Consider the following 57,671-nt stretch of genomic DNA (forward strand, 5'->3'; position numbering starts at 1 on the left):
ATAATCAAAAAGTTACATTTATAGGCGTATATTGGAAATAAAATTTTTCTCTTTGTTTTCTATAAACAGAAGTGATTATTATTCTCGAAGCAGAAAATGTGATTTTATAATAATATTTTATAAATAAATATAAAAAGCTTTTTTTTAAAGCTCTCATAGAAAATTCAAAAATAAAAAGAAGAAAGTGATTATAATTAATTATCTGAAAATAAGGAAGATAAAAGCGATCAAAACTTTTTCTTCCTACAATTATATTTTTATTATATTTTTTTGGAACCGAATAAATACTTATAAAAAAATAACTGAATGCTTTTTTTTATAAATAATATCCGTATATTTGCACAAAATAAATGTTCGTTTTTTTTAATTTTTGTTTAAGGCATTTTTCTTCCAATCTGATAAAATTTCATCCAAACTTTATTGATCAATATTTTCCTAATTTCCTTAATAAGTATAAACCCGGTTTTAATTGTATTTTTTCTTTTTGGAGAATCAAATAAATTACAAATTTATCGCAGTTGAAATATATAAGAATATATATCAATCATTAATTATAAATTTCCGGATGCAAATTTATCTGTTATTGTTTAAGGAATAAGGGGTTTCAATTTACCTGAATCGTAAAGCACAGAAACTTTCTCTTTCTCAATAAGTATACCCCTTCCTCTCTCTTTCTTTTTGTTTTTCGCATTATCGACATTTACAGCTACTACACGCTTGTTATAAAAAGTAGTGACATCGTCAAAAATAGTATGACCCACTATCACTCTTTTTACTTTGTATTTCCGGAATAATTGCTTTAAAGATTTTTCCGGCAATGGACGGTAACGATCTTCACTTTTCACCATTCCTCTATACCAAAAAGGGCCATAACTTCCGAAAATGAAAGCCGATAAATCCGAATTGTTTTTACGTTGTTCCCGGTTCAAAAAAAGATTACCGCCTGCTGTTTCATTGATGGCAGATAAAGGCTCTTTCCTTTTTAAAAAATCAGTACTTAAACCGGCATGTACAAAAAAATTATCTCCAATGATCTGAACCAGATTCCGGCTTTCCAGCCACCTCCCCAATTCAGAATTTTGCCTCCAGAGTTCCTCATAAGAAAGTCCTAATTGTTTTGCCAGCTCTTTATATTTGTCTTTGGTATATCTGCAATCGCCCCTCAACACCATTTCCTCGTGGTTACCCAGCATAAAACTCACCCGTCCGCCAGTCTTCTCCGCCTCCTGTTCCAATTTATAAATCAGCCAAAAGATAGGTAATACATCTTCTCCCCGGTCAAACACATCCCCAATAATGACTAACTGATTTTTTCCAAACTTCCATGTGTAACGCTCATCTATCACTCCCCCTCCTTTTAAAATAGATACAAAACAATCCAGGTTCCCGTGAGGATCAGAAATGACCATTACTTTTTCCGGTTGGGATATTTTATACGGCTGGCGTTTAAAAGGATGTAATTGTACGTCGAACCGGTGTTTTCCATCCTGGGATACAACCGGAAACGAAAAATCAGCCGGGACAACTTTGTAGACCGTGTCTTTCAATGCTCCGGCCTCATCCACCCGAATCATACGCAACCCCTCATTTTGCTCGTGCAGGAGATAAGGCCCGTCAGTCAATAACTTTTTCTTTTCGGTAGTTCCGGCTAAAGTAATTTGAAAAACAATTACCAGCAATGTTAAAAGAAATCCATACTTTTTTTTCATTTCAGATCCGATTATAAATTCAATAGTTGCATAACGTTAGTTGGCTAAAATAAAGATTTTTGAAGGGAATATACCTTTTTACCTCATTTTTAAGAATAGTTTAAGTTTTTCTTCTGATGAATCAGATCGGACAAAAACGAAGAGAAAAACAGAAAATACCCTTTTCTTTCTGTGGATATTTTATACTAATCCCGGACATTCTCTACTGAATATCCGGGATGATCTACTCTCCTTTCCGGGAGAGGACTATGCGACTCTACCCTCCTGAAAAGCAGATTCTATTAAAGATGCTGTCAGAGACAAACCGACCCGGCCCAGGGAAATGGTATAACCGGTTTTAGTCTTCCCGCAATATCCCGGTACAACAGCCACTCCTTCCAACTGTCCGAACTCCCGGCGAACAGCCTGACAGCTCTCTTCCCACTCTATTTCAGGAGCCCCGAAATTACTATTGGTCACAATAAAATTCCGGGAATCTTTCCAAAGCGCTTTTCCGAATAATTTGCTAAACAGTAAAGAAGCTAAAATATCCCCTTTAGCTAAAATATAATCCTTCATCGCTAAAGAAGCCTCTTTTACGGGAGCAACATGATGCAAAATTTCATATAATTCCACCAAATGCGACTCCATCTCTTCCTGATATTCTTTCAACCGATTTCCGGCAAGTAAAGACATTGCTACATCAGTATGCAGCTTTCTAAGTCCGGCAAACTCTTCTTCAAAACCGGAACCTTTCTTTAAACTTTGAGAATACAAAGCCCGCAAACGGGGCATAACCCCTTTTAAAGCAGAAACAACTACGATACAGGGCCTATTTTCCTGAATTCTATTTTTAACAGCAACCAATCCTTCCGGATCTTGCATAACTGCACCTTTATATTTATATACAGTAATCATAATAATTAAATTGAAATTAAACATTTTATAAAACCGGTAAAACCACACCTATACTGATTCCTACAGACAGCTTTTTACCTTAAACTTCTGAATTTACGATGAAGAGATAATAAAAATTTCCGGATGCCAACTTCCGGTACCTGGATCGGAATAATATAATATTGGCTATATGACAGATTATACCCCCAAAGGGGTTGTCGTTGTAGTAAGAGTCACGAATGCATCAGGAGAGGCCATAACCATCCCATATTGTCCCTGAATAAACAATATTCCTGCGACTCTATGTTCCTCTCTGTATTTCATGACATTCAAAATTAAAATAAACCCTTCAAAAAAGCAATAGCCATAAAAGAATTCTTCCCAAATCAATGGATATTTAACATTTCCGCATCCAAGTTCTGCCTATCCATCGGGTTTCCCGGACATTTTATTACGAAACAGGGATTGAAAATTTTTAGCTACCCCTAAAATATCAGACCTACCGGAATAATAAGGGAAGTTCTCATACCATACCTGAATCTTTTATAACTATTTATTTACAATATTCTAAAAAGTTTTTTTCTCTTTTTAAAAGCAGATAAGAATTATAGTGAATGCCTCTCTTAACAAACCGCATTTTAAAGCCTCCGAAACAAAGTTTATAATTTTATTCCGAAGAATTCCCCACAGCTGAGTTGTTCTTTCCCCTTTATTTTATTTTGATCTCCGATCCTAATACAAGCAGAGCAAAGTTTCCAATAAAAAATCACCCTGTACCTTCTCAGCTGATATGTATCAAAGCAATTCTGTCAGGGTACTACAGAAAAAAAATAACCATTTTCCCCTTTCATGTCCCCCTTCATAAGGTTGTACAAATACACCATCCCCTTTATATTTTTGCATTTTTTTGCTCAGATCTTCCAAATTGATTCCGAAAGGAAAAACCAATTCTTCATCTCCGTACGCGACATAAAGTCTGGATTGAGTATTATATTTAAAATCGTTTGCCTGAGTACTTACCGGAGACAGACAGATATAGCTGGTAAACATAGGTTCTTTCTGACTGTACAGAATCAGCCCGAAATCACCACCATTGGAGCAACCGTAAAACACGAAAGGAGTATGTATTTTAATACGGTATTTAGCCAAAACCTTTTCCACTAGTTCTTTTGTAAAAAACCGATAGTGATTATTGAAATAGGTCTGTGCTACTTTATTTTTCTTTTCTGGTCTCAAATATTCCAGGTTTCTGACCGTTACGCCACATGCAGGAGTTTCATCGGAATAGGCTCCAATCAATACAAAAGGTTCTGTCAGTTTATTCCTGATAAGGGAATCCAGTACCGGAGCGTAATTTCCTTCCACTATAAGCTGTCCGTCCGTTGCAATAATCGCCGGATATTCTCTTTGAGAATCAAATTGTGGCGGCAAATAAAGGCAAAATTTCCGCACTTGCTTTAAATTCTGACTTTCAATGGAATCAATAATTATAGGAGACACTGACTCCTGAGCCGACACAAACAGATTCACACAACAGAATAACAGAATTACAATCAGTTTCATATTCGCTGAATTATCGTTTTTATTTAATTCGGACTTCCTGAGTATTTAAATTTACATCAGCCTATTCCCAACCGGACAAACTTTTTTCCACAGTTCCGAATACAAAGAAATAAAACAAAGCCCGATTGGATATTTTGTCCTTTCCCTATTCCACTTTCTATTTCCGCATTCATTCTCTTTACTTTGCTTATTCATAGAGAGAGAATCTTTTTGTAAAAGTAAATAATTAATCGGAGAAGCAAGATAAAGTTAACTTTTTATTCATCAGCGAACGCAAATAAGTGTGGACAAGCCGGAAGAAAAACCTCCCCTTTTACATTCGGGTATTTTGACATTCCATACTATTTTCTCAGACCCGGACAGAGGAAAAACGAACGAAAGAAAATGCATCCTTCGTCAATAAGGTATCCTTTAGGATATTTTCTTCCGGTACAGAAATAAAAATCTGACCAAAGAAAAAAATCTTTTGCGATTTCATCTGACTATCCTATAAATTAGGCCGTTTTTTCATTTTTTATATAGAATCTGATATTTGTTATAATTTTTTGCAAACGTATGCATAATTTTATCTCAATTTATTTATTTTTTATATCAAACAAACCCGTATCTTTGCCGGGTATGTATGTGCAAAAGTGATGTGTAACAATATATTAATCAATAAAAGCTAGAGTATGATTTATTCACAGGAAGTACAACACATGTGTGTTGTGAAGAAAGGACCGAATCACGGTCCGGCTCCTATTCCCGAAGAAGGGAAATGGGTGCGCTCCAAAGAAATCAAAGACATTTCGGGTTTAACGCATGGAATTGGTTGGTGTGCTCCTCAGCAAGGTGCATGTAAATTGACACTGAACATTAAAGACGGCATCATCGAAGAAGCTTTGGTAGAAACGATCGGTTGTTCAGGCATGACTCATTCTGCCGCAATGGCTTCAGAGATCCTCCCGGGAAAAACATTATTGGAAGCTTTGAATACGGATTTGGTTTGTGATGCAATCAACACCGCTATGCGTGAATTATTTCTGCAAATTGTTTACGGACGCACACAGAGCGCCTTTTCTGAAGGAGGATTGCCTATTGGTGCCAGTCTGGAAGATTTAGGTAAAGGATTACGGAGTCAGGTCGGTACGATGTTCGGTACCAAAGCCAAAGGAACCCGTTATCTGGAAATGGCTGAAGGTTATGTAACCCGTATGGGGCTGGATGAAGAAGGAGAAGTTATTGGATATGAATTCATTCATCTAGGTAAGTTCACCGATTTCTTGAAAAAAGGGATTGCTCCTCAGGAAGCGTTGGATAAAGCAAAAGGAACTTATGGCCGTTTCGCAGAAGCTGCTAAATATATCGACCCTCGTCACGAATAAAAAGAAATAGTAAATTGTGAATTTTAGATTATAAATCGTCCTTGAAAAAGAAATCCGGTTTAAAATTTAAAATCTAAAATCTAAAAAATATGGCATTATTTGAAAGTTACGACCGTCGGATTAATCAGATTAACGCGGTTTTAAATAGCTACGGCATCAAAGATATTGAAGAAGCAAAAGCAATCTGCGATGCAAAAGGAATCAATCCTTATGATATTTGTGAAAAAACACAGCCGATTTGTTTCGAAAATGCAAAATGGGCTTACGTAGTAGGTGCTGCAATTGCTATAAAAAAAGGATGTGTAAAAGCTGCCGATGCTGCTGAAGCAATCGGAGAAGGTTTACAGGCATTTTGTATCCCGGGTTCAGTAGCAGCTGACCGAAAAGTAGGTCTGGGGCACGGCAATCTGGCAGCCATGTTATTGCGGGAAGAAACCGGATGTTTCGCTTTCCTGGCCGGACACGAATCTTTTGCTGCTGCAGAAGGAGCCATCGGCATTGCCAAATCGGCCAATAAAGTACGTAAACAACCTTTACAGGTTATTCTGAATGGCTTAGGAAAAGACGCCGCCATGATCATCTCCCGTATTAACGGCTTTACTTATGTACAAACTCAATTCGATTACTATACAGGCGAATTAAAAATAGTGCAAGAAAAAGCTTATTCCAATGGCGAGCGGGCAAAAGTCCGTTGTTACGGTGCAGATGATGTACGGGAAGGTGTTGCCATTATGCGCCACGAAGGAGTAGATGTGTCCATCACCGGTAATTCCACAAATCCGACCCGTTTCCAGCACCCGGTAGCCGGTACTTACAAAAAAGAATGTATGGAAACCGGAAAGAAATATTTTTCTGTGGCTTCAGGAGGGGGTACAGGACGTACATTACATCCGGATAATATGGCAGCCGGTCCCGCTTCATACGGTTTTACGGATACCTTGGGCCGTATGCACGGGGATGCCCAATTCGCAGGCTCTTCTTCCGTACCAGCTCATGTAGAAATGATGGGCTTCCTGGGAATGGGAAACAATCCCATGGTCGGCGCCACGGTCGCTGTAGCCGTTGCTGTCGAAGAAGCAAGTAAATAATAAAAATAGACTTCCTATAGAAGGTTGCCCGGAAAATCCGGGCAACCTTTTTTCATTTTCAAAGCCCTTATCTTTATTTGTACAGAAACCGTATCTACCGATGACAAATAGGTTCCTTCCCTAAAAAAACGTCTGAAAAATCAGAACAGGAAATAGAAGGAAAACTGATCATCCGAATGTGGGAATCCGGCATGTCTGTATAACAAACAATCCTAAAATCCAGATAAGTAACCCTGATAAATATTATTTACTTATTGCCCCCCCTGTTTACACGGTACGTCGTTTGGAACTGCCGTATCTTTACTGATAGCAAAATAAAGGAACAGAGAAAAAGCAACAAAAAGAAAAATTTTTATCCGTTTAGTGGTAATATAAATTTTTTAAATAAAACATAAAATTATTTTTATTTTAATATTTCTTAATTATTTTTGTTTAAATAAAGGATTGAAATATATGAAAACTTTTATTGGTTTAAGCTTGCATATACTTTTTTTTATATCCTATGCAGTTCAGGCACAGGATACTACTTTTATACAAATGTCCGATACTTTACGCCAAACCGGCAATTCTGAAAAAAATGATCCGGAATATTATAACTGGAGAGGTGCAAATCCGGACGAAGCATCCTCTTCTGCATTCAAATCCAAACAAAATTATTTAAAAAAACCCGTTTTCCGGCTCGCCATTAACGGAGGACTGGGATATCGGATCGGTAAAACCCCTGAAGGAAATTCAGAATTAAAAGGTTTTATCAATGATTCACGCCTGGGTGGACGATTTGGAATCGACTTACATTTTTTCCTGCAACGGAAACTTGCTTTGGGTATAGAATATTACTTTTTTAATCCTAAAAATTCAGGAACGGTCAACAATGTTTATATAAAAGACAATACTAAAATCCAGTATGTCGGTCCTTCATTCGCTGCCCGTATACCGACCTCTTTCCGGAGAAATGCTTTTATATTTAGCTGTTCTATTGGTTATGGAAGTTTTAAAGAAGTAACAGAGGAAAAGAATAATAAAGCAACTCTTACAGGAGCGTGTCTGGCCAGTACAATTTCGTTTGGTTACGATTTTGCTCTTTCCGATAGATTGGCTTTAGGCTTTAAAATGAGTATTCTCGTCGGTAATATACATAACTTCACGTATAAAGACTCCTCCGGAGGAACGACGAAATATACGCTGGATGTTGAGGAAGGGGAAAATATATCCAGTGTAAATTTATCTGTAGGTCTTCGTATAGTACGTTAAAGATCTGACTTTGAGCTGAAAAGATCATTTAAAAACCGGGATTGAAAATCAGTCTTACAGGCTGTCTCTGAATCATCAAAAATTCCTTTTATTCGGAACAGAGAGGGTTCAATGGAAACAGACCGGTATTTTCCAGCGAACAGGATTAACATGCCTGACCTGAATCTTTTTAATGAAGCCAAAAGCCCGTTCGTCAGTAAAACGCCTGATTAGCCTGAACCAAATCCGATAGGTCATTCCTCATCAAAAAACGAAAACATTCGGATAATTCAGTTTTCAGAGCAACACGGCTTCATTTGTCAAATCCTTATTTGTCATTTTAAAGCAAGGATTTTACCGGCATTTTTCTTTTTGCCAACTTAAAAATCCTGATCTAAATTGTATATCCAAAATCCTTTTTCGGCCAGTTTTCCAATAGCCCTCCGGCCGCATACTCCGATCCGGCAATGTATGGCAACGGGACGATCCGGTTTAAGCATCTCTATATTTTTTTCAAAATCCGTATCTCTTACCTCTATATTCAGAGCCCCCTCTATATGTCCCTCCGCAAACTCTGCAGGAATCCGGACAACCACTAATTGCACTGTCGTATCCATCAGCATTTTTCGGAAATCACTGATAGACAAATTTTGAAAAAATATTGAATCCGGAACGGAAACAAAACCTGCAGGAAAAGCATAACTTTTATCCATACAGAGCACAATCAGAACGAAGAGTATGATCCTTTTTTTTCATAGATAGAACATTAGGAAGCAAAAATACATATCTTTTTTAAAAACCTGTATTTTTTCTTCCTATTCTCCCAACATAAAAGTCCGGCCAAATTTTATCCCATAGACAACCGATCTTACATCTGTTTTCCGATTTTCATTCCCGCCGTTTAGGACTAACCAGAGAAACAAACCAAAGTAAAATAATAGCTCCTACAACAGAAATAATCAGGCTACCTATTATACCGCCCGTGGATTCTATACCGACCAGGCTGAACAACCATCCCCCCAATACGCCTCCGATAATTCCAACGATCATGTTTACAATTAAACCATAACCACTGCCTTTCATAATCTTTCCGGCAATCCAACCGGCAAGAATTCCAATGATAATATACCAAATGAACATCATATCACTTCTGTATTAAATTATTAAACATATTCTCTCTGCTTATTTAAACTCATATTTCACCAAAATAGTTTGGGGAATTATCCTTTTTTACCACTCTATTTCTTTTTTGACAGATGCTTTTAACATGCAGAATATTTTATTCTGTTTTCTTTAAAAAAATTATAATGTGTACTTTTGTCTATCAGTTACCATTTACCCTAAAATCAAAAAATATAACTTATCAGGTTTAATTATAATTATCATGAAAATCAAAAAGGCATCCGTTTTATGGCTATTTATTTGTATCAGCTGCTGTTTTTCCTGTCAACAAGCAAACACATTTAAAGTACTTCAGTTTAATATCTGGCAAGAAGGAGCAGTAGTAGACAAAGGTTTTGATGCCGTTGCCGATGAAATTGCACGAACTCAGGCAGATTTCGTAACTTTAAGTGAAGTACGGAATTACCATCATACCCGTTTTTGTGACCGGATTGTAGAAGCCTTAAAGCAAAGAGGAGAAACATACTACTCTTTTTACTCTGAAGATTCCGGATTGCTAAGCCGTTACCCGATTACAGACAGTATCACTGTTTATCCGTTAAAAGACGACCGGGGAAGTATTTACAAAGGCCTCACCCATATAGGAAATACGGAAGTCGCCCTTTATACTGCTCATCTGGATTACCGGAACTGTGCTTATTACGATGTACGCGGCTATAACGGAAATACTTGGGAAAAGGAAGAACCGGTAACGGATACCGATTCGGTACTTTATCTGAACCGTCTTTCCGTACGGGATGACGCTATCGCTTGTTTTCTCCGGGAAGCAGCCAAAGACCAGGCTGCCGGGCGTATCGTGATATTGGGCGGAGATTTCAATGAGCCTTCACACCTCGACTGGACGGAGGCAACTAAAAACATTCGCGACCATCAGGGACTCGTGATTCCCTGGGATGTTTCCCTTATGCTGGAAAAAGCCGGTTACAAGGACGCTTACCGCGAAATCTATCCGAATCCCCTCACTCACCCTGGATTTACATGCCCCGCCGACTGTAAAGATATAGCTTTGAAAAAATTAGTCTGGTCTCCGGAAGCAGACGACCGGGATCGGATTGATTTTATCATGTACGCCCCCTTCAAAGGTTTATCCCTGACAGACGTCATCCTGATCGGTCCGGAAGGAGATATTCTCCGGGGAGAACGCATTACAGAAACGACATCTGATCCGATCCGGAAACCTTTAGGCATATGGCCGACCGACCATAAAGCTGTTCTGGCAACTTTCCGGTTGCAATAAACGGTTCGGATGTTCAGACATCAGTTAAAAGCTTCCGTTCCGAAAAAAACATGAACGCTTCGCCGAGGAATAAAACTTCAGCTCTAAGGAAAAGAGAAACAGGTTTTTTCCTCCCCCGGCGAAGCACGGTCAGTTTTATCGGATCGTTTCTACTCTTTTATTCCCTTTTATAAAGGAGAAACGCCCTGTTTTTACCGTTCACACCAATCTCCGTTTTCCCGTATCAACTGTTCCAGAGCAGCTATAGCCTCCTGTTCAGGAACTGCTGTCCGGACAATCTGTTTTCCTTTATAGAGATTGACTTTGCCATTTCCGGCCCCGACATATCCATAATCCGCATCTCCCATTTCCCCCGGACCATTTACAACACATCCCATGACAGCAATTTTTAATTTCTCCAAATGAGAAAAAGCCTGTTTTACTTTTGCAACAGCATCTTCTAAATTGAAAAGCGTACGCCCGCAACCGGGACAACTCACAAACTCCGTTTTATAACGCCTCAGTCCTGCCGATTGCAAGATAGTACGGCTTAAATTTAAAGCAAAAGGTATATCTTGTTCCTGAACGGCTGAAATCCACAACCCATACGGTAAACGATCGATAAACAGTCCTCCCGCATGCGCTGCAATCTGAAGGGCTTTCCGCTCCTGACTGCCGGTCTTCAGCTCTGTTTTCAATATATAGTTTACTTCCGTCTCTTGTAAAAGCGACCCCATTTCACACCAAAGATGATAATCCGGATCGGAAAGGGATAAAACGACAAAAACCTCTTTTTTCTGCCGGAGCTTTGCTATAAATTCCGCATCGATTTCCTCTTTTTTCCTCACTTCAACAAAAACAGGTTCTTCCTCTGCTGAATAATTTCCTTGCATAAACTCCTCTTTCCCCAAGAGAGGACAAGCTCTCCTATGATACACTTGCGCCATGTCCAAATTCTGAAAAGGTACTATGATTCGCAACGTAGACGGCAATTTTGTCAATTCAGGTCCCAGAGCTTCTGTATATATCATCTCCGGTGCTTTAATACCAGCCGTTAAACGCATCCCTAAAACAGGATCAGCCTTTTTATTCTCATAAAAATCCAATTGCCGGATCACCTTTTCGTCTAAAATACGGGCAGCTGAAATATCCGCTACAATGACAGGCCTTGTACACCGTTCTTTACCCTGTTTCCGGAAAGGATCGTAAACAGGACGGCAGACATCAACCAAAATACGGGCAACCGGAATTTCCTGTTCTGGGGCTTCTGTCAAAGATACCCGGATTGTATCTCCTATTCCTTCATTCAGCAAACACCCGATCCCGACAGCAGAACGTATGCGCCCGTCCTCACCTTCCCCTGCTTCAGTTACGCCCAGATGAAGAGGATATTGCATGCCGGCTTTTTCCATTTCCCGCACCAATAAACGCACAGCTTCCACCATTACCCGGCAATCACTGGATTTCAAGGAGATAACGACATCGTCAAAACCGACTTCCTGACATATCCTCAAATATTCCATAGTCGCTTCCACCATCCCCGCAGGTGTATTTCCATACCGGCTCATAATCCGGTCTGACAAAGAGCCGTGATTGGTTCCGATACGCACAGCCGTATGATTCCGGCGGCATTCAGTCAAAAATTCCGTAAACTTCTCTTTTAACGCCTTCAATTCCGCTGCATATTCATCCGCCGTATAAACTAGATTCCGGAAAGTAGCCCGCTTATCGGCAAAATTTCCGGGATTAATCCTCACCTTCTCTACATAACGGGCAGCTACAAGAGCTGCAGCAGGACTAAAATGAATATCTGCAGAGAGAGGAGTCGTATAGGACCGTTCCCGCAAAGCCGTCCGGATGTTTTTCAGGTTCTCAGCCTCTTTCACCCCCGGAGCTGTAATCCGTACCAACTGTCCTCCCGCTTCTATAATCCGAATCGCTTGTTCCACACAAGCCTCTGTATTCAAAGTGGAAGTATTCAGCATAGACTGTATCAATACAGGCTGCTCAGACGAAAGCACGGCATTCCCAATGGTCACTGATTTTGTTTTACGGCGCATCTCTTTTCTTTAAAATGATAAATTGTTCGATAATATAAATTATTCTTTCTCTCTTCCCTCAAAACATTCCTTCCCCGATAGGAGGAAATTCAATTCTCCATATACTTCCGTATGTTTTGTGTATTCTTTACATTAAAAATATCTTTCCCTTCCAAAGTATAGGCATGTTCCAGCTCCGTCTTATACAATTCGGTAACCCGCCGGCGTACGACTTTAGAAGTAGAGTTAATCGTTCCGTTTTTCTCATTTAACATTTCAGGCAAAATAGCAACCACTGCCGGGAGCCACCTTTCCGGAAAAAGTCCCGCAAACTTGCCCCCGTACCGGAATCCCATCAGCTCCTCATGCAGTTTGGCCAACATCAGTTTATATCCTTCTACCGAGCCCCCCTCCACATGTCTCTGCTGTATATATTCTTTTAAAGCCATCTTATTCGGAGCTATTAAGCCTACCGTATAAAGAGACTGATCATTATAAAGAATACAATAATCAATGAATTTTGACTTTTCCACAATGGCTTCTTCAATCCCTTCCGGACTATATTTCTCACCATCGTTCGCAATCAGCAAAGATTTAAAACGCCCTAATACCGTCAAAAAGCCTTCCGGATCTATATAACCCAAATCTCCCGTATAAAGCCAACCGTCCCGGATTACTTCCCCTGTAGACCTTTCATTCTTCCAATAACCCCGCATTACATTCCCCCCTTTTATCACAATCTCTCCTGCTTCCCCAACAGCTAACTCCTTTCCCTCTTCATTACAAATTTTCAAATCCATCGGCTGCACAGGCATTCCTGAAGATCCCAAACGGTATCTCCCCGGCGTATTGGAACTAATGACGGGAGCAGCCTCAGACAAACCATATCCTTGATACATCGGAATACCAAGAGCACAGTAATACTTTTGCAACTCGATGTCCAGCAAGGCTCCCCCACCGATAAAAAAACGAAGTTCCCCGCCAAACGACTGACGTATTTTAGAAAATAATACCCGATCAAACATGTAAAAAAGAGGAAATGCTAGACACTTCACTCCCTTTTTTGCAAAATTTTCCTTTCCCTGGAACCAACACGCAAACTTCAGTCCCCAGGTATATATCCTCTCCGTAAGCCGTCCCTGCCGACGAATCCTGGCTTCAATATTTTTTCTGAAGTTCTTTGCAATAGCCGGCACACTGAGCAAAACATGAGGCCTTATCTCTTTCATACTCACAGGTATATTGCGAAGAAATTCCAAAGGAGAATTTCCGAAATCAACTGCCGCCACAGAAGCTCCGTTATACATAAAAGAATATATCCCAACGGTATGAGCAAAACTATGATCCCAAGGCAAAAAAAGCAAACCCCTGTAATATTCCGGTATCCGAATGAGAGAATCGGCTTGCAAAACATTACATACATAATTTGCATGGGAAAGCATAATACCCTTCGGTTCCGCAGTGGTACCTGAAGTATAGGAAATATTGGCAAGATCTTCACCCCGGATTGTCTTTTCTACCCCCTCCAGACATTCCGGATATATATTTAATTGTCGTCTCCCTTTTTCCAGCAGCCGGGCAAAAGAAATATACAAATCCGCTATTTCTCCCGTATAACCAAATACGAAAACAGTCTTCACAAATTTTAACTGCCCAATGATATTCCGGATGCTGCTCTGATAATAAGAAGAAACAAAAACGTACTGCGCTTCAGAATGATTTAAACGAAATATCAATTCCTGCTCCGTCAAGCGAATACTTAAAGGCACGCTTATTCCTCCGGCATATAAAATTCCCAGCTCGCTACATACCCAGTCGCTACAGCCTTCACTCAACAATGCAACCCGATCCCCCTTTTTTAACCCGATAGCTACCAACCCCGCAGCAATATCCTTCACCCGGGATTTTGTCTGAGAATAAGTTATCGCCTCATACTTTCCTTTCCTTTTTTCCCATAAATAAGGATTATCCGGAAATTTCACACAACTCCGCTCAAATAAATCAATAATTGTATCCATCCTCCCATAATAATTCCCACAAAGTTACAAAGATTTCCGGAAGCAAAAAATAAGTTGAACTCCTGAATTTTTACAGCTATTTTAGAAGCTTTAACCCTTCTTTTTAGCTTCTCTGTAACCTTGTCCCTTTTTACCCGTATAAATTGATCCACCTATTAAACTTTGAGGCGATGAGATTAGTAATAACGGGAATTTTGACGATTGTCATCATTATACTGATGGCTTTGCTCAGATGGGAAAATAAACCCAAACAGCAATTTTCTGCTATATATAATCATTATGAATTCCAGACGGGAAAAAATTTTCTGCCGGAAGAAGTAAAAGTATTTTTCTTTCCTTTGTCTTGTGTCAAAAACGAACTGTACATTTCTTCCCATCCGAGAGAAGAATAGAAAGAAACACCCCTAATCTTTCCTCACTTCTCACAGATGAATACTCCTTCCGGAAACCCACAGATTAACAATATTACACTCTTTCTTCCGAACGAAAAGTTTATTTATTAATAAGTTGTCCGCTGAATCCGTATCCGGTATAAAACAATGTCGTCTTTTTAAGCCCCTACTTCTCCCTACAGCCAAAAAGGAGAATAAACACACCTAAGTATCAATTAAAATCCAAAAATAATGAATTTTTATGCATACGTTTGCATTTGTATAATTCTACACAAAACGCTTATAGAGTGTAAATAATTGAAGAAATATTTGGTTTTTTCAAAGTTTCATTGTTATATTTGTGTGCATAAAAATTTAAAATATGACAAATTTATATTTACACCTAATTAATATTCTGACTCTCGTGGTCCTCTGCCACGACGTGAGAAAGGTGTATTTAATTGAATGATGATATAGACATATAGAGTTTTAAAGGCCTTTCTCACAAATGGGAAAGGCCTTTTTGTTTTCAGCAACACACTGCACAATCTACATAAAAATGAGAAACAAACTAAGAAGCGCAATTACAATGACGGGCCGGAGAATGGCGGGAGCCAGAAGTCTATGGCGCGCAAACGGGATGAAACAAGAACAATTTGGCATGCCGGTGATCGGCATTGCCAACTCGTTCACTCAATTTGTTCCGGGACACGGACATCTGCATGAAATCGGACAATATGTAAAAGGTCTCATCGAACAAAGAGGATGTTTTGCTGCCGAATTCAACACAATCGCAATAGACGATGGAATAGCTATGGGACATGAAGGAATGCTTTATTCTTTGCCTTCCCGGGAATTGATAGCAGACAGCATTGAGTATATGGCTAACGCGCATCAAATAGATGCTTTGGTTTGTATCAGCAATTGCGATAAAATCACCCCTGGCATGTTAATGGCTGCCATGCGGTTAAATATTCCGACGATATTTGTATCCGGCGGTCCTATGGAAGCCGGTTCTTATAAAGGAAAAGCTGTAGACCTGATTGATGCTATGGTAATGGGGGCTGACGAACGTTATTCCGAAAAGGAAATAGAAGAGATTGAAAAATGTGCTTGTCCGGGCTGCGGTTCCTGTTCCGGTATGTTTACGGCAAATTCCATGAATTGTCTGACGGAAGCATTGGGATTGGCCATACCCGGAAACGGTACTATACCTGCTACTCACAAAAACCGGAAGCGTTTGTTTGAAAAGGCAGCTTCCCTGATTGTACAAAAGGCAGGAGCATATTATTTTGAAGGGGACAATTCCGTACTGCCCCGCTCCATTGCTACCAAAGCCGCTTTTGAAAATGCAATGTCCCTGGATATCGCCATGGGGGGCTCTACCAATACCGTACTCCATTTACTGGCCATTGCCCACGAAGCCGGGGTCAGTTTTACGATGCAGGATATCGACCGCTTATCGAAAAAAATTCCGGTACTTTGTAAGGTTGCCCCCAATTCCCATTATCATATACAGGATGTAAACCGTGCCGGAGGAGTCATGAGTATTATGGGAGAATTAGCTGCTGCCGGTTTGATTGATACCTCTGTAAAAAGAATCGGATATGACAACCTGGAATGTTGCCTTGCCAAATACAACCTCAGAAGTAGCCGGCTCAGTCAAAAAGCCCGCAAGTTTTATCTGAGTGCTCCGGGAGGAGAATTTTGCAGAGAACTGGGAGCACAAGGCAATTATCATGCTAGCTTTGACGACGACCGCATTCACGGATGTATACGGGATGTAGAACATGCTTACTTTAAAGACGGAGGTCTGGCTGTGCTCACCGGGAATATCGCCCGGAACGGATGCATTGTCAAAACAGCAGGAGTAGACGAATCCCTTCTGAAATTTCGGGGGAAAGCAAAAGTTTTCGAATCGCAGGGACAGGCCATGAACGGGATTTTAAACGATGAAGTCAAAGCCGGGGATGTGGTGGTTATCCGCTATGAAGGACCGAAAGGAGGACCGGGAATGCAAGAGATGCTTTATCCCACTTCTTATCTGAAATCCAAACACCTGGACAAAGCCTGTGCTCTTATTACTGACGGACGTTTTTCCGGAGGGACATCAGGCCTATCCATCGGACACATTTCCCCCGAAGCTGCCGCCGGAGGAGAAATAGCAATTATTGAAGATGGAGATATCATTGAGATAAATATTCCGGAACGCAGTATCCGTGTCCTTCTTTCTCCGGAAGAATTGGCAAACCGGCTTAAAGCCTGTAAAGTTTTCAAGCCGGCCGCACGCGACCGGCAGGTATCCGCCTCTTTACAGGCATATGCTATGCTGGTAAGCTCTGCTGATAAAGGAGCCGTCAGATATATCCGCTAAAAGACAACACAACACACACAATGAATACAAACACATCCTCTCTGCAAAGAGAAAAACAACATCCGGAATCTTCCGGGATTTCAGGAGCCAAAGCTGTTATCGAAACCTTGTTGCAAGAAGGAACCGATACGCTTTTCGGCTATCCGGGCGGAACAATCATGCCGGTTTACGATGCCTTGTATGATTACCGGGACCGTATCCGTCATATTTTAGTACGTCATGAACAAGGAGCAGTACATGCTGCACAGGGATATGCACGGGTCAGCGGTAAAACCGGGGTTTGCCTGGTCACTTCCGGCCCGGGAGCCACCAATACCGTTACAGGATTAGCGGACGCATTGATGGACTCCACTCCTATTGTCGTCATCAGCGGACAGGTCAGTTCCCAGCTTCTGGGTACCGATGCTTTCCAGGAAACCAATTTCATAGGGATTACACAGGCAGTAACAAAATGGAACTGCCAGGTAAAACAGGCTGCTGACATTCCTCTGGCCATAGCCAAGGCCTTCTATATCGCCCGTTCCGGTCGTCCGGGTCCCGTCGTCGTGGATATTACGAAAGACGCCCAACAGGAAATTACAGATTTCCATTATTCAAAAATTGCCGGGATACGGAGTTATACGCCTTGCCCGTCCCCGGATGAAACACAGATTGCAAAAGCCGCCCGGCTTATAAATCTTGCCCGTAAACCGCTCGTTCTGATCGGTCAGGGCGTATTACTGGGACATGCCGAAAAAGAACTCTCCGACTTTTTACAAAAAAGCGGTATTCCGGCAGCCTCCACCCTATTAGGACTTTCTGCCATTCCGACCGAACATCCCCAATATGTCGGGATGTTAGGGATGCACGGCAATTATGCACCGAATATTAAAAATAAAGAATGCGATTTGCTGATCGCAATCGGAATGCGGTTTGACGACCGGGTCACCGGAAATCCGGAAAAATTCGGAATAAACGCAAAGATTATCCACCTGGAAATCGACCCGGCCGAAATTAATAAAATTATCTATGCAGACGTACCTGTCACCGGAGATGTAAAAGAAACCCTTCCTCTGTTGACAAAGCAGCTTGTCAAAAAGGAACATTCCCAATGGCTTGAAGAATTTCACGCTTGCTATCAAATCGAATGTCAGGAAATTATAGAAAAAGAATTATTTCCGGCAACTCCGGCCTTACGTATGGGAGAGGTAGTCCATCAGGTATCCGAAGCTTATAAAGGCAATGCTATCCTGGTAACAGACGTGGGGCAACAGCAAATGATCGCTTCCCGCTATTTCCGTTTCCGGCAAAGCCGGAGTTTAGTGACTTCCGGAGGATTGGGCACTATGGGATTCGGCCTTCCTGCGGCTATCGGAGCAAAGATCGGGATGCCCGGACGTGAGGTATGTCTTTTCGTAGGAGACGGTGGATTTCAAATGAATCTACAGGAATTAGGCACTATCTTTCAATCCCGTATTCCGGTAAAAATAATCCTCCTCAATAATAACTACCTCGGTATGGTCAGACAATGGCAGGAATTATTTTTCGACAAACGATACTCTTTTACTGAAATGGTTAATCCGGATTTCGGTCTTATAGCACGTGGAAACGGCATGGATTACGAATGTGTTGAAGACCGGACTCATTTACCCGATGCCATCGCGAGAATGAAAGAAAGCAAAAAGGCATACCTCTTAGAGGTAAAAGTAGAAAAAGAAGAAAATGTTTTTCCCATGATTCCAGCAGGTGCTTCCGTTTCGGAAATACGACTGGAATAGAAAGACAGGATCTACTCATTAAAAATTGAAGCTGTGGAAAAAGAATATATTATCACTATTTTTTCGGAAAATAAAGTAGGATTACTCAATCAGATCACTACCGTATTTACGTACCGGGATGTAAACATTGAAAGTCTGACGGCCTCAGAATCTTCTATACCCGGTATATATAAATACACAATCCTGGTCTGTACAGAACCGGAAAAAATAGAACAACTGGCTAAACAAATCGAAAAGAAAATCGATGTATTGAAAGTATTTGTCTTTACGCCCGATGAACTAGTTTTACAGGAAATAGCTTTATATAAAGTAGCCCGGAATAAGAATATAGAGAATCTGGTCAGGAATCAGCATGTACGCCTATTAGAAATCGATGACGACTATATCATCCTGGAAAAAACCGGGCATAAAGCCGAAACCCAAGCTTTATTTGAACTATTAAAACCTTACGGAGTATATCAATTTGTACGTTCCGGTCTGGTAGCAGTGATAAAATCCAAAAGAGAATTAATGACCGAATTTTTAAAAGGGAAAACCGGTTTCCTTTCCCAGGAGAAATATTAAAAGAATTATAATTATTGGCAAACACACATAAACGACTAAAATTTACTATTATGGCAAAAATTAATTTCGGAGGAGTTGAAGAAAACGTAGTAACCCGCGAAGAATTTCCTCTTTCCAAGGCATTGGAAACTTTGAAAAATGAAACAATAGCAGTAATCGGTTACGGAGTACAGGGTCCGGGGCAATCCCTCAATCTGAAAGACAACGGTTTTCACGTCATTGTCGGACAAAGAAAAAACAGCAGATCATGGGACAAAGCTGTTGCTGACGGCTGGATACCGGGAGAAACGCTGTTTGAAATTGAAGAAGCAGCTGAAAAGGGAACAATTATTCAGTATTTACTTTCCGATGCGGGACAAATTTCCGCCTGGCCTGCAATAAAGAAACACCTTACGCCCGGGAAAGCACTTTATTTTTCTCACGGTTTCGGCATCACTTACAAGGAACGGACGGGCATTATTCCTCCCGCGGATGCTGATGTAATCCTTATCGCACCGAAAGGTTCCGGAACGAGCCTCAGAAGAATGTTCCTGCAAGGACGGGGATTGAATTCCAGCTATGCTATCTTTCAGGATGCTACCGGAAAAGCGCTGGAAAGAGTAATTGCCTTAGGGATAGGCGTAGGCTCAGGATATTTATTTGAAACTACTTTTCAAAAAGAAGTGTATTCCGACCTGACCGGAGAAAGAGGGACTTTAATGGGGGCTATTCAGGGGCTTTTTGCAGCTCAGTATGAGATTCTCAGAGCTCACGGTCACACCCCTTCCGAGGCTTTTAACGAAACAGTCGAAGAACTCACCCAAAGCCTGATGCCTCTGATTGCAGAAAACGGAATGGATTGGATGTATGCCAACTGCTCCACAACTGCTCAAAAAGGGGCCCTCGATTGGTGGAAAAAGTTCAGAGACGCAGCAAAACCGGTATTTGAGGAATTGTACAATGAAGTTGCCTGTGGCAACGAAGCCCAGCGGTCCATCGATGCCAACAGCCGGCCGGACTATCGCGAAAAATTGGATTCAGAACTAAAAATCATGCGGGATTCGGAGATGTGGCAGACCGGAAGTGCAGTACGTAAATTAAGACCTGAAAATAACTGACAGATCAGAAACACAAAAGTGTAAAATCAAAAATTCTTTAGTTTTCCGGTATGTCGCCTCCGATCAGGAATCAACATACCTGAGGCAGAATTCTGTTCATTTCCACTATGGCAGGAATTTTAAGCCTTTGGAATTTTTTTACTTTTAAATAAAAGGACATGAGAGATAAAATATATATTTTCGATACCACATTACGGGATGCTGAACAAGTACCCGGTTGCCAACTGAATACAATTGAAAAAATCGAGGTAGCCCGCCAATTGGAAAAATTAGGTGTCGATATCATTGAAGCCGGTTTTCCGGTCTCTAGCCCCGGGGATTTCAATTCAGTAATAGAAATCTCCAAAGCGGTCACCAACCCAACAATTTGCGCTTTAACCCGGGCGGTAAAAAAAGACATTGAAGTAGCAGCTGAAGCATTGAAATTTGCCAAAAGAGGCCGCATTCATACGGGTATCGGGACTTCGGATTACCATATTTATGAAAAATTAAATTCCCATCCTGAAGAAATTATCCGCCGGGCCGCTGAAGCCGTAAAATATGCCCGTCAATTCGTAGAGGAGGTAGAATTTTATGCAGAAGATGCAGGACGTACCGCTGAAGAATACCTGGGGCGGGTCGTCGAAGCTGTTATACAGGCAGGTGCAACAGTTGTAAACATACCCGATACGACAGGTTATTGTTTACCCAATGAATACGGGGCAAAAATCGCTTATTTAAAAAACCACGTTCCTAATATTGACAAAGCCATCATTTCTACCCATTGTCACAATGACCTGGGTATGGCTACCGCCAACACCCTTGCCGCTATTCAAAACGGAGCCCGACAGGTGGAAGTAACTATCAACGGTTTAGGAGAACGGGCTGGGAATACAGCTTTGGAAGAAGTAGTAATGGCTATTTCCTGCCATAAAAACCTGGATTTTGATCTGGGAATCAACACCCGCCAAATAATAGCCAGCAGTCAGCTGGTATCCAGCCTTATGCGGGTACCGGTCCAACCCAATAAAGCCATTGTAGGAAGAAACGCCTTTGCGCATTCTTCCGGAATTCACCAGGACGGAGTACTGAAAAGCAGAGAAACGTATGAAATCATCGATCCGGAAGAAGTCGGAGTCGACCAATCCAGTATTATCCTTACAGCCCGTAGCGGACGCGCCGCTTTAAAACATCACCTGAAAGAAATAGGGTATACTCCGGAAGGAGAAGAATTAGATGCCATTTACCAGAAATTTCTGGAATTGGCAGATAAGAAAAAAGATATCACAACCCGGGACCTCGAAGTATTGGCAGGCACAGAAAAATCCAGAAAAAACCGTTCCCTGAGATTGGAAGCCTTACAAGTAGTATGCGGTTCAACCACCATTCCGACCGCCACAGTACAGGTAAGTTTCGGAGGAGATATATTCACGGAAACGGCCAGTGGTAACGGTCCCGTCGACGCAGCTTTCAACGCCGTAAAAAGTATAACGAAACGCCGCGTTCATGTTGAAGAATACCTCGTACAAGCCATCACAAGGGGAAGCGACGATTTAGGAAAAGTCCATGTGCAAATTTCCCATAAAGGGAAAATGTATCACGGTTTTGCAGCGAATACAGATATCATTTCCGCTTCGGTAGAATCTTTTTTAGATGCAATATCGAAAATTTCCTAGTTTTCAAAAATGACCGGAAAATCAAATTGACAGCCAAAGAAAACCGTTTAGAGAAATTTTTATCCATTACACCTTAAAAATTGAAATAAAAGGCAGGTTTTAAGTTATACACGTTTTATCGAAATTTATGAAGACATTATTTGACAAAATTTGGGAGGCTCATGTATTAGATACAATTGCGGGTGGAGCAAGTGTACTTTATATCGACCGGCAATATATACATGAAGTCACCAGCCCGCAAGCATTTGAAGGAATCCGCAAACGGGGAATAAAAGTATTCCGGCCGGCACAAACCACAGCCAGTCCGGATCACAATATACCCACTAAAAACCAGCATTTACCGGCACGAGATCCCCTTTCCCGGGAACAATTAACGACCCTGGAAAAAAATTGTGCTGAACAGGGAATTTCGATTTTTAAGGTGGGAAGCCCCCGTAATGGAATTATTCATGTAGTCGGTCCGGAAACCGGTCTGACTCAACCGGGTATGACGATTGTATGCGGAGACAGCCATACTTCCACCCACGGAGCTTTGGGATGTATTGCTTTCGGAATCGGAACCAGCGAAGTGGAGATGGTATTGGCCTCACAATGTGTTTTACAGACACGTCCTAAGACCATGCGCATTACTATCGAAGGAAAATTAAACAAAAACGTCTGTTCAAAAGATATTATTCTTTATATCATATCTCATTTGGGAACCGGAGGCGGGACCGGCCATTTTATCGAATTTGCCGGTTCTGCTATCCGTTCACTTTCGATGGAAGCCCGAATGACCATCTGTAACATGAGCATCGAAATGGGAGCCAGAGGAGGCATGATTGCCCCGGACGGGAAAACCTTTGCTTACCTGAAAGGACGGGAATACGCTCCTCAAGGTGCGGCATGGGAAAAAGCTGTTGAAAAATGGAAACAACTCTATAGTGATGCAGATGCGGTTTTCGATAAAGAGGTGAGCTTCCGGGCTGAAGACATCGAACCGATGATTACTTATGGCACAAACCCGGGGATGGGAATAAAAATTAAAGGGACGATTCCCCATGCTACAGAAATAGATATCACTTCCCGCGCCTCTTTTCTGAAGGCCCTGGAATATATGAATTTCCAGGCGGGAGAAAGAATCGAAGGCAAAAAGATAGACTATGTTTTTGTAGGCAGTTGTACCAATGGACGTATTGAAGACCTAAGAGCTTTCGCAAGCTATGTAAAAGGAAAAAAGAAAGCACCACACATTACAGCCTGGATCGTTCCCGGAAGCAAACAAGTAGAAAAACAAGCCATTGAAGAAGGCATACGGGACATATTGGAAGCGGCCGGATTCGAATTACGTCAACCCGGATGCTCCGCTTGCCTGGCGATGAACGAGGATAAAATTCCCGAAGGGAAATATTGTGTAGCTACTTCCAACCGGAACTTTGAAGGGCGGCAAGGTCCCGGAGCCCGTACTTTACTGGCCGGTCCTTTAGTGGCTGCTGCCGCTGCTATACAGGGAGTCATCACTTATCCCGATTTCACTCTTCTTCCTTCCTGAAATTTTAAAACAATCTGATTTTGAATAGTTAAACTTTTAAACCTCATCCCTTATGATAGACAAATTCAATATGCTGACAAGTACCGCAGTACCTTTAAATATCGAAAATATAGATACGGACCAGATCATTCCTGCCCGTTTTCTTAAAGCAACCCATAAAGAAGGATTCGGGGCCAATCTTTTTTACGACTGGCGTTATGACCAGCAAGGGAAACCCAAATCCGGCTTCGTCCTGAACAATGAAAAATACAAAGGAATGATATTAATTGCAGGCAAAAATTTCGGATGCGGATCCAGCCGGGAACATGCGGCCTGGGCGATATACGGAGCCGGATTCAAAGTAGTCGTATCCAGCTATTTTGCAGATATTTTCCGTAACAATGCTCTCAACAACGGTCTGCTACCGGTTCAGGTCTCAGAATCGTTTCTAACCGGATTACTTAAACAAGTGGAAACCTTTCCAGAAACCCTCATTACAGTCGATCTGGAAAAACAATCCATTCATTACCAAGGTAAAACTGAAATATTTGATATTAATTCCTATAAAAAAGAATGCCTTTTAAAAGGTTACGATGATATCGATTATTTATTGAGTATCCGGGGAAAAATACAGGTATTTGAAAAATGTAAGGATCTATAAACCCGGGTTAAAAGCGGATAAATTAAATTAAAATAATATTCAATACTATGACAAAGCTAAAAATAGCAGTACTCCCCGGAGACGGTATCGGTCCGGAAATTATAAAACAAGGCTTAAAAGTGATGGAGGCTATAGGAAACCGGTTTGGACATAAATTTGACTACTCTTACGGCCCAGTAGGAGCAACAGCAATAAGGGAGAAAGGGGATCCTTATCCGGAAGAGACCCATCGTCTGTGTCTGGAAGCGGACGCTGTCCTCTTCGGAGCCATTGGAGACCCCCGTTTCGACAATGATCCAAAAGCTAAAATACGTCCGGAACAAGGCTTACTGAAAATGAGAAAGGAATTAGGACTATATGCCAACATCCGGCCTATAACCCCTTTTCCTTCCCTTATCCAGCGCTCCCCTTTACGTGAGGAACTGGTAGACGGTGCCGACTTCGTTTGCATACGGGAACTGACCGGAGGGATTTACTTTGGTCGCCCTCAAGGACGTTCGGAAGACGGACAAACGGCTTTCGACAGTTGTACATATAGCCGGGAAGAAATCCGCAGAATAAGTAAATTAGGTTTTGAATATGCCCGAAAACGTCGTCAGAAACTCACAGTCGTCGACAAAGCCAACGTCCTGGCAACTTCCCGTTTATGGCGGGAAACTGTACAGGAAATGTCATCCGGCTGGCCGGAAGTAAAAGTCGAATATATGTTCGTAGATAATGCTGCCATGAAAATTATACAACAACCCCGTCATTTCGATGTCATCATCACCGAAAATATGTTCGGGGACATACTTACGGACGAAGCAAGTGTCATCACAGGTTCCCTGGGTCTGCTACCCTCGGCTTCCATCGGCATACATACGTCTTTGTTTGAACCCATTCACGGCTCTTATCCCCAGGCTGCCGGTAAAAACATAGCTAATCCGGTAGCCACAATTTTATCCGTTGCTATGATGTTCGAATACGCTTTTAACCTACAGGCAGAAGGGCAAGCCATCCGGGAAGCGGTCGCTCAATCGCTCCAGGAAGGTATTGTTACAGAAGACCTTGCAGGAAACAACAATTCATATAGTACAGAAGAAACAGGAGATTACATTGCCCAAGTCATACAATCCTAAACAATTAATATTTATGAATGAAAATAACTATTTCCCTGAGCTCAGAAATATCATGACGGCAGCCCATACCTTAAACGAAATATTACTGCCCACTCCACTGATGAACAACCGGCATCTTTCAGAACATCTGGGAGCCAACATTTTCCTGAAACGGGAAGATCTGCAAATGGTACGTTCTTATAAAATCCGGGGAGCCTATAATAAAATCAAATCCCTTACGCCGGAAGAAAGAGCACGCGGTATCGTGTGTGCAAGTGCAGGAAATCATGCACAAGGAGTCGCTTATTCCTGCAATAAATTACGTATTTCAGGGAAAATAGTTATGCCTGTCACGACGCCCAAACAAAAAATAAACCAGGTTAAGATGTTCGGAGGAAAATACATCGATGTCCTGTTGACAGGCGATACATTCGATCAGGCAAATGCAGCGGCTCAGGAAGAATGTTCCAAAAATAAACTGGCTTATATCCATCCTTTTAATGATCCCCGTATCATCGAAGGGCAAGCAACCATCGGCCTGGAAATCCTCCAGGAAGCCAAGGAACTCATCGATTACCTTTTCATTCCGGTAGGAGGAGGAGGACTAATCTCCGGAATAGGAAGCTTATTCAAACAATTAAGTCCCAAAACAAAAATTATAGGTGTAGAACCGGCAGGGGCTGCCAGTATGAAAAAATCCCTGGAAAAAGGAGAAATTACCGGACTGGCAGAAATTGACAAATTTGTTGATGGGGCCGCTGTTCAACGGGTAGGAGAACTGACCTTCGACATTTGCCGACAGGTTGTGGACGATATTATCACCATACCGGAAGGGAAAATCTGTACCACCATCCTCCAGCTGTACAATTTTGATGCGATCGTAGTAGAACCGGCAGGAGCCCTGAGTATGAGCGCACTCGACAATTACAGCAAACAAATTAAAGGCAAAAACGTCGTCTGTATTGTCAGCGGAAGTAATAACGATATCACCCGGATGGAAGAAATCAAAGAAAGATCCTTACTATACGAAGGCCTGAAACATTACTTTATTGTCCGTTTCCCCCAAAGAGCCGGAGCACTTCAAAACTTCGTCAATCACGTACTGGGTCCGCAAGACGATATCACCTATTTTGAATACCGGAAAAAAACACAGAGAGAAAAAGGACCAGCTGTCATCGGCATTGAGATTCAACATCCCGAAGACTTCCACAAATTGATCCAGAGGATGCAGGAACAAAATATAAAATACCAATACCTGAATGAAAACCCGAATTTATTCGAATTTTTAATTTAAAGAGAATGATTAAATATACATAAGTGAAAAGGGTAAACGGTATTCTGTACCCGATGAACGTCCGTCTGACAACTTGCTGATTAACGAATCTCCGATTCTGATTAAAGGAGTATTAAGCAGAAACTTTAGTTTCTCTTATCAGCAAAATGTCACTTTACGGAACTCACCCGGCAGAGTTGCAGGCAGGCATAGGGTTGGGCACACCTGCTGTATATAACTTCTGCGTTTCCAACATTCCTTTTCCAAGCTGTCCTTTCTTTAACAGAAATTTTTTACTTTTACCGGAGAAAAACAAGGGGGTTATGAAAATCAACAAGACCAACGCGGCACGCCTGCTGGATAAAGCTAGAATTCCCTACGAATTAATCCCTTATAAAGTGGATGAAAACAATCTGTCAGCTACGCATGTCGCAGCACAATTGAATGAAAATATTCAATGTGTATTTAAAACGCTCGTGTTAGAAGGAGATAAAACCGGATATTTTGTCTGTATTATTCCCGGAGATCAGGAAGTAGACCTCAAACTGGCAGCAAAAGCCTCTGCCAATAAAAAAGCCGATCTTATTCCCCAGAAAGAATTGCTTCCCCTTACCGGCTATATCCGCGGAGGATGTTCTCCTATCGGTATGAAGAAAAACTTCCCTACTTTCATTCATCCTACCTGTTTAAAGTTTCCCTCTATTTATATCAGTGCCGGCATACGTGGTCTGCAAATCAAAATCTCACCGCAATCCCTTATTTACTTTTCCCGGGCAAAGGTAACAGAACTCACTCATTCACAGAACGAACCAACATCAGAATAAAAAGAATTATAAGGCCATATACATCTAAAAGCTCAAAATGACAGGTGATCTGCAAATTTTTTAAAATCCGGACGACTAAAACTTTCATACAATTTTAAAATGCAATCAGAATCGGAATAGCCTGTAAATATTAAGTCGAAGGTAAAATGAATATCAGCGACATCGCTTATCAAACAGGATTTAATAATTTATCCCATTTTATCCGTCAGTTTAAAAAACTGATCGGTTTAACTTCTTCCGAATATCAGAAAAATTAAACAAACATCAATTTCAGTAAAAAATATATTGTTTTTTCCCGCTATAGGTCAGTTACTATGCGAAATTTTCTAATTTGTCAACAATTTATTTTCGGTCTTTTGCTTTTTACTTTTTTTCTCTACCTTTACATTCTTCTTATAAGGAGATTAACTTAATTTTACGATTATCATTCAAGATCATGGAAAATAAATTGATTATATACAACACCATGTCGCGACGGAAAGAGGAGTTTCAACCGTTAAACCCGCCTTTTGTTGGCCTGTATGTCTGCGGGCCTACTGTATACGGAGATGCCCATTTGGGACATGCGCGTCCGGCGATTACATTCGACGTCCTTTTCCGGTATTTACAATATCTAGGTTATAAAGTCAGGTATATCCGGAACATTACGGACGTGGGCCACCTGACCAATGACAGTGATGACGGAGAAGATAAAATCGAAAAGAAAGCTAAACTGGAACAGCTGGAGCCAATGGAAATTGTTCAGTTTTATACCAATCGCTATCATAAAAACATGGAGCAACTGAATACGTTATCGCCCAGTATCGAGCCTCACGCTTCGGGACATATTCTCGAACAGCAAGCCCTGGTGAAAAAGATCCTGGAAAACGGATATGCATACGAAAGCGATGGAAGTATTTATTTCGATGTAGAAGCTTACAACAAAAAATATCAATACGGCAAACTTTCCGGACGAAAAATAGAGGAACTTTTTGCCAATACCCGTCAATTGGACGGACAAAGTGAAAAACGAAATCCCTATGATTTTGCTTTATGGAAAAAAGCTTCCCCGGAACACATCATGCGTTGGCCTTCTCCCTGGAGCTACGGTTTTCCGGGCTGGCATCTGGAATGCTCCTGCATGAGTCAAAAATATTTAGGCGATACATTTGACATTCACGGAGGCGGTCTGGATTTACAGTTTCCACATCACGAATGTGAGATCGCACAAAGTACGGCTGCATACGGTCACGAAGCTGTACGCTACTGGATGCATAATAATATGATTACTATCAATGGACAGAAAATGGGAAAATCATTGGGTAATTTTATTACCCTCGATCAACTCTTTTCCGGCCAAAACGACGTATTAGAGCAAGCTTATTCCCCTATGACTGTTCGTTTCTTTATCCTGCAAGCCCATTACAGGAGTCCTCTCGACTTTTCAAATGAAGCTTTAAAAGCAGCGGAAAAAGGGTACGAACGCCTGATGTCTGCAATCGAAGTACTTGATCACCTGAAACCTTCCGGCTACAATACCGTCAATGTAGATGAATTATACGCCAAATGCTTCGAAGCGATGAATGACGATCTGAATACTCCGATCCTGATTTCCCAGCTTTTCGAAGGCGTACGTATGATTAATTCGATCGTTTCGGGAAAAGAGCAGATTGACGCCTCCCATTTGGACAAATTGAAAAAACTATATCACGATTTCGTATTTGAAATCCTCGGCCTGAAAAAAGAAGGGGAAACTGTAGGAAAAGACCACGAAGTGCTGGGCAAAGTTCTCGATATGGTGATGTCTATCCGTACCGAAGCCAAACAGAAAAAAGACTGGGCAACTTCCGATAAAATCCGGGACGAATTAAAAGCGGCCGGTGTACAGGTAAAAGACACCAAAGAGGGTTACGAATGGAATGTAGAATAAAAAGAAGCAAGGATCACCGGCAATCCTTTTTCCGGTACAGGATACTTTGCTTTTGATAAAGGTTAGCCTGACAATCTGTCGATAAAGTGTTCTCTGCCTGGATAAGCTGACTTTATCGGTGGGGTCAGGTTTCCTTAATCGGGAAAACGTTATTCCGTTTCCCCGGAGAAATAGTAAATCGCCGTCCTTAGGAAAACAGAGGGAAGGATTCCCTTTTTAATATATTTATTTATATATGCCTTACTTTTATTTAATTATTATTCTGCTTCTCTTAGCGTGCAAAGGAGAGAAAAAAATAGAAAAAAATACCGGGGAAAAAATTGTCACTCCTGCACCTAAAGCAGAAGGGAAATATGTCAATAGTATCCGGATTATTTCGCCGGAAAAGAATACTTTACTGAGTTATAATGATCTTATTGACCTGCGTTTTTCGGTTAAGGAGAAATTTCCGGTTGATTCCGTACAAATTTTTTGGGAGGGGAAAAAAATTGCTTCCCTAAAAGACGCCATTTCTTATTCTTTCCGGCTTCCTCCGGGAAAAACGGGAAAACGAACCCTGAAAGTAATCGCTTTTCATCCGGATAATAAAAAAGGAGTAGCGAGTGTAAATATTGAGCTTAAGCCGGACGTTGCCCCTCAGAAATACGGTTATGAAATCGTTAAAATCTACTCTCACGACCCGGGAGCCTATACCCAAGGATTAGTATATCAGGACAATTTCATGTACGAAAGCACGGGACAATACGGAGAATCAGGTATACGGAAATACGATATGAAAGATGGAAAAATACTTTCTGTATTAAATATCGACAGCAAACTTTTCGGAGAAGGGATCACTATTTATAAAGACAAAATCTTTCAGTTGACCTGGACTTCCGGACAAGGTTTTATTTACGATTTAAAAACCTTCAGTCTGGAATCCACTTTCCGCTATAACACTCAAGGGTGGGGGATTACGACCCTGGACGACCGGCTGATTATGAGCGACGGAAGTCATAAACTATATCATATAGCACCTTCTACTTTCGGTATTATTCAAGAAACAGAAGTATACGACCACAATGGTCCCGTTAAAAATCTGAATGAGTTAGAATACATTGACGGTCTGGTGTGGGCTAATGTTTGGATGAGTGACCGCATTGTAATGATAGATCCCGAAAGCGGAGAAGTGAAAGGAGAAATGGATCTGGCTGATTTACTGCCGGTAGCCGACCAACGGCAATTAGATGACAGCGATGATGTTTTAAACGGAATTGCCTGGAATCCTGAAAAAAAGACTGTATACCTGACCGGCAAACGCTGGCCGAAACTCTTTGAATTAAAAATAAAATAATTAGATCGTCTCTGCTCAAGAACGACTGGAAGTTTTAAAACAGATTATTATGGCGGATGTAAAAATTGAAGAATCCTGGAAAGCGCTATTAAAAGACGAGTTTGAAAAACCGTATTTCGAACAACTCATAGCTTTTGTCAAGGATGAGTACACACATTTCCGGATTTATCCTCCGGGGAAACTGATATTCAATGCTTTTAATCACTGTCCCGTAGAAAAAACAAAAGTAGTGATTTTAGGGCAAGATCCCTACCACGGGCCCGGCCAGGCTCATGGACTCTGTTTTTCCGTCCCGGAAGGGATTGAACAACCCCCTTCTCTTCAAAATATTTTTAAAGAAATTCATGACGATTTGGGAACCCCTATTCCAAAATCCGGTAATCTGGAACGCTGGGCAGACCAGGGAGTATTATTGCTCAATGCGACGCTTACGGTCAGGGCTCACTGCGCAGGATCCCATCAGAACAAAGGCTGGGAAACTTTTACCGACGCCGTTATCCAACGCCTGACAGAGAAAAAAAGTAATTTGGTATTTCTATTATGGGGGGCTTATGCACAAAGAAAAGGAGCTTATATTGATACTCAAAAAAATCTGGTGTTGAAAAGTGTGCACCCCTCGCCTCTTTCTGCAAACCGGGGTGGCTGGTTTGGTAATCATCAATTCAGTAAAACAAATCAGTATCTGAAAGAACACGGGATGACAGAGATTATTTGGTAAAAAGAATTTAATAATTAACAACTTAACCTTAGAACAGCTCTTTTTCAATCATCTTTTTTATTTTTATTTTTTTACTGTTATCTTTGATGCGTATTCTGTAAATTTAAAAAAATATATTATGGTAAATTACAAAGATCTAGGGCTGGTAAACAGCCGCGAGATGTTCAAAAAAGCGATGGAAGGCAAATATGCAATTGCAGCATTTAATTTTAACAATATGGAGCAAATGCAAGCCATTATATCTGCTGCTGTTGAATGTAAATCACCGGTTATTCTTCAGGTATCCAGTGGTGCACGTAAATATGCCAACCAGACTATTCTTCGTTACATGGCCCAAGGAGCTGTGGAATATGCAAAGGAACTGGGATTAAATATTCCGATTGTACTCCATCTTGACCACGGGGACAGCTTTGAACTTTGTAAAAGTTGTATCGACATGGGTTTCTCTTCTGTCATGATTGACGGTTCACACCTTCCTTATGATGAAAATGTGGCCTTAACCCGCAAGGTAGTGGATTATGCACATCAGTTTGACGTAACTGTAGAAGGAGAACTAGGCGTATTAGCCGGCGTTGAAGATGAAGTTTCAGCTGAACATCATACTTATACCCGTCCGGAAGAAGTAGAAGATTTCGTTCGTAAAACCGGAGTGGATTCTTTGGCTATTTCTATCGGTACTTCCCACGGAGCAAATAAATTCAAACCGGAACAATGTACCCGTAATGCTGAAGGTACTTTAGTTCCCCCTCCTTTACGGTTTGACATTCTGAAAGAAATTGAAAAACGTATCCCGGGATTCCCGATCGTATTACACGGTTCTTCTTCCGTACCTCAGGATAAAGTAGCAATCATCAATAAATACGGAGGAGCGTTGAAAGATGCCATTGGTATCCCCGAAGATCAACTGCGGGAAGCTGCTAAATCTGCTGTATGTAAGATCAATATCGATTCCGACGGCCGTTTGGCCATGACCGCTGCTATCCGGGAAGTATTCGTCCTGAAACCGGCAGAATTCGATCCGAGAAAATACCTTGGTCCAGCCCGGGATTCACTGAAAGAATTATACAAACACAAATTAATCAATGTATTGGGAAGTGCCAATACCGTTGAATAAAACCAAAAGACCGCCTCTTGAACGAAGCGGTCTTTTTTACTCCCTCCAAACGGACGGAATGAAAAAATTTCCTCACGGTTAAATCTATCTTTCCGGAACAAACAGAAATTTTGAACGAACCCGATTTATGCGGGACAAACAGATTATTCCTGCCTTACATTTTTCCATTCCTCTTCCAATAAAGGCCAATCCGGATTATAAGTATGAGCTTTCTCCATTAATTTTTTAAGTTCCTTTACCTTTGCCGGTTTCAAAGTCAGTAAATCCTCTTGCTCAGCCGGATCAGCAGCCAAATTATACAATTCGTATTTAGAAGCATCGCCTTTAGAAGCATTTAAACGTATTAATTTCCAGTCCCCCTTCCGTACAGCCTGCCTTCCTCCCAATTCCTGGAATTCAAAATAAAAATATTCGTGTTTTTCCTGTTTTCCTTTTCCCGTCAATAAAGGCATCAAACTGATACCATCCGTCGTTCCTGATTTACGATTTGTCAAAGCAGCAAAAGTCGGCATCATATCCCAGAAAGAACACATAAAATCCGTCTCTCCTTGCTGAATAACTCCGGGCCATACGGCAATAAACGGAACCCGGATGCCCCCCTCATATACATCCCGTTTGTATCCCCGGAAACCTCCGTTACTATTAAAAAAGTCCGGATCGGCTCCTCCTTCCTTATGAGGACCATTATCACTTGTAAAAACAATAATCGTATTATCGTAAAGTCCTAATTCTTTTAACTTGGCAACTACCTGCCCGACATAAACATCCAACCGGTAAATCATAGCGGCAAAAGTAGCATGTGGCTCCGGCTGTGAACAATATCCTCCTTTCCGGAACATCCTACACCCTGCATCACATCCTTTAAAAGGTTTTTCCGGATAAAGTCCCCGGAATTTCCGAATAATACTATCCTCCGGAACAATCAATTCCGCATGAGGAATGACATAAGGTAAAAATAAAAAGAAAGGTTTATCTTTATTTTTCTCTATAAATTCTAGTCCTTTCTTATGAATGGTATCCTGAGTATATACACCATATGCTCCGTTATAATTACCGGTCAGTTCAATGCGACGTTCGTTTTCCCACAAATGATCGGCATAATAATTATGAGCCAACAACTGACAATTATACCCGAAAAAATCGTCTATTCCCTGTCTATTCGGATCTCCTACTGAACCCGGAGACCCTAATCCCCATTTTCCGAATGCCCCTGTCACATAACCTGCATCTTTAAAAACGCTGAAAATGGAAACCATCCCTTCCGGCAAAGCAGCCTGTCCCTCCGGCTTTACCTCCTTATTGCCCCGTATAGGAGCATGTCCCGAATGTAATCCCGATAGCAGACAAGCGCGCGAAGGTGCACTGACCGTTGTTCCGGAATAACACTGTGTAAACCTCAACCCCTCCCGGGCTAAACGATCGATGTTCGGAGTGCTGAACTTCTGCTGCCCGTAACAACTTACATCTCCATAGCCTAGATCGTCAGCAATAATAAAAACGATATTAGGCGTCCGGCTAGACGATGTCTCTTGAGCAGAAACGACAGCACTAACTCCGCAAACTCCATAAGTCAGAGCAGGCAGAAAAAAACTTTTCTTCATAACGTCAGATGTTTTATCAGAAATGTATAAAATACAAAATTCAGTTACAAATGTAATAAACTTTAGGAAACTTATTTCATTATCTTTTCCCTAATCTGCCTGACAGAAAAGACTCTCTGTCTCTTTTTCAAACCTTTGTATAAATTAATTCTGCATTTTACAAACCGAATTATTCTTTTTCTCCTGTTTTTATACTAAATTTGCGCCCTAATTTTATAATCACAAAATGCAGAATTTAAGGAATATTGCCATAATCGCTCACGTCGACCATGGCAAAACGACTTTGGTGGATAAGATGATCCTCCAGGGTAAATTATTCAGAGAAAACGAAAAACAAGGAGGAGATCTTATCCTCGACAACAACGACCTTGAAAGGGAAAGAGGAATAACTATACTTTCTAAAAACGTATCAGTCCGATATAAGGATTACAAGATAAATATCATTGATACCCCGGGCCACTCTGACTTTGGGGGAGAGGTAGAACGCGTTCTGAATATGGCCGACGGGGTATTACTGTTAGTAGACGCTTTTGAAGGCACTATGCCCCAGACCCGTTTTGTATTACAAAAAGCATTGGGATTAGGAAAAAGGGCCATTGTAGTTATCAACAAAGTCGATAAGCCCAATTGCCGGCCGGACGAAGTACAGGAAGAAGTCTTCGACTTGATGTTTTCCCTGGGTGCGTCGGAAGAGCAATTGGATTTTGTGACTGTTTACGGAAGTGCAAAACAAGGATGGATGTCCACAGACTGGAAAAAACCGACTACAGATATCACGGCTTTATTAGATGCTATCATTGCTAATATTCCTGCTCCGCAGGCAGCGGCAGGTAGCCCCCAGATGCTTATTACTTCCTTGGAATATTCTTCCTATGTAGGCCGTATTGCTATCGGGAAAATAACTCGCGGAACATTAAAAGGAGGCCAGGCTGTTACTCTTTGCAAAAGAGACGGAGTCACTTTTGAAAAGACACGTATTAAAGATCTTATGCTCTTTGAAGGATTGGAGAAAAAAAAGGTAGACGAAGTAAAGGCAGGTGAAATATGTGCTTTGGTAGGGATTGAAGGGTTTGAAATCGGGGATACAATAGCAGATTATGACAATCCGGAAGCTCTTCCTCCTATTGCCATAGACGAACCGACAATGAGTATGCTTTTTACAATTAATAATTCTCCTTTTTTTGGAAAAGACGGGAAATATGTCACCTCCCGCCATATCAAAGAAAGATTGGATAAAGAACTGGAAAAAAACCTGGCACTGAAAGTACAACCGGGTCCCAGTGCTGATTCTTTTGTTGTATTCGGCAGAGGCGTACTTCATTTAAGTGTACTGATTGAGACGATGCGACGGGAAGGATATGAACTCCAGGTGGGTCAGCCTAAAGTCATCATCAAAGAAATTGACGGGAAAAAATGCGAACCCGTAGAGCAGCTCACCATCGACATTCCGGAAGAATTTTCCGGAAAAGCCATCGAAATGGTCACTAAACGCAAAGGGACTCTCAACAATATGGAAACCAGGGGTGACCGGGTTCATCTCGATTTCGACATTCCTTCCAGAGGGATCATCGGTTTACGCAGCAATTTACTTACGGCATCAGCAGGAGAAGCGGTAATCGCTCACCGGTTCAAAGGATTTGAACCTTATAAAGGAGAAATAGAAATGCGGATTAACGGTTCCCTGATTGCTATGGAAACAGGTGACACTTTTGCATATGCCATCAATAAACTTCAGGATAGGGGTAAATTTTTCATAGAACCCGGAGAAACAGTATATGCCGGTCAGGTTATCGGAGAAAGTACCCGTCCGGACGATATCGTCATCAACGTATGCAAATCCAAGAAACTAACGAACATGCGTGCCAGCGGTTCAGATGACAAGGTTAGTATTGCCCCGCCCGTAAAATTCAGCCTGGAAGAAGCGCTCGAATATATACAGGAAGACGAATACGTAGAAGTAACCCCTCATTCTATGCGCCTTCGGAAAATATTTCTGGATGAAACAGAAAGGAAGCGACACGAAAAGTCGAAATCAAACGATTGACAAGAATATAAAAGAGGCTGTCAGGATTTTTTTCCTTCAGCCTCATTTCTTTTTCCGACATCTTTGCTTTTTGGGTTTTCCTTTTTATCTTTGTTTCATGTATTTGGTGTTCATTCCCGTAATTCCCGGGTATGAATGAAAAGGGAACCGGGTGTAAATCCCGGACAGTACCCGCTGCTGTAAGCTTCCTCAAGGAAAAGCAAACTTAGCCACTGTTGAACCGACGGGAAGGCGCTTCACTCCGGAAGCAAGTCAGAAGACCTGCCAGATACCGATTTGCAGCTTTCGGGACAAAAGCACCAGGTCATATCAAGCCTGCACTTGTTATTTCCTAAATTTTCCCCCGAAAAAAAATGCCCGGAGAAAGGATAAACTGTAACTGAACTCTATCACTTTCCCGGGCTTTTTATTTAAAAAGAGATCACTAATAAACTTTTTTCTCTACCCTCTCCGTGTTTCGGCTTAAAGAATCCCGCCTTTGTCTGTCCGTATCTGTTTTTTTCTTTTTGTATTTACGGATCAAGGCATGAATCTGCTCTACCTCTTCATCCGTCAGCTGACCCGCTTTAAAAAATTCAATCACACAATCTTTATTAATCCACAATACGACAAATTTATTATTCACATTTCCCAACCTCCAGGCGTGTTTTAAAGTATGATCCGGATCATTATATACATAAGCCTGAGTTCCCGCAATCTCTTTCCGAATCATAAAACGAAGCAAAGAGTTTGCCAATAAAGGAGCATCTTTTAAATTGACAATCCCATAAGATTCTATATTTTCATCTGTAAAAGGATGTTTTTTAAAATAATTTCTGAATTCCCGGTTCTGGCTGGGATGGTCGGGATCTACATAAAAAATAAGCAGATGCTTTTCTCCCAAAAAAGGCAGCTGTAAAGGCTTATTATAAGCGTCATAAATCGTTATGGGACAAACCTTCTGCCCTAACTGAGCCTTAACTGGCACAGAAAGGAGAATCAAAAATGCAATTATGATAAATAAATGCCCCATTAAAAAATGATTTGAAAAAATTAAACATTGGCATCATTATTGCCGTAAAATCCTGCATGCAATTTGCAATCAAATGCAAAATTTACAGCAAAATGCGTGCTAAAAATATTAAATCAGATAAAAAGTATTTTTATGCGATTACGAATCCTTTATATCAACCTCTTTTTATTCCTCTTTTTGACGGATAATTACGGACAAAATGAGGATATTATTGTTGATACACTGAGGATTCAAATACAAGACACCCCCTCAAAAAATAACATTTTTCACCGTATTTACAAGTATTTTCAGGAAGCCAATAAGCCAAAAGAAGAAAAAAAATTCGACTTCAGTATTATCGGAGGTCCTCATTATGCCAGTGATACAAAATTAGGTTTAGGACTAGTTGCTTCCGGATTATACCGGATAGACAGTACTGACAAATCCATCTCTCCTTCAACGGTCTCCTTTTACGCAGATGTGACCACCACCGGATATTATCTGCTGGGGGTAAAGGGCAATACCCTTTTTCCCAAAGAAAAATACCGTTTGGATTACGACCTCTATTTTTTTTCTTTTCCGAGTAAGTATTGGGGACTAGGCTATAAAAACGGTAGTAACGAAGCTCATTATACTACTTATGACCGCAAAGAAATTCAATTGAAAATTAATTTTTTGAGAAAAATCACTTATAACACTTTCCTCGGCTTTACAGGCATATATCGTCATGTAAACGGAAAACATTTTAAAGATATCGGTTTCCTGGAAGGTGAAAAAAGTAATATTTCTACTTTCGGAGGCGGCATTTTAATCTCTTACGATTCGAGAGATTTCATTCCGAATCCCTATACCGGTCTTTATGCAAAAGTAGAACAGACCTTCTATCCCTCTTTTTTAGGGAATAAATATTCTTTCCGACGGACAGATATCATTCTCAGACATTATTCCCCCCTCTGGAAAGGAGCTGTCCTGGCTACGGATCTGGAAGGAATTTTAAATTACGGAGATACCCCCTGGAGTATGGTCGCACAACTCGGAGGAGCTTATCAAATGAGAGGATATTACGAAGGCCAGTACCGCGACAATAATTTAGTTCAGACACAATTCGAATTGCGTCAAAGAATATATAACCGCCACGGAATCGCCGTTTGGGTAGGAGCCGGAAATGTCTTCCCTAAATTTAATAAATTTCAATGGGATGAAACTTTGCCTACTTACGGTTTAGGGTATCGGTGGGAATTTAAAAAGAGAGTAAATGTCCGGTTAGATTATGGTTTTGGGAAAAAACAAAGTGCGTTTTATTTTAACATAAATGAGGCATTCTAGCAGACTTCAAAAAACGAAAAAGCAAATGCCTCTCACAGCTATTTATAATTGTAAATTATATTAAAAGAAATATATCCATGTGTAATACAATAGTAAAAGAAAAATTACATCATTTTCTTTCTGATCCGCAACAATTATTCTGGTTCTATATCCTGATGAACCTCATCCCCAGTATTTGTCTGACTTTTACAGAGCCTTTTACTTTTATGGGAAAGTTTTTACTGATCCTTTTTCCCCTGGGATTCTATTTTATTTTGTTTTCATTAATTAAAAATACCGGTTTATTGCAATTATTACTGTTCCCTCTGCTCTTTCTCCATGCTTTTCAACTGGTATTATTTTATTTGTTTGGAGAAGCAGTAATTGCAGTAGACATGTTTTTGAATATTGCAACGACAAACGTAAGTGAAGCATCCGAATTATTGGATAATATCTGGCCAGCCGTTGTGATTGTATGTATCCTCTATATTCCTACCACCGTTGTTGCTGCTATTGCTTGCAAACACAAAATACATACATCCGGAACTTTTCGAAGGAAAATGATCCTAAGCGGTATATTACTCATTTTAATTACCTGTGGATTGACCTTTACTGCCCAAAATAAAAATACAGGCAGGTTCACATTTAAAGAAGATCTCTATCCGACAAATATGTTTTATAATCTGGGATTTGCATTCAATAAATGGCATAGAAGCGGAAATTACCCCCAAACGTCCCAAGACTTTACTTTTGACGCACAAAAAGATATCTATCCGGAGAAAAGAGAAATTTACATTCTGGTCGTTGGGGAAGCCAGCCGGGCAGATAATTGGAGCCTCAACGGTTACAAGCGGATAACAACTCCCCAGCTACAAAATACCCCGGGAATTATCTATTACCCGGATGCAATTACCCAATCGAACACCACCCACAAAAGTGTCCCTCTTATCCTTTCTGCTGCTTCTGCTGAAAATTATGGCATTATATATTTTCAAAAAAGTATTTTACAAGCATTTAAAGAAGCCGGATTTACAACATTATTTTTGTCCAACCAAATTCCCAACCGCTCCTTTACGGATTTTTATGCCACACAGGCCGACATCCATCATAACCTTCGCACTGCGGATCACAGCGGACTGATTACGGCCAATAATTATGATGAAACGTTAATACCCCTGGTGCAACAATATATAGATTCTTTATCCGGAAATTTATTTTTCGTACTCCATACGTATGGATCTCATTTTAATTATAAAGAACGCTATCCTAAAAATTTCTCACATTTTATTCCGGATAATGCTACAGATGTAAAAGTTCAGAATAAATCCCAGTTGATAAATGCTTACGATAACAGCATTTTGTATACCGATACTTTTTTAGAAAGACTGATCCGGACTTTAACAGAAAGTGACGCCTGTACAGCCCTATTTTATACTTCAGATCACGGAGAAGATTTATTAGACGATCATCGCAACCGTTTCCTGCATTCTTCTCCAAATCCCACTTTTTACCAGCTTCATATCCCCATATTCTTATGGTTGTCCGGAAATTACCAAATCGCCTATCCACAAAAAACAGAGGCTGCAATTGAAAACCGTCTGAAACCGATTACCACAAATTCGGCCTTTCATACCGTATTGGATATGGCTGCTATCCGGACAAAGTACCTGCAACCGACTCTTTCTCTGGTAAATCCGCAATTTCAGATTGCCCCCCGAATGTATCTGGACGACCACGACAAACCCATACTTTTTTATAAAGCCGGTCTCAAAAAAGAAGACCTGGAAATGATAAAAAAAAGAAATTTATACATCCCCCCGGAAAAATAAAATAAATTCCCCTTTCCGTTCTTATTTTGAAAGGGGAATTTATTTTTACTTCCGGTAACCTACCGGATTATTCAACATCAGATACTGACTGTCTTTCAATCCCAAAGACTTTTTCAGTTCATTTTGATCCATAGACATCCGGGGAACCGTGGCCAATCCCACGCCCGCACAAAAAAGAGCAATGTTCTCTGAAACAATTCCCGCATCCAAAGCCCCGGTCAACATCTGACGCTGGGCATTCCCACCGAATTTTGCAATATCAGAAACAAGCACTAATACAAGAGGAGCCTGTTCAACCCAATCCTGCCCCGCAGCTACTAACGGTCGTAAATCCTTAGCCACCACTAAACGGAGCTGATGCGGACCAGCTTCATAAATATAAGCTCCCTCAGGCATACAAACATATATATCAATATCCTGACGATTCATTGCTGAGGGCGCTGTCCGTTTACCTGATTCCGGACGATTAATGCCATTTGCCGCCCAAAGCAAATCCGATAAATCCTGCAATTCCAATTTTTTCTCTGAAAATTCCCGGTCCGAACACCTTTGTTCAAAAGCTTTCATAACTGATACTCCCCTATCCTTATCAGGAGTTTTCAATTTTATTGTTTCCGGAGACTGGGCATAACAACCCCAAGAAAACATACAACCTAAAAGGATACATAATCTCAATTGTTTCATAATCTTCTATTTTCAAATTTTACATCTATAAAATTATAAAAATTTTATTTCTTATCCATTATATTTCAGGAAATCAGGGGTCCAAAAGATTAGAAAAATTTACAAAACATTCTTAGATTTATAAAATATTAACTACCTACACTTTATCTGTACAAATTGTTTAAAATCAAACAACACCCCTTTTATATGAAAAATCTTTCCATTTCTTTTTCAACCCTGTTACTATTCACTAATTTTGCTTTGGAATAAACAAGTAAAATATTTGTAATAAAAATGAGAGTAGCAATAGTTGGTGTAAGCGGAGCTGTAGGACAGGAATTCTTACGGGTACTAGAAGAGCGTCATTTCCCTTTGGATGAATTAATTTTATTCGGTTCTTCCCGAAGTGCCGGAAAAAAATACATTTTCAGGGGAAAAGAAATAGAAATAAAACGGTTACAACATAACGATGATTTCAAAGGAATTGATATAGCATTTGTATCTGCAGGGGCCAGCATATCGAAAGAATATGCAGACACAATTACCCGTTTTGGTACAATTATGATTGACAATTCCAGCGCATTCCGTATGGATGGGGATGTCCCTTTAGTCGTGCCTGAAGTGAATGCAAAAGATGCAGAAAATCATCCACGCAATATTATTGCTAACCCTAACTGTACCACTATTCAAATGGTAGTCGCCTTACAAGCTATCGAGCAAATCAGTCATATCCGCAAGGCATACGTCTCGACTTATCAGGCGGCAAGCGGTGCAGGAGCGGCTGCTATGGACGAATTAAATACTCAATACAGACAGGCCTTAGCCCAAGAAAAAGTAAGTGTAGAAAAATTTCCTTATCAATTAGCATTCAATCTGATTCCTCAAGTAGATGTGTTTACAGAAAACGGATACACCAAAGAGGAAATGAAAATGTATAATGAAACCCGAAAAATTATGCATTCGGATATACAAGTAAGTGCCACTTGTGTACGTGTACCTGCTCTGCGGGCCCATTCCGAAAGTATCTGGATTGAAACGGAACGTCCTGTATCTGCCGAAGAAGCCCGAAAGGCATTCTCAAAAGCAGAAGGAATTGTTTTACAAGACAATCCTGCACAAAGAGAGTACCCAATGCCCCTCTTTGTTTCAGGAAAGGACCCGGTATATGTAGGCCGTATCCGTAAGGATTTAGCAAACGAAAACGGACTAACATTCTGGATTGTAGGCGATCAGATTAAAAAAGGAGCCGCTTTAAACGCCGTACAAATTGCAGAATATCTGCTGACAAAGCGCTAAAACGAATTTCTGATCTTCCCTCTGTCCGAAAACTCTGTAGAAAAGATTTTTCGGACAGAGGGAAATTTATCTCAGTAAAGATCGGTTAAGCCGCAGTATTACATACAAGATGAATAAACGAAAGTCATTTTCAGAGGCTATTCCGGATTTCGGCCCATCCGATTTCTCTAATCTCTGAGACCTGCTGATTTAGGGAACAAACATAAGAAACATACGCCGGATCTATACTGCACGCTGAAATTTTTACTTTAATTCTTTTTCCGCCTTGCTTTAAAAACACGCCGGCCGCTCCGAATTTTACAGTAAAAGAAGAAAGGGAAGCCGATAAACCTTCTCCGGTATATTTCAAAAAACTCTCTTTCACACTCCATAGACGGTAAAAAAGTTCCGCCCGGTCCTTTTCTTCCCTTATATTTTCTAACCACAGAATTTCTTCCGCATGAAAAAACCGACGGGCAACAGGCATCTTCATTTTTCCTTTTTTCTCAATATCTACTCCGACCGGTGAATCGGAAAAAGCACACATAATATATTCCCCGGAATGTGAAATATTGAAAAAAATATCTTCTTTCTCTTTCAGATAGGGTTTTCCATGAAGTCCCCGGGCAATTGTATAATTTCTCGCCTCTATTCCCCAATAATACTTCAAACCATAATTTCTTAAAATTTCTCCCCCTAAACGAGTATCCTTCGTTTTCTGGTTTTTTAAAGAACAAATTTCCAGAAAAACCTCCTCTCCCAATAAAGAAATAAAATTCATTTCTTTATACATACTTTTTTCAATATCTGAAATCTTCGCGTAAAAAACAGCCAGCATTCTTCTAAATTTAAAGACAATAATAGGATTTTTCCAGTCCGGTATATACAAAATAACAAAGGAAATCATATCTTTGCAATAAAAGCAACGGAAAAATAGAAAAAGAAGATTATGGACAGCATTTTTCAATCACTATTTTTACAGATGTTTAAAGAATTAACAATTGAAAACATCTGATTTTAAGAATTTAACGTTTCATTTAAAAAAAACGATTGAAATATTGGAAGTTTATATGAATTTCTTTATTTTTACCCGCTGTAAGTGAGATGTAATAAATACAAAATTAAATTGATATCATGGAAGTAAAAAAGGCACCAAAAGCAGATCTTGAAGGTAAGAAAACGCTCTTTTTCGAGATCGGACTTGTGCTTGCATTAGGAATTCTTTTGTATGCATTTACCTGGAAAACTGAAACTGCTCAGACCAAGGAAATGGATACAAATACTCAAATGCAGGCAGAAGAGGAAGTTATCCCTATTACACAACAGAACACTCCTCCTCCCCCCCCACCTCCTCCAGCTCCTAAGTTGACAGACTTGATTGATATTGTTGAGAATGACCAGGATATTGATGATGAACTCGAGATTACGGATGCCGAGGACCAAACTGAAAACTCAGTGATAGACGTTAGTAATATTGATTATGGTGAAGAAGATACAGGTGAACAAGAAATTTTCCAGGTAGTAGAAGAAATGCCTACATTTACTGCAGAAGGCGGAAATGTTACCAAATGGATCAGTAAAAACGTAAAATACCCCATTCTGGCTCAGGAAAACGGTATCCAGGGAAGAGTTTACATTCAGTTTGTGATTGAAAAAGACGGAAGCATCACTGATGTTAAGGTCGCAAGAGGAGTAGATGCCTCTTTGGATAAAGAAGCCATCCGCGTAATTCAAAGTATGCCGAAATGGAAACCAGGAAAACAGAGAGGTAAACCTGTAAGGGTCTCTTATACCTTACCTATCAATTTCCAATTGAATTAACAGGAATAAATAAATATCAAAGTGGGGCTGTCATTTTATGTCAGCCCCTTCTTGTCTGTACAAACCAATAAACCTTATCCTCTTTATCACGTTTATATTGACGAATCGTAAAGTAAAATTTTTTATCGAAACATATTGAATATTTATGGGTGAATTCTATTATACAAATAAAGAAGCAGAAAAAGCTGTTTTAGTGGGTGTAGCTTTACAGGAAGAAGGAATAAATTATGAAAGAATGTGCGAATATCTGGATGAACTGGCATTTTTGGCAGAAACAGCAGGGGCACAGACAGTGAAAGTATTCACTCAGAATCTGGATAAACCCGTCAACAGTACTTTTATCGGAAAAGGGAAATTGGAAGAGATTCGTCAATATATCGAAGAAAACGAAACTGATTTAGTTATTTTTGACGATGAATTAAGTCCTACTCAGCTCCGGAATATTGAAAATGAATTGAAAGGAGTAAAAATTCTCGACCGTACAAATCTTATTCTCGACATCTTTGCCAACCGGGCCCGCACAGCTCATGCGAAAACACAGGTAGAATTAGCTCAATACCAATATTTACTGCCCCGTCTGACGGGAATGTGGACGCACCTGGAAAGGCAAAAAGGAGGTATTGGCCTGAGAGGTCCCGGAGAAACAGAAATAGAAACAGACAGACGAGTCATTCGGGATAAAATTACCCGTTTAAAAGAACAACTGACAAAAATCGATAAACAAATGTCTATCCAACGGAAGAACAGGGGAAAGCTAGTGAGGGTCGCCCTCGTTGGTTATACAAATGTCGGAAAATCAACTTTGATGAATCTGCTTAGTAAATCAGAGGTCTTTGCCGAAAATAAATTATTTGCCACTCTTGACACTACCGTTCGGAAAATTACAATAAAAAATGTGCCTTTACTTCTAACAGATACTGTCGGATTTATACGGAAGCTTCCCACCCATTTGATCGAATCTTTTAAATCTACTTTGGACGAAGTGAGAGAAGCCGATGTCATTTTACATGTGGTAGATATATCGCATCCGCAATTCGAAGACCAATTAAAAGTAGTCAATGAAACACTGGCCGAATTAATCAAAGAACCGAAACCAACTATTATCGTATTTAATAAAATAGATGCTTTTACCTACACGCCTAAAGACGATGACGATTTAACCCCAGCGAAACGCTGCAATTACAGTCTGGAAGATTTAAAACAAATGTGGATGTCGAAACAAGATTGCGAAACAGTCTATATTTCTGCCGCAAATAAAGAAAACATCGAAGAACTTAAAGAAAAATTATATACGATTGTGAAGGAAATACATTCGGCCCGTTTTCCCTTTAATGATTTTCTTTACAATTTAGAGGAAGAACAAAAGGGAGAAACAAATTAAATATTCTTCAGGCTTTCTTGGTTCCTTACAAAAAAGACTCAACTCCCTCGTTCAAACATCATTCAACAAAAAACCGAAATCGAATATTCGGAAAACAGGGCGTCTATCCATAGAATAACGATTAATATAAGGCAACATCAGGATCATTTGAAAAGTACAAAAAAGAGGAATGAATTTTTCAGAAGGAATACTTATTTTTTTACGTTCGCAATATTTTTTTAAGGCATAAATAAAAATTTTATATTCATATTTTTCTTCATAAGAACCCGCCAGATATTTATCTAAAGGGATAACGACATGCCAGCATTTCAATAAATCCTCCGGAATCTCACTCCAATATACATCCGGATTTTCATCTATAAACTGGTAACTTATACGCAAAATATCTTGCTCAGTCATGACTTTTACCCTTTCGATTGTCCAACCGTTCAGATAAAGTCATATAAATAGCGTGGACTTAACTTACGCATCCCAAGGAGGTTCTAGCAAGACCTTGGAAACTTAATAAGCAAGCCCACGCTATATTTTGTCTTCATACAGCGCAGGCGTTGCACACTTCGTCCCTGTTTCCGTTAGTAACTGCTAGATTTCCTTGGACAAGACTCTATGCGAACGTAAATTTATATATTTTCTTCACAAATTGGAACAAATGTAAAGAAAAAACACATACATCACAAGAAATTATTTTACTATTATCAAATAATAGTTCTTTTTTCCACTCTGCGCCAAAATATATTTTTGATCGATCAGGCAACCTGTATTGATTACAGTTTCCTCTCCTACCTTCTCCTTATTGATACTAATAGAATTAGCTTTCAATGCCCGGCGGGCTTCTCCTTTAGAAGCCATTATCCCGGTTTTTTCCGCCAAAAATTCTACAACAGGTATTCCCGCAGCCAGTTCCTTCGCATCCACTTCAAATTGAGGAACCCCTTCGAATACAGACAGGAAAGTAGATTCGTCAATTTTTCTCAATGTCTCTGAAGTTGCATTCCCAAACAATATTTGAGAAGCTTCCAGAGCTGCACAATAGGCTTCTTCCCCGTGGATCAGACAAGTTATCTCTTTAGCCAAAGTTTTCTGAAGTTTGCGGAAATGGGGGGCCTGCCGGTGTTCTTCAATTAAAGCATCGATTTCCGCAGGTAGCAAAAGTGTAAATATCTTGATATATTTCTCAGCATCTTCATCTGCCGTATTCAACCAAAATTGATAAAATTTATAGGGAGAAGTACGGGAAGGATCCAACCATATATTACCCGATTCTGTCTTTCCGAACTTCTTACCATCACTCTTCGTCATCAAAGGCCAAGTTAGCCCATAGGCATCCAGCCCTTCCTTCCGACGGATCAATTCCCCTCCAGTAGTGATATTGCCCCATTGGTCGGAACCACCCATCTGTAACATACAATTGTAATTTTTACGCAAATATAAAAAATCGTATCCTTGTACCAATTGATAGGTAAATTCCGTAAAAGACATTCCCTGAGCAGAATCACTACTCAGTCTCTTCTTCACAGAATCTTTGGCCATCATATAATTAACAGTAATATGTTTCCCGATCTCCCGGATAAAATCTAAAAAAGAAAATTTCTTCATCCAGTCGTAATTATTTAACATAATGGCTGCATTGGAAGCCGTAGAATTAAAATCGATAAAACGGGAAAGCTGGGCTTTAATAGCTGTCATATTATGCTGAATCGTATGTTCATCCAATAAATTGCGTTCCTGCGATTTTCCACTGGGATCTCCGATCATCCCTGTAGCTCCTCCAATAATAAAAATAGGTTTATGACCGGCCATCTGAAAATGTTTCATCATCATCACGGATACTAAATGTCCGACATGTAATGAATCCGCTGTCGGATCAATACCTACATATGCCGTCGTTTCACCTTTAGCTAATTGTTCTTCCGTACCGGGCATGATATCATGAATCATACCCCTCCACTTTAATTCATCTACAAAATTCATCATTATTTATTTTCTAGTTATTTTATTACAGTTTATAATAATCCGGTAAGCACCCAACAGGTGCTCCTGTCAATAATACAACATCCCTGTTATTCTCCAAAACACTTCTTTCATTTTCAATTAAAACTTGATCATATTATACATTCGTTGCGCAAAGGTAAGAAAAGCATTGTACAAAAAACTCCCTTCTTCAGTCTCCTCACTGATAAAATGAAATCTTTGATTCAAGGCATTTACAACCAGTAACACAATACAAAGAATAATAAAGTATTTAGCAATACCCAGTACCGTCCCCAATAATTTATTCACTAAACCTAAAGAAATGATATTGATAAGCTTCGTCAGCATTTTCCCCAACAGGGAAATAATAACGACAACAACCAGAAAAGTTATTCCCAGTGCAACATAAGAAAGATATTCAAAAGATATATTCAGAAAATCCCGTAAAAAGTCTTCGGTATAACCAGAAAATCTGATAGCAATATATACTCCCAAAAGAAGACCCAGCAAAGTAGCAACTTCGATAATCAACCCTTTGGAAAAACCTTTATAAGCCCCATACAACAAAGGCAATAATAATATGATATCGATGTAATTCACCTAATTTATCTATTTCAGAAAATCAAAGATAAAGTGATTTATTTAAAGATAAAGTATTTTATAAAAAAACTTTCCTCCATTTTCCTATAGAAGCACAGGACAGCTCTGTCCGGATGATCTTATTTGTTATTGAACAGGGACTCAAAATAACTACTATTTACATTTTCCCTTCTCAAAATAGAAAGATGAAATCCTTTTACAGATAATAGGATTCCATCTTTTCTTATCTCATCGTAATTTACCTCTCAGCAGATAAAATGTTAATATTTGTAAGATTTTTCAATCTTTCGGACAGGACGGGATCCCCTCTGTAAGAGAAAAAGAAAGAGAAACACTTTTTTCGGTTTACAATTTTCAATTCCCTATTATTTTCGTAATTTCGCAAATTGGTAAAATAGGTGGTATAACTTTTAAGTTATGCAACAAACCAATTTTGAATTAGGAAATATAATCATTCAAAAGGATTCCTTTGCGCTTATACTAAATTTATAAACCAGCAAAGGGGTCTAAATTTAAATTCAGTCTAATGTACAGAACACACACTTGCGGAGAGCTGAGAATTAAAGACGTAAATAAAAGCGTTTCATTAAGCGGATGGGTACAAAAAATCCGTAATCTCGGTGCCATGACGTTCATCGACCTCCGTGACAGATACGGAATTACCCAGTTAGTCATAGAAGAGTCTGCTTCAGAAGAAATAAAAAAACAAGTCGATAAACTGGGACGGGAATTTGTTATACAAGTAAAAGGCAAAGTGGTCGAAAGAGCCAGTAAAAATAATAAAATCCCTACGGGAGAGATTGAAATTTTAATTTCGGATTTAATCCTTCTCAGTCGTTCGGAACTTCCTCCTTTCACCATAGAAGACAATACGGATGGAGGGGATGAAATCCGTATGAAATATCGTTATTTGGATTTACGCCGCAATGCCGTAAGAAAAAACCTGGAATTGCGTCACCGTATGGCTCATCTGGTACGTAATTATCTCGACGGACAACAGTTTATGGAAGTTGAAACTCCGGTATTGATCAAGAGTACCCCCGAAGGAGCCCGTGATTTTGTTGTACCTTCACGAATGAACCAGGGACAATTTTATGCCCTTCCTCAAAGTCCTCAGACATTCAAGCAATTATTGATGGTGGCCGGTTTTGACCGTTATTATCAAATTGTAAAATGTTTCCGGGATGAGGATTTGCGTGCCGACCGGCAGCCGGAATTTACACAGATCGACTGCGAAATGTCGTTTGTACAACGGGAAGACGTGCTGGAGATTTTTGAAGGCATGATTCGTCATCTCTTTAAAGAAATCAAAGGTATTGATATTCCGAAGTTACCTCGTATGAGCTGGAACGATGCTATGGAGTATTATGGTTGTGATAAACCGGATATTCGCTTCGGCATGCAGTTCGTCAATCTAAGCGGAATTGCAAAAAACAAAGATTTTGCCGTTTTCAATTCAGCAGAATACGTTGGTGCCATTTGTGTTCCCGCTTGTGCTTCGTATACCCGTAAACAACTGGACGAACTGACTGAATTCGTAAAACGTCCTCAGCTGGGGGCCAAAGGACTGGTATATGTAAAATACAATGAGGACGGAACGTTTAAGTCTTCCGTAGACAAATTCTACAGTGAGGAAGATTTGAAAAGCTGGGTAACTGCTTGCGGGGCAAAGCCGGGAGATTTGCTCCTGATTCTTTGCGGACCTAAAAATAAAACGTTACCTCAATTATGCAGTTTACGACTGGAAATGGGAGAACGTCTCGGACTCCGCGATAAAAATGTTTACAAACCTTTGTGGGTAGTGGATTTTCCATTATTGGAATGGGACGAAGAGACTCAACGTTTTTATGCCATGCATCATCCGTTCACTTCTCCTAATCCGGAAGATGTAGAAAGGATGGAAAGCGCCCCCGGTGCAGTCCGGGCTAATGCCTATGATATGGTAATCAACGGAGTTGAAGTAGGAGGAGGTTCTATCCGTATACACGACACAGAACTGCAACAACGCATGTTCCGCTGTTTAGGATTTACGCCGGAACAAGCTGAAAAACAGTTTGGATTCCTCCTGAATGCCTTCAAATACGGAGCACCTCCTCACGGAGGAATTGCCTTTGGCTTCGACCGTCTGGTTTCGATGTTTGCAGGTCTCGACAGTATACGGGATACAATTGCTTTCCCGAAAAACAATTCGGGCCGCGATGTTATGATCGATTCTCCCTCGGAAATCAGCGAAGAACAATTTAAAGAATTGGGAATTAAATTAAATCTTTAATGGAAACGGGCGATTGGGTGTGACTACAAATCGCCCATTCTAAACGATACAAAAATGTTTAAAGACGTAATCGGACACGAAGAGATTAAGCGACGGCTGATAGCTTCCCTGCAAGCAGGGCGAGTGAGTCATGCCCAGCTTTTTGCAGGGGATACCGGCTACGGTTCTTTAGCTCTGGCTCTGGCTTTTGCCCAATATGTTTTCTGCACAGGCGACAAAAAAGAAGATGCCTGTGGCAATTGTCCATCCTGTAAGCAAATGCAGAAACTCATTCATCCGGATCTCCATTTTGTCTTTCCGGTTGTTCGTAAAACAAAAGCTCCGGTCAGCGATGAATACATCCCTGAATGGCGTATGCTTTTATCCAGAACTGTCTATTTCAATCTCGAAGACTGGTATGCAGAAATGGGCATAGAAGACAATGCGCAAGCCGCTATTTATACGGAAGAAAGCGGTAACATCCTCAGGAAGCTCAACTTGAAATCTTTTCAATCTGATTACAAAATCATGGTGATCTGGTTGCCTGAAAAGATGAATCAGGAATGTTCTAATAAGCTCTTAAAAATCATTGAGGAACCTTATGATAAGACACTCTTTCTATTGGTTTCGGAACATCCTGAACAAATTATCAGCACCATACAATCGCGTACACAACGCATTAATATTCCGCCCCTGACAAAGAACGAAATCCGGCAGCATCTGATCCACGACAAAGGTATCAAAGCTGAAAAAGCAGAAGAATATGCACACATCTCTGCCGGTAACTGGTACAAAGCCCTCTGTTTATTCAATGAAACAGAAGAACAAATTTATAATCAGGAAAAATTTGTCCAATTGATGCGATTATGCTGGGAACGAAAAATGTTACCTGTAAACACTTGGGTAAATGAAATAAACAGTTTAGGAAGAGAACGTCAAAAAAGCTTTTTAGCACACGCACTACGTATGCTTCGGGAAAATTTCGTAAAAAACTTCGGAATTGGGGAATTAAATTATATGACAGAGAGGGAAAGAAATTTCTCTGCCAAATTTTCCCCTTATATCCATGAAGGAAATATCATCCCTTTAACTGAAGAATTTGAAAAAGCCTATAACGACGTCAGCCGCAACGGAAACGGAAAAATTATCTTCACCGATTTATGTATAAAGGTGATGCAAAATATACGGCCCTAAGGGAAAAAACGACAAAAATCCGGCCAAACAAATAAAAATAAGATAAAAGAAAAATGTATGAATAAAAACGATATAATACCCGGCCTATCAGAAGAAAAACCCGAAAATTCCTCCCCTGCTGAAACAAAGCAGAACAATGAGGAAATCCTTTTGGAAGAAAAGCAGGAAGTTATCTCTATTGAAGAAACCTTTGTAACAGACGATAATTCTGATTCAACAGAAATAGCAGAGGAAGACGATGAACCGGAAATGCCCCGGGTTAAATGGGAAAAACAGGAGGAAAAACAGGAAGAAGAACCGGAAAGACAAATACGCAAACAATATAAGCCTTTTATACCGGTTATAGACCATCGCCTGCTTGCAGGGAAATTAACTATATACGACTGGCTGAGTGATATACCGGACAACAGTTGTGCTCCTGAAATAGTAGAGGTACGCTTTAAAAATACCCGTAAAGGCTTCTACAGTAATCCCGCTAAACTGGATTTAAAAGAAGGGGATATCGTGGCAGTAGAAGCTGCTTTAGGACACGATATTGGCATTGTATCTTTATCCGGCGAACTTGTAAGAGAACAAATGCGTATGAAAAAAACGGATTTGAACCGGAATCCGTTGAAAAAGGTATATCGTAAAGCCAAACCCCACGATATTGAAAAATGGCAGCAAGCTATTGCTTTGGAATACGAAACAATGATACAATCCCGTAAAATAGCTGCGGATTTAAAATTAAATATGAAAATCGGAGATGTCGAATACCAAGGAGATAAGACGAAAGCCATTTTCTATTATATTGCAGAAGACCGGGTGGATTTCAGAACGCTGATCAAAGTATTGGCTGAGACTTTCCACATCCGGATAGAAATGAAACAAATCGGGGCCCGTCAGGAGGCCGGACGTATTGGAGGGATAGGACCATGCGGCCTGAAATTGTGTTGTTCTACCTTCATTACCAATTTTGTTTCCGTATCCACATCAGCAGCCCGTTATCAGGATATTTCATTAAATCCTCAAAAATTAGCCGGTCAATGCGGAAAATTGAAATGTTGTCTTAATTATGAAGTAGACGCCTATATCGACGCACAGAAAAATTTTCCATCTGCAAATGTGGCTTTAAATACAGGCGAAGGTATGCTATATCATCAGAAAACAGATATTTTCGGCGGAGTGATGTACTATTCCTTTGATAAGGAAGGTAAAGGAACTTTAATCAAGCTTCCCATAAAGAGAATCAAAGAAATCATTGCCTTGAACCGGAAAGGGGTTATTCCACCGAAAGCCAATGACATCGAAGAAGATGAACCGGAAGATATTAAATATACAGACGGAGTAGGAGAAGAAAGTCTAAATCGTTTCGACGAGAAAAAACAGAAAAAACGCCGCTCAAAAAACAAAAACAACAATAACCGGAACAATAATAATCCAAACAATAGGAATAAAAACAACAATAAAGCTGCAGGGAATACTCCTCAGAATACTGTAAAACCTGTTTCCAAAACGGGAAACAAGCCTGCACAAGCTGGTTCTAAACCAGAACAATAAAATGGAAATAAAAACGGAAAACTTATGAATAATTATCGCCCGTACTCAGGAATAACACCGGCTGTAAAAGTTTTGATCATCATCAATGTACTCATGTATTTTATCACTTTGATGTTTGATAAACGTAGCGGTACAAACCTAGCGAATACTCTTGGTTTACATCTGCCCCAATCGGAATACTGGGCTCCTTACCAATATATTACTCATATGTTTATGCATGGCAGTTTCAGCCATCTGTTCTTCAATATGTTTGCGCTGTTCATGTTTGGACGGGTATTAGAATCGGTATGGGGACCTAATCGTTTTCTGGTTTACTATTTCGTAACCGGGTTAGGAGCAGCAGCCCTTAACAGTGCAGTAGGCTGGTGGGAATATCATAAAATGTACGAACAGCTTTTAGCCTTTCAAAATACACCGGAGCCGGGATTACTGGCAGAATTTATCCGGGCTCATATTTCCCACCCGGCTCCCTGGGTATGGGAACTCATTGACAATTGGACGAACAATCCGTCTTCCCTCCAGTATACCCAAGCGGGAGAAGAAGTTTTCAAAAAGGCTATCACAGAAACAATAAATATTCCGACAATAGGGGCTTCGGGAGCAATTTTCGGTATATTACTGGCTTTCGGAATGCTTTTCCCCAATACAGAGTTATTCCTATTATTTATTCCCATTCCGATAAAAGCTAAATACTTTGTTATCGGTTACGGAGTTATCGAATTCTTTCTGGGTATTCAAAACAGTGCCGGAGACAATGTTGCACACTTTGCCCACCTGGGAGGAATGCTTTTCGGATTTATTTTACTGAAATTCTGGAGCAGAAACCGCCGGAAATTTTACTGATGAAAACGAATTGAAATTCAAAATACAGAAATAACGGAAAAATTAAAACAAAACCCCTAACTTCTGAGGTTTTATTCAGAATATTTCATTTCTCACATGAAAAAGTCCTGATTGATTCTCAGCTTATATATATCAGCCAGGCCATTTAAAAGCGAATATGTATTATCAATACAGACAATCTTCAGGTAATATCGGTGACCGTTTAAAAAAATCCTTTGTAAAAGGTAATGCCCTTACCCGGCTAATCTATATTAATATAGGTATTTTCTTACTGGTCAAAATTATCCATGTCCTTATCATTCTTTTCGGACAAAAATCCGGAGTGGATAATATTATACTGGAAAATCTGGGGATATCCGCCAATCCCAGTTTTTTGCTTACTCACCCGTGGACCGTATTCACTTATATGTTCACTCAATTTGATTTTTTTCATCTGTTATTCAACATGTTGTGGCTATACTGGTTTGGAAGCTTTTTCCTGAAGCACTTCACCCAAAAAGAACTCACGGGAGTATATCTTTTAGGGGGTATATGCGGTGCATTATTATATGTAACAGTTTATAATCTCTTTCCTGCATTTGAACTTTCCCGTTATTATTCCTGGGCAGTTGGAGCTTCGGCATCTGTTATGGCCATTGTTTTTGCAGTTTGCCTTTATTTGCCTCAACAGCACATTTATATCTTTTTAATCGGGCCGGTAAAACTCATCTATCTGGCTCTTTTTACAGCAGCAATTGATATACTCAGCATACCCAGTTCCAATGCAGGCGGGCACATTGCTCATTTAGGAGGAGCCCTTTTCGGTTATTTATTCGTTTTAAGCGTAAAACATAACCGGAACATTGCCGGTAGCACAACTGCATTTTTTGAAAGAATCGGAAGATTTTTTACTCGTCTTTTTACCGATCATAAAAAAATGCACATCAGGCATAAAAAAAATGTAGCTGAAATGAACGACCGGGAGTACAATGCTTATAAAAAACAAAAAGACGACAGAATCAACAAAATTCTGGATAAAATATCCCGTTCCGGCTATGAAAGTTTGACAAAAGAAGAAAAAGAAATTCTTTTCCGATCGGGAAAATAAATACTGTTTACGAAAAAAGGTATGCTCAAACTATTAGATAAACTTATAGGAATAATTACTCTTTTGGCCTTAACCGGTTTATTGGGAAGTTATACGGCCCGTTATATCGATCCCAACACTTTTATCCTGCCTTCTTTATTGGGTTTAGCTTATCCTTATCTACTGATTGCCAATATAATACTCTTTTTATATTGGCTGGCCCGCTGGAAAAAAATGGCTTTTGTACAACTCATTGTACTGGCATTGGGAATACCCGTTTTTCGGACATATTATGGCACTTATAAAGAAAAAAACGGCACAGAGTCTTACGATTTACAGGTATTGTCGTATAATGTCCGTTATTTCGACAGATACGGATGGAGTAAACACAAAAATACCCCGGAAAAACTTTTGGACTACCTGAATCATTTTCCGGGAGATATTATCTGTCTGCAAGAATTTCCGGAGAAAAGTGCTGCTATCGATCCGCAAGACATTATCCGACAGTTATCCTCCTACCCTTACCGGAAAATTAAAAAACACATGGCCATTTTTTCCCGCTCTCCCATTATTGCCTGTAAAGAAATCACTTTTGATAAAAAATACACCAGTTCCTGCATTTTCTGTGATGTTGTAAAATTGAAAGATACCGTTCGTATTTATAATATTCATCTGGAATCTTATAAACTGGGGAAAAAAGAACGGAAATTTGTAAAAGACATTTCAGAAGGAGTCAGCAATGATCTTTCCCAAGGCATAAGAAATCTCACGGTACGAATAAGCGAGGCAAACAAAAACCGGGCAAAACAAGCCCGGCAAATAAAAACAGCCTTACAAAATTCTCCCTATCCGTTTATTGTATGCGGAGATTTCAACGATACCCCTCTCTCCTACACTTATCAAACAATAGAAAACGAACTTCGGGACAGTTTTATCGAAAAAGGAAGAGGACTGGGCAATACCTATATAGGGGAATTTCCCTCTTTCCGGATTGATTATATTCTGCATACGACTGATTTTCAAACAATAAGCTATTCAAGGGAAGCAGTAACCTTATCCGATCATTATCCGATCCAGAGTAAACTGAAAAAAGAGGATGAAAACAGCAAACAATAAATAAAAATAAGAGATGAAATTTCAAAAATTTGATTTTTTCAGTAAAAGGTCTATCTTTGTAGCCGTAAAATATCACTGGGGAATTAGCTCAGTTGGCTAGAGCGCTTGCATGGCATGCAAGAGGTCGTGGGTTCGACTCCCATATTCTCCACCAAACGGACAATGGAAAGCATTGTCCGTTTTCTTTTTTTTTGCTAACTTAGTCCTCTGATTGAAATCCCAAATGCAATGGAAGGAGAACAGCAAATTCTAACCAAAAAAATCAGTCCGTATAAAATTATTTATCCGATTATTATAGGATTGGCTGTTGTATCGTACATGCTTTATAAAGAATTTGATATTAAAGCATTCGAGGAAATTACTTTTACATGGTATTCTGTAGTTTGGTTATTGGTAGCAATCTTATGTATGGCTATACGGGATTTGGGCTATGTCATTCGCATACGGGTTCTTTCAGGGGACCGGCTCAGCTGGTTACAGTCTTTACGCATTATTTTTCTGTGGGAGTTTACATCAGCCGTCACTCCTTCCGCCATTGGAGGAACAAGTATTGCCATTTTGTTTGTCAACAAAGAAGGGATAAAAGTCGGGCGAAGTTCTGCCATTGTAATGGCTACTTCTTTTCTGGATGAATTGTATTTCATTATTATGTTTCCTTTAATTCTCCTCTTTGTCAATCACAACCAGTTATGGAATATACCGGGAGCCAGCACAGCCGTAGTTGACAGTCTTTTTTGGTTTGCTATCGCAGGTTACTCCATAAAACTCCTTTACTTGCTCATACTCAGCTATGGGCTTTTCAGAAATCCCCGGGGGTTAAAATACCTGATCATGAAATGTTTTAAGCTGCGTATATTAAGGAAATGGAGGCAGAACGCCAATGAAGCGGGTTACGACATCATCCGCAATTCCCATGAATTAAAACACATGCCTTTTTCTTTCTGGTTAAAAACTTTCGGAGCCACCTTTTTCTCCTGGACAGCCCGTTATTGGGTAGTGAATGCAATCTTAATGGCTTTTTGGGCCGGACGTTATGATTGGGCACAACATTTTTTGATTTTTGCGCGACAGCTGATCATGTGGATCATGATGTTAGTAAGCCCGACTCCGGGAGGAAGCGGTTTCGCCGAATACGTATTTTCCAAATACCTGGGAGAATTTTTACCCAGTGCAGGAGTTGCGGTAGCTATGGCTATTCTATGGAGGCTAATCAGTTATTACCCCTATCTGTTTATAGGAGCATTTTTGATCCCCAAATGGATAACCAAACATTTTGGAGGAAGTAGTAAAAAAGAAAAGAAAACAGCATAATATTCAGGTTTAAAAAACTGTTCATTTTTAATTGAAGAAATAAACGTTCATAAAAGCAGAACCAAAAGGGAAACGGGCACTAAAATTCCAAACGTTCGTAAAACCCGGTAAAGAAGCTTGACCGAACATAAAATTAATACCCTATGTCACGAATGTTTGAAAGACAGGACCGGCGGACGTTTCATATAAAACCCCGCTACTGGGATCCTGAAAAAGAAGAAAGAGAAGAACGTGAAAAGAGAATCAAAGCAGAATTAGGCATTGACGAAAAAGATAAAGATACTTACATTCCCAATGTAAGGGGACGTTTTACAGAAATTTATGAAAA

At 40.1% G+C, this 57,671-nt stretch carries 50 protein-coding genes, 1 tRNA gene and 1 riboswitch (1 of these 52 cut by a window edge); of the genes, 35 read left to right on the forward strand and 16 right to left on the reverse strand.

The window, feature by feature from the left end; genetic code table 11:
• Positions 1-587 precede the first annotated feature (587 nt).
• From Q0465_RS08465 to Q0465_RS08480, 4 genes are all read right to left on the reverse strand, one after another.
• Positions 588-1,709, reverse strand: a complete 1,122-nt coding sequence (locus tag Q0465_RS08465) for a metallophosphoesterase (RefSeq protein ID WP_298615048.1) — start codon at positions 1,707-1,709, stop codon at positions 588-590.
• A gap of 246 nt (positions 1,710-1,955) precedes the next feature.
• The gene (locus Q0465_RS08470; RefSeq protein ID WP_298615051.1) at positions 1,956-2,606 is read right to left on the reverse strand and encodes a hypothetical protein; all 651 of its coding nucleotides are present in this window, start codon (positions 2,604-2,606) and stop codon (positions 1,956-1,958) included.
• A gap of 177 nt (positions 2,607-2,783) precedes the next feature.
• Positions 2,784-2,909: a hypothetical protein gene (locus Q0465_RS08475; protein ID WP_298615053.1), complete on the reverse strand. Its 126-nt coding sequence runs from the start codon at positions 2,907-2,909 to the stop codon at positions 2,784-2,786.
• Between the two features lie 471 nt (positions 2,910-3,380).
• Positions 3,381-4,148: an alpha/beta hydrolase-fold protein gene (locus Q0465_RS08480; RefSeq protein ID WP_298615056.1), complete on the reverse strand. Its 768-nt coding sequence runs from the start codon at positions 4,146-4,148 to the stop codon at positions 3,381-3,383.
• A 671-nt stretch (positions 4,149-4,819) separates the two neighbouring features.
• On the opposite strand from Q0465_RS08480, the gene Q0465_RS08485 reads away from it, so the two are divergent.
• The 3 genes from Q0465_RS08485 (at position 4,820) to Q0465_RS08495 (ending at position 7,851) form a co-directional block, all read left to right on the forward strand.
• On the forward strand, positions 4,820-5,512 hold the full coding sequence (locus tag Q0465_RS08485) for a hypothetical protein (protein WP_298615058.1): 693 nt from the start codon (positions 4,820-4,822) through the stop codon (positions 5,510-5,512).
• An 89-nt stretch (positions 5,513-5,601) separates the two neighbouring features.
• Positions 5,602-6,600, forward strand: a complete 999-nt coding sequence (locus Q0465_RS08490; protein WP_298615060.1) for a GGGtGRT protein — start codon at positions 5,602-5,604, stop codon at positions 6,598-6,600.
• A gap of 453 nt (positions 6,601-7,053) precedes the next feature.
• A complete protein-coding gene (locus Q0465_RS08495) occupies positions 7,054-7,851 on the forward strand; it encodes a hypothetical protein (RefSeq protein WP_298615062.1) in 798 nt (265 codons plus the stop codon).
• Between the two features lie 359 nt (positions 7,852-8,210).
• On the opposite strand, the gene Q0465_RS08500 is transcribed toward Q0465_RS08495, so the two are convergent.
• Positions 8,211-8,543 (reverse strand): rhodanese-like domain-containing protein, encoded by a 333-nt coding sequence (locus Q0465_RS08500; RefSeq protein WP_298615064.1) that lies wholly within the window; start codon positions 8,541-8,543, stop codon positions 8,211-8,213.
• Between the two features lie 175 nt (positions 8,544-8,718).
• Complete coding sequence (locus Q0465_RS08505) at positions 8,719-8,973, reverse strand: GlsB/YeaQ/YmgE family stress response membrane protein (RefSeq protein WP_298615067.1); 255 nt, start codon at positions 8,971-8,973, stop codon at positions 8,719-8,721.
• Positions 8,974-9,220: 247 nt separating this feature from the next.
• Between Q0465_RS08505 and Q0465_RS08510 the strand changes: the two genes are divergently transcribed.
• Positions 9,221-10,249: an endonuclease/exonuclease/phosphatase family protein gene (locus Q0465_RS08510; RefSeq protein ID WP_298615444.1), complete on the forward strand. Its 1,029-nt coding sequence runs from the start codon at positions 9,221-9,223 to the stop codon at positions 10,247-10,249.
• 191 nt (positions 10,250-10,440) lie between these two features.
• On the opposite strand, the gene ispG is transcribed toward Q0465_RS08510, so the two are convergent.
• The 3 genes from ispG to Q0465_RS08525 form a co-directional block, all read right to left on the reverse strand.
• Entirely contained in the window at positions 10,441-12,288 is a 1,848-nt protein-coding gene (gene ispG, locus Q0465_RS08515) for a (E)-4-hydroxy-3-methylbut-2-enyl-diphosphate synthase (protein WP_298615069.1), read from the reverse strand.
• Between the two features lie 89 nt (positions 12,289-12,377).
• The gene (locus Q0465_RS08520; RefSeq protein ID WP_298615071.1) at positions 12,378-14,285 is read right to left on the reverse strand and encodes a long-chain fatty acid--CoA ligase; all 1,908 of its coding nucleotides are present in this window, start codon (positions 14,283-14,285) and stop codon (positions 12,378-12,380) included.
• Positions 14,246-14,437 carry a hypothetical protein gene (locus Q0465_RS08525; protein WP_298615074.1) on the reverse strand — a complete coding sequence of 64 codons (192 nt, stop codon included), beginning with the start codon at positions 14,435-14,437 and terminating at the stop codon, positions 14,246-14,248. The genes Q0465_RS08520 and Q0465_RS08525 overlap by 40 nt, the downstream gene beginning before the upstream one ends.
• Before the next feature lie 18 nt (positions 14,438-14,455).
• Here Q0465_RS08525 and Q0465_RS08530 point away from each other — a divergent pair, with 18 nt between their 5' ends.
• The 16 genes from Q0465_RS08530 to Q0465_RS08605 all read left to right on the forward strand — a co-directional run bounded on the left by Q0465_RS08530 (position 14,456) and on the right by Q0465_RS08605 (position 32,542).
• Entirely contained in the window at positions 14,456-14,677 is a 222-nt protein-coding gene (locus Q0465_RS08530; RefSeq protein WP_298615075.1) for a hypothetical protein, read from the forward strand.
• A gap of 538 nt (positions 14,678-15,215) precedes the next feature.
• Positions 15,216-17,030: a dihydroxy-acid dehydratase gene (gene ilvD / locus Q0465_RS08535; protein ID WP_298615078.1), complete on the forward strand. Its 1,815-nt coding sequence runs from the start codon at positions 15,216-15,218 to the stop codon at positions 17,028-17,030.
• 20 nt (positions 17,031-17,050) lie between these two features.
• Positions 17,051-18,787 (forward strand): biosynthetic-type acetolactate synthase large subunit, encoded by a 1,737-nt coding sequence (gene ilvB / locus Q0465_RS08540; protein WP_298615080.1) that lies wholly within the window; start codon positions 17,051-17,053, stop codon positions 18,785-18,787.
• A 33-nt stretch (positions 18,788-18,820) separates the two neighbouring features.
• Entirely contained in the window at positions 18,821-19,351 is a 531-nt protein-coding gene (gene ilvN, locus Q0465_RS08545; protein WP_298615082.1) for an acetolactate synthase small subunit, read from the forward strand.
• 50 nt (positions 19,352-19,401) lie between these two features.
• The gene (gene ilvC / locus Q0465_RS08550; protein WP_298615083.1) at positions 19,402-20,448 is read left to right on the forward strand and encodes a ketol-acid reductoisomerase; all 1,047 of its coding nucleotides are present in this window, start codon (positions 19,402-19,404) and stop codon (positions 20,446-20,448) included.
• 158 nt (positions 20,449-20,606) lie between these two features.
• Positions 20,607-22,103: a 2-isopropylmalate synthase gene (locus tag Q0465_RS08555; RefSeq protein ID WP_298615085.1), complete on the forward strand. Its 1,497-nt coding sequence runs from the start codon at positions 20,607-20,609 to the stop codon at positions 22,101-22,103.
• 127 nt (positions 22,104-22,230) lie between these two features.
• On the forward strand, positions 22,231-23,634 hold the full coding sequence (gene leuC, locus Q0465_RS08560) for a 3-isopropylmalate dehydratase large subunit (RefSeq protein ID WP_298615087.1): 1,404 nt from the start codon (positions 22,231-22,233) through the stop codon (positions 23,632-23,634).
• A gap of 52 nt (positions 23,635-23,686) precedes the next feature.
• A complete protein-coding gene (gene leuD, locus Q0465_RS08565) occupies positions 23,687-24,274 on the forward strand; it encodes a 3-isopropylmalate dehydratase small subunit (RefSeq protein WP_298615089.1) in 588 nt (195 codons plus the stop codon).
• Between the two features lie 47 nt (positions 24,275-24,321).
• A complete protein-coding gene (gene leuB, locus Q0465_RS08570; protein ID WP_298615092.1) occupies positions 24,322-25,392 on the forward strand; it encodes a 3-isopropylmalate dehydrogenase in 1,071 nt (356 codons plus the stop codon).
• A gap of 13 nt (positions 25,393-25,405) precedes the next feature.
• A complete protein-coding gene (ilvA, locus tag Q0465_RS08575; protein WP_298615095.1) occupies positions 25,406-26,665 on the forward strand; it encodes a threonine ammonia-lyase in 1,260 nt (419 codons plus the stop codon).
• Between the two features lie 302 nt (positions 26,666-26,967).
• Positions 26,968-27,468: a Cys-tRNA(Pro) deacylase gene (gene ybaK, locus Q0465_RS08580; RefSeq protein ID WP_298615097.1), complete on the forward strand. Its 501-nt coding sequence runs from the start codon at positions 26,968-26,970 to the stop codon at positions 27,466-27,468.
• A 146-nt stretch (positions 27,469-27,614) separates the two neighbouring features.
• Complete coding sequence (locus Q0465_RS08585) at positions 27,615-27,725, forward strand: AraC family transcriptional regulator (RefSeq protein WP_298615099.1); 111 nt, start codon at positions 27,615-27,617, stop codon at positions 27,723-27,725.
• A gap of 179 nt (positions 27,726-27,904) precedes the next feature.
• The gene (gene cysS, locus Q0465_RS08590) at positions 27,905-29,377 is read left to right on the forward strand and encodes a cysteine--tRNA ligase (RefSeq protein ID WP_298615102.1); all 1,473 of its coding nucleotides are present in this window, start codon (positions 27,905-27,907) and stop codon (positions 29,375-29,377) included.
• 235 nt (positions 29,378-29,612) lie between these two features.
• Positions 29,613-30,710, forward strand: coding sequence for a glutaminyl-peptide cyclotransferase (locus Q0465_RS08595; protein ID WP_298615104.1), 1,098 nt, complete (start codon positions 29,613-29,615; stop codon positions 30,708-30,710).
• 49 nt (positions 30,711-30,759) lie between these two features.
• A complete protein-coding gene (locus Q0465_RS08600) occupies positions 30,760-31,428 on the forward strand; it encodes a uracil-DNA glycosylase (RefSeq protein ID WP_298615106.1) in 669 nt (222 codons plus the stop codon).
• Between the two features lie 118 nt (positions 31,429-31,546).
• The gene (locus Q0465_RS08605; RefSeq protein ID WP_298615108.1) at positions 31,547-32,542 is read left to right on the forward strand and encodes a class II fructose-bisphosphate aldolase; all 996 of its coding nucleotides are present in this window, start codon (positions 31,547-31,549) and stop codon (positions 32,540-32,542) included.
• A gap of 143 nt (positions 32,543-32,685) precedes the next feature.
• On the opposite strand, the gene Q0465_RS08610 is transcribed toward Q0465_RS08605, so the two are convergent.
• Positions 32,686-34,143: an arylsulfatase gene (locus Q0465_RS08610; RefSeq protein ID WP_298615111.1), complete on the reverse strand. Its 1,458-nt coding sequence runs from the start codon at positions 34,141-34,143 to the stop codon at positions 32,686-32,688.
• Between the two features lie 226 nt (positions 34,144-34,369).
• Between Q0465_RS08610 and typA the strand changes: the two genes are divergently transcribed.
• A complete protein-coding gene (typA, locus tag Q0465_RS08615; protein ID WP_298615114.1) occupies positions 34,370-36,187 on the forward strand; it encodes a translational GTPase TypA in 1,818 nt (605 codons plus the stop codon).
• 87 nt (positions 36,188-36,274) lie between these two features.
• Positions 36,275-36,471: riboswitch (cobalamin riboswitch) on the forward strand.
• 140 nt (positions 36,472-36,611) lie between these two features.
• On the opposite strand, the gene Q0465_RS08620 is transcribed toward typA, so the two are convergent.
• Positions 36,612-37,199, reverse strand: a complete 588-nt coding sequence (locus Q0465_RS08620) for a YtfJ family protein (RefSeq protein WP_298615116.1) — start codon at positions 37,197-37,199, stop codon at positions 36,612-36,614.
• A 132-nt stretch (positions 37,200-37,331) separates the two neighbouring features.
• Between Q0465_RS08620 and Q0465_RS08625 the strand changes: the two genes are divergently transcribed.
• Together Q0465_RS08625 and Q0465_RS08630 are read left to right on the forward strand one after the other, a co-directional pair.
• Positions 37,332-38,504: a BamA/TamA family outer membrane protein gene (locus tag Q0465_RS08625; RefSeq protein WP_298615118.1), complete on the forward strand. Its 1,173-nt coding sequence runs from the start codon at positions 37,332-37,334 to the stop codon at positions 38,502-38,504.
• Between the two features lie 77 nt (positions 38,505-38,581).
• Complete coding sequence (locus Q0465_RS08630; RefSeq protein WP_298615120.1) at positions 38,582-40,312, forward strand: phosphoethanolamine transferase; 1,731 nt, start codon at positions 38,582-38,584, stop codon at positions 40,310-40,312.
• A gap of 45 nt (positions 40,313-40,357) precedes the next feature.
• Here Q0465_RS08630 and Q0465_RS08635 read toward each other — a convergent pair whose 3' ends face one another.
• Entirely contained in the window at positions 40,358-40,996 is a 639-nt protein-coding gene (locus Q0465_RS08635; protein ID WP_298615122.1) for a SagB/ThcOx family dehydrogenase, read from the reverse strand.
• A gap of 273 nt (positions 40,997-41,269) precedes the next feature.
• Here Q0465_RS08635 and Q0465_RS08640 point away from each other — a divergent pair, with 273 nt between their 5' ends.
• Entirely contained in the window at positions 41,270-42,271 is a 1,002-nt protein-coding gene (locus tag Q0465_RS08640) for an aspartate-semialdehyde dehydrogenase (RefSeq protein ID WP_298615125.1), read from the forward strand.
• 130 nt (positions 42,272-42,401) lie between these two features.
• Here Q0465_RS08640 and Q0465_RS08645 read toward each other — a convergent pair whose 3' ends face one another.
• On the reverse strand, positions 42,402-43,088 hold the full coding sequence (locus Q0465_RS08645) for a 4'-phosphopantetheinyl transferase superfamily protein (protein ID WP_298615128.1): 687 nt from the start codon (positions 43,086-43,088) through the stop codon (positions 42,402-42,404).
• A 296-nt stretch (positions 43,089-43,384) separates the two neighbouring features.
• On the opposite strand from Q0465_RS08645, the gene Q0465_RS08650 reads away from it, so the two are divergent.
• Together Q0465_RS08650 and hflX are read left to right on the forward strand one after the other, a co-directional pair.
• Entirely contained in the window at positions 43,385-44,071 is a 687-nt protein-coding gene (locus Q0465_RS08650; protein ID WP_298615130.1) for an energy transducer TonB, read from the forward strand.
• Between the two features lie 145 nt (positions 44,072-44,216).
• On the forward strand, positions 44,217-45,452 hold the full coding sequence (hflX, locus tag Q0465_RS08655) for a GTPase HflX (RefSeq protein ID WP_298615132.1): 1,236 nt from the start codon (positions 44,217-44,219) through the stop codon (positions 45,450-45,452).
• Positions 45,453-45,503: 51 nt separating this feature from the next.
• On the opposite strand, the gene Q0465_RS08660 is transcribed toward hflX, so the two are convergent.
• From Q0465_RS08660 to Q0465_RS08670, 3 genes are all read right to left on the reverse strand, one after another.
• Complete coding sequence (locus Q0465_RS08660) at positions 45,504-45,851, reverse strand: hypothetical protein (protein WP_298615134.1); 348 nt, start codon at positions 45,849-45,851, stop codon at positions 45,504-45,506.
• Positions 45,852-46,133: 282 nt separating this feature from the next.
• Positions 46,134-47,423 (reverse strand): tyrosine--tRNA ligase, encoded by a 1,290-nt coding sequence (gene tyrS, locus Q0465_RS08665; protein ID WP_298615446.1) that lies wholly within the window; start codon positions 47,421-47,423, stop codon positions 46,134-46,136.
• 120 nt (positions 47,424-47,543) lie between these two features.
• A complete protein-coding gene (locus tag Q0465_RS08670) occupies positions 47,544-48,023 on the reverse strand; it encodes a CvpA family protein (RefSeq protein WP_298615136.1) in 480 nt (159 codons plus the stop codon).
• Positions 48,024-48,549: 526 nt separating this feature from the next.
• Between Q0465_RS08670 and aspS the strand changes: the two genes are divergently transcribed.
• From aspS to Q0465_RS08715, 9 genes are all read left to right on the forward strand, one after another.
• Positions 48,550-50,295 carry an aspartate--tRNA ligase gene (gene aspS, locus Q0465_RS08675; RefSeq protein ID WP_298615138.1) on the forward strand — a complete coding sequence of 582 codons (1,746 nt, stop codon included), beginning with the start codon at positions 48,550-48,552 and terminating at the stop codon, positions 50,293-50,295.
• Between the two features lie 54 nt (positions 50,296-50,349).
• The gene (locus tag Q0465_RS08680) at positions 50,350-51,468 is read left to right on the forward strand and encodes a DNA polymerase III subunit delta (RefSeq protein ID WP_298615141.1); all 1,119 of its coding nucleotides are present in this window, start codon (positions 50,350-50,352) and stop codon (positions 51,466-51,468) included.
• Between the two features lie 57 nt (positions 51,469-51,525).
• A complete protein-coding gene (locus Q0465_RS08685) occupies positions 51,526-53,007 on the forward strand; it encodes a regulatory iron-sulfur-containing complex subunit RicT (protein WP_298615144.1) in 1,482 nt (493 codons plus the stop codon).
• Positions 53,008-53,031: 24 nt separating this feature from the next.
• Positions 53,032-53,850: a rhomboid family intramembrane serine protease gene (locus tag Q0465_RS08690; RefSeq protein WP_298615147.1), complete on the forward strand. Its 819-nt coding sequence runs from the start codon at positions 53,032-53,034 to the stop codon at positions 53,848-53,850.
• A gap of 157 nt (positions 53,851-54,007) precedes the next feature.
• Positions 54,008-54,937, forward strand: coding sequence for a rhomboid family intramembrane serine protease (locus tag Q0465_RS08695; RefSeq protein ID WP_298615149.1), 930 nt, complete (start codon positions 54,008-54,010; stop codon positions 54,935-54,937).
• Positions 54,938-54,958: 21 nt separating this feature from the next.
• On the forward strand, positions 54,959-56,032 hold the full coding sequence (locus tag Q0465_RS08700; RefSeq protein ID WP_298615150.1) for an endonuclease/exonuclease/phosphatase family protein: 1,074 nt from the start codon (positions 54,959-54,961) through the stop codon (positions 56,030-56,032).
• A 77-nt stretch (positions 56,033-56,109) separates the two neighbouring features.
• A tRNA-Ala gene (locus tag Q0465_RS08705) sits at positions 56,110-56,186 on the forward strand.
• A gap of 74 nt (positions 56,187-56,260) precedes the next feature.
• Positions 56,261-57,343: a lysylphosphatidylglycerol synthase transmembrane domain-containing protein gene (locus tag Q0465_RS08710; protein WP_298615152.1), complete on the forward strand. Its 1,083-nt coding sequence runs from the start codon at positions 56,261-56,263 to the stop codon at positions 57,341-57,343.
• Between the two features lie 143 nt (positions 57,344-57,486).
• Positions 57,487-57,671, forward strand: partial view of a hypothetical protein gene (locus Q0465_RS08715; RefSeq protein ID WP_298615154.1) — the 5' portion only. Its footprint extends 136 nt past the window's final position; the window shows 185 of its 321 coding nt (coding positions 1-185); it begins with the start codon at positions 57,487-57,489; its stop codon lies off the right edge, out of view.

The organism is uncultured Odoribacter sp. (assembly GCF_937966165.1).
Taxonomy (GTDB): domain Bacteria; phylum Bacteroidota; class Bacteroidia; order Bacteroidales; family Marinifilaceae; genus Culturomica.

Coding starts and splice junctions, on each gene's coding strand:
- Q0465_RS08700 (WP_298615150.1), top strand. CDS start 54,959: ATGCTCAAACTATTAGATAAACTTATAGGAATAATTACTCTTTTGGCC.
- Q0465_RS08660 (WP_298615134.1), bottom strand. CDS start 45,851: ATGACTGAGCAAGATATTTTGCGTATAAGTTACCAGTTTATAGATGAA.
- Q0465_RS08495 (WP_298615062.1), top strand. CDS start 7,054: ATGAAAACTTTTATTGGTTTAAGCTTGCATATACTTTTTTTTATATCC.
- Q0465_RS08680 (WP_298615141.1), top strand. CDS start 50,350: ATGTTTAAAGACGTAATCGGACACGAAGAGATTAAGCGACGGCTGATA.
- Q0465_RS08690 (WP_298615147.1), top strand. CDS start 53,032: ATGAATAATTATCGCCCGTACTCAGGAATAACACCGGCTGTAAAAGTT.
- Q0465_RS08610 (WP_298615111.1), bottom strand. CDS start 34,143: ATGAAGAAAAGTTTTTTTCTGCCTGCTCTGACTTATGGAGTTTGCGGA.
- Q0465_RS08630 (WP_298615120.1), top strand. CDS start 38,582: ATGTGTAATACAATAGTAAAAGAAAAATTACATCATTTTCTTTCTGAT.
- Q0465_RS08710 (WP_298615152.1), top strand. CDS start 56,261: ATGGAAGGAGAACAGCAAATTCTAACCAAAAAAATCAGTCCGTATAAA.
- Q0465_RS08620 (WP_298615116.1), bottom strand. CDS start 37,199: ATGGGGCATTTATTTATCATAATTGCATTTTTGATTCTCCTTTCTGTG.
- Q0465_RS08470 (WP_298615051.1), bottom strand. CDS start 2,606: ATGATTACTGTATATAAATATAAAGGTGCAGTTATGCAAGATCCGGAA.
- ybaK (WP_298615097.1), top strand. CDS start 26,968: ATGAAAATCAACAAGACCAACGCGGCACGCCTGCTGGATAAAGCTAGA.
- Q0465_RS08600 (WP_298615106.1), top strand. CDS start 30,760: ATGGCGGATGTAAAAATTGAAGAATCCTGGAAAGCGCTATTAAAAGAC.
- Q0465_RS08595 (WP_298615104.1), top strand. CDS start 29,613: ATGCCTTACTTTTATTTAATTATTATTCTGCTTCTCTTAGCGTGCAAA.
- Q0465_RS08695 (WP_298615149.1), top strand. CDS start 54,008: ATGTATTATCAATACAGACAATCTTCAGGTAATATCGGTGACCGTTTA.
- ispG (WP_298615069.1), bottom strand. CDS start 12,288: ATGCGCCGTAAAACAAAATCAGTGACCATTGGGAATGCCGTGCTTTCG.
- leuD (WP_298615089.1), top strand. CDS start 23,687: ATGATAGACAAATTCAATATGCTGACAAGTACCGCAGTACCTTTAAAT.
- cysS (WP_298615102.1), top strand. CDS start 27,905: ATGGAAAATAAATTGATTATATACAACACCATGTCGCGACGGAAAGAG.
- leuB (WP_298615092.1), top strand. CDS start 24,322: ATGACAAAGCTAAAAATAGCAGTACTCCCCGGAGACGGTATCGGTCCG.
- Q0465_RS08475 (WP_298615053.1), bottom strand. CDS start 2,909: ATGAAATACAGAGAGGAACATAGAGTCGCAGGAATATTGTTTATTCAG.
- Q0465_RS08500 (WP_298615064.1), bottom strand. CDS start 8,543: ATGGATAAAAGTTATGCTTTTCCTGCAGGTTTTGTTTCCGTTCCGGAT.
- hflX (WP_298615132.1), top strand. CDS start 44,217: ATGGGTGAATTCTATTATACAAATAAAGAAGCAGAAAAAGCTGTTTTA.
- Q0465_RS08465 (WP_298615048.1), bottom strand. CDS start 1,709: ATGAAAAAAAAGTATGGATTTCTTTTAACATTGCTGGTAATTGTTTTT.
- Q0465_RS08520 (WP_298615071.1), bottom strand. CDS start 14,285: ATGGATACAATTATTGATTTATTTGAGCGGAGTTGTGTGAAATTTCCG.
- Q0465_RS08485 (WP_298615058.1), top strand. CDS start 4,820: ATGATTTATTCACAGGAAGTACAACACATGTGTGTTGTGAAGAAAGGA.
- Q0465_RS08480 (WP_298615056.1), bottom strand. CDS start 4,148: ATGAAACTGATTGTAATTCTGTTATTCTGTTGTGTGAATCTGTTTGTG.
- aspS (WP_298615138.1), top strand. CDS start 48,550: ATGTACAGAACACACACTTGCGGAGAGCTGAGAATTAAAGACGTAAAT.
- Q0465_RS08505 (WP_298615067.1), bottom strand. CDS start 8,973: ATGATGTTCATTTGGTATATTATCATTGGAATTCTTGCCGGTTGGATT.
- Q0465_RS08685 (WP_298615144.1), top strand. CDS start 51,526: ATGAATAAAAACGATATAATACCCGGCCTATCAGAAGAAAAACCCGAA.
- tyrS (WP_298615446.1), bottom strand. CDS start 47,423: ATGAATTTTGTAGATGAATTAAAGTGGAGGGGTATGATTCATGATATC.
- Q0465_RS08635 (WP_298615122.1), bottom strand. CDS start 40,996: ATGAAACAATTGAGATTATGTATCCTTTTAGGTTGTATGTTTTCTTGG.
- Q0465_RS08650 (WP_298615130.1), top strand. CDS start 43,385: ATGGAAGTAAAAAAGGCACCAAAAGCAGATCTTGAAGGTAAGAAAACG.
- Q0465_RS08490 (WP_298615060.1), top strand. CDS start 5,602: ATGGCATTATTTGAAAGTTACGACCGTCGGATTAATCAGATTAACGCG.
- ilvB (WP_298615080.1), top strand. CDS start 17,051: ATGAATACAAACACATCCTCTCTGCAAAGAGAAAAACAACATCCGGAA.
- Q0465_RS08640 (WP_298615125.1), top strand. CDS start 41,270: ATGAGAGTAGCAATAGTTGGTGTAAGCGGAGCTGTAGGACAGGAATTC.
- ilvC (WP_298615083.1), top strand. CDS start 19,402: ATGGCAAAAATTAATTTCGGAGGAGTTGAAGAAAACGTAGTAACCCGC.
- ilvA (WP_298615095.1), top strand. CDS start 25,406: ATGAATGAAAATAACTATTTCCCTGAGCTCAGAAATATCATGACGGCA.
- Q0465_RS08645 (WP_298615128.1), bottom strand. CDS start 43,088: ATGCTGGCTGTTTTTTACGCGAAGATTTCAGATATTGAAAAAAGTATG.
- typA (WP_298615114.1), top strand. CDS start 34,370: ATGCAGAATTTAAGGAATATTGCCATAATCGCTCACGTCGACCATGGC.
- leuC (WP_298615087.1), top strand. CDS start 22,231: ATGAAGACATTATTTGACAAAATTTGGGAGGCTCATGTATTAGATACA.
- Q0465_RS08530 (WP_298615075.1), top strand. CDS start 14,456: ATGAGATTAGTAATAACGGGAATTTTGACGATTGTCATCATTATACTG.
- Q0465_RS08625 (WP_298615118.1), top strand. CDS start 37,332: ATGCGATTACGAATCCTTTATATCAACCTCTTTTTATTCCTCTTTTTG.
- Q0465_RS08605 (WP_298615108.1), top strand. CDS start 31,547: ATGGTAAATTACAAAGATCTAGGGCTGGTAAACAGCCGCGAGATGTTC.
- ilvD (WP_298615078.1), top strand. CDS start 15,216: ATGAGAAACAAACTAAGAAGCGCAATTACAATGACGGGCCGGAGAATG.
- Q0465_RS08585 (WP_298615099.1), top strand. CDS start 27,615: ATGAATATCAGCGACATCGCTTATCAAACAGGATTTAATAATTTATCC.
- Q0465_RS08555 (WP_298615085.1), top strand. CDS start 20,607: ATGAGAGATAAAATATATATTTTCGATACCACATTACGGGATGCTGAA.